This is a genomic window from Paracidovorax valerianellae, assembly GCF_900102625.1.
GTDB lineage: Bacteria > Pseudomonadota > Gammaproteobacteria > Burkholderiales > Burkholderiaceae_C > Paracidovorax > Paracidovorax valerianellae.
In genome coordinates this window covers 230,687-272,124 of the sequence record NZ_FMZC01000002.1, presented here as the reverse complement: position 1 = coordinate 272,124, position 41,438 = coordinate 230,687, and the positions used below count along the sequence as shown (strand labels likewise).

The window sequence follows — 41,438 nt, the reverse complement described above, 5'->3', positions numbered from 1 at the left end:
GTATTTCAACCCACGCGCCCGCATGGGGCGCGACTCCACCCGCTCTTTTCCAGATCGGCCAGCGGCCAGATTTCAACCCACGCGCCCGCATGGGGCGCGACATCTCCGAGCGCGGGACGGTCGGGACCATCCGAGCGATTTCAACCCACGCGCCCGCATGGGGCGCGACGGGCAATCGCGCACTGGATGGCATCGCCCTCGCAAGCAATTTCAACCCACGCGCCCGCATGGGGCGCGACAGATTCTTGCCAACGACGATTTGCGCGACCTGATATTTCAACCCACGCGCCCGCATGGGGCGCGACTGTGGAAGCCAAGAAAGCCGACTGGAAAGAGGGTATTTCAACCCACGCGCCCGCATGGGGCGCGACCGGGTCCTTATAACTCTGGACCCTGCTTCAAAAAATCCTTTCGTCTTAGCGAACCTCATCCCTACCAAGGGTCTGTGGCAGTTCAATTTGAACTCTCAGGAATAAATCCTTGATTGATCAATCACTTAAAGCGCCGCGAAGCTCACTGGTTAACCCCAGTCGCTTGTGGTTCGCAAATAGCCACCACCGCTGCAAAAAATCCACCGCATTTTTTGGCAGTGCTGACCAAAAGCCGATCCGGTTCGAGCTCCGATGCTGATCTGCCTTGAACCATCTGCATTTCCGCCATCCCAAAGCCAATCGAAAAGCCGTCTCTTAATCTTTTGCTATTGTGGTGAGTGAACCGATATGTAATATTCGCAAACAATTTTTGCACGTCAGCGTCGCGATACGGGCAAGTGGATCGATCGTAAGGAAAGCAATTCCATGGGTTTTACTGATGTGTGGGCCAATTGGCGTGCCCGGAGGCGCATGCGTTTCGAGAACACCGACGCGTTTCCCATGAGCGAGGAATTGAACGAACTCGACGTTTCGACGTTTTCGCACCACTCGGAACTGGGTGTTGCGTTGGTACTGAAGCAACGCTTGAATCGGCCCCGCACGCGGGTGGTTCCCGTTCTTCTGTGTTTGCTGTATTTAGCATGTGCCCTGGCTTTTTATGCCTTGGGCGTTGTGGATTTTTCGACGGTGGTGGTGGTGGCGGGGCTGATCGCGGTGCTCGTCGTGTCGTTCATGGGGCTTTTCTACGCGGGCCTGCATGAGCGATTTGCCGACCGGCAGATGCGCCTGCCGATCGTGGTCGGGGCATCGAGCGCGCTGTTGCTCGTCTTTTATCTGGAGCCCGTCACCCAGATCGCCCTGACGCCCTTTCTCTTCGTGGTGATGGCCTATGGCCTGTTCACGCTGTCGCGCGACATGGCGCTGGCGGTGTGCGTGGGCATTCTGGTCGGTTATGGAGCGATCGCTGGGCTGCACTATGGCCGCGATGAAAACGCCGCGCTGCTGCGGCTGGAAGTGCTGCACATGGTGGCGCTGGCGCTGGCGCTGCCGGCTTATGTGCTGTTGATGGGCCGGGTGCGCACGCTGCACCGGCTGCTGCAGAAAAAGAGCAGCGAGATGAAATCCATCACCGAAAGCTCGCGCCAGGATGCCTTGGCGGGGTGCCTTAATCGCCGCGCCATCCTGGCCGCGCTGGAGGAGCAAAAGCAACTGGCCGACGAGAGCGGGATTCCGCTGTGCATGGCCGTTGTGGACCTGGACCATTTCAAACGCATCAACGACGAAATGGGCCACCTCGAAGGCGACGAAGTGCTGCGCACTTTCTCCAAGCTGGGCCAGAACGCCGTGCGGACGGACGATTTCTTCGGGCGCTATGGCGGGGAAGAGTTTCTGGTGATCTTTCCCGCAACGCCTTTGCTACCCGCGCTCAATACCTGCGAGCGCATCCGTGTGCAAATCGAATCGCACGACTGGGACAACCCCTGGCTCAAGGGCAAGGTGACGGTGTCGGTCGGCGTCACCCAATACGTGTTGGGGGAGACGGCTCTCGAGTTCTTCGCGCGCGCCGATGCCGCGATGTACCTGGCCAAGCAGGGTGGCAGGAACCAGGTGGTGGTTCAAGAGCCCGTGGGGGCGGGGGCCGCGGCCAACGATGAAGAAGCGCAAGGACCGGCGCACGGTTACTTCTAGCGAGCCCGCGCATAGGCCTGGCGAGCGCGGCCCGGCCGCCTGCAGTTGAGCCAGCCGCGCCGCTGGGTTACTGCTTCTTTCTTGCGGCCAACTGCTGCGCCAACGCCTCACGGACGCGCCGGCCGCTTGGGGCGCCGACGCACTCCTGCAGGACTTGCGCCAGTTGCGCCGAGGCAAACGGCCGGGCGCCGATAATCCGGCCTGTCATTTCAAGGAGCGCCAGTGGACGTCGTATTGTTGGTCAAGGCCGCCATCATGGGGGTGGTCGAGGGCCTGACCGAGTTTCTTCCCATTTCTTCCACCGGGCACCTGATCCTGGCGGGTTCATTGCTCGGTTTCGACGACGACAAGGCCAAGGTCTTCGACATCGCGATCCAGACGGGCGCGATCTTCGCGGTCATCCTGGTGTACTGGCAGAAGATCCGCGACACCGTGGTGGCGCTGCCCACGCAGCGGCAGGCGCGCCGTTTCGCGCTCAACGTGATCATCGGTTTTCTGCCGGCCGTGGTGCTGGCGCTGATCTTCGGCAAGCTCATCAAGGAGCATCTTTTCACGCCCGTGGTGGTGGCCAGCACGTTCATCGTGGGCGGCTTCGTGATCCTGTGGGCCGAGCGCCGTTCGCCGCGCGCGGTGCGCGTGCAAACGGTGGACGAGATGACGCCGCTCGATGCGCTCAAGGTGGGGCTGGCGCAATGCCTGGCCATGGTGCCGGGCACCAGCCGCAGCGGGGCCACCATCATCGGCGGCATGTTGCTGGGACTCTCCCGCAAGGCCGCGACCGATTTCTCGTTCTTTCTGGCCATTCCCACGCTGATCGGGGCGGGCGTCTACAGCCTGTACAAGGAGCGGCATCTGCTGTCGGTGGCGGATGTGCCGCTGTTCGCGGTGGGGCTGGTGTTTTCGTTCATCAGCGCATGGCTTTGCGTGCGCTGGCTGCTGCGCTACATCAGCACGCACAGCTTCGTGCCGTTCGCGTATTACCGCATCGGCTTCGGCATCGTGGTGCTGATCACGGCCTGGACCGGATGGGTCACCTGGGCGGATTGAGGCGCCGTTGAGGCCGAAAGCCTGCGGCCGAGCGGTCTCCCAGGCGTGAAAGCCCTGGCGGTCTGGTAACAGAAAATGATAAGCTGCCCCGCGCAACCCGGAGGCGGGGTGCACGGTGGCGGGAGGCTGCCGCTGCGCCCGCCTATCTCCCCTGGTTGCCCACGCTGCCAACGACAACAGTCAAGGGTTCCCGCCGTATGACGCCAAACGAGCTGCAGGGATTTCGCGCGCTGCCCGCATCGGGGTCGGCGCCGGAATTTTCAGCCGAAGAGATGCTGGGCCTGCTCACACGCAGCGTGGGGGCCACCGTGGCCGTGGTGAACCGGCAGCAGCGCGTGGTGTATGTGAACGACGAATATGCCCGCTGGTTCGGCGCCCCGGCGGTCGAGCTGGTCGGCAAGACGCTGCTGGAGCTGTACGGCGACTACAACCATTCGCGTTTCATGCCGTTCGTGGAGCGCGTGCTGCGCGGCGAGCGCCTGAACTACCAGCGCCTGGTGCACAACCCCGAGGGCTTCGAGGAATGGCGCACCATCTGCCTGGCCCCCTGGCGCAACCCCCAGGGCGAGATCGACGGCTTCGTGACCACCGCTCTCGACGTGCATGAGCTGCAGGTCACCATGAACGCCCTGCGCGCCGCCAACCAGCGGCTGTCTTCGCACATGGACAACAGCCCGCTGGCGGTGCTGGAGATGGACCACGAACTGCGGCTGCTGCACTGCTCGCGCCGCGCCGTCCAATTGATGGGTTGGGAAGACGTGGTGCAGATCGAGGCGCGCTCGCTGCTGGCGCTGCCGGGCACCGCCGCCATGGACGAGAACCTGACCCAGGCCCTGGCCAACCTGCAGTCCGGCCGCGAATCGCAGAACCGGGTGGAAACCTGCTTCTTGCGTGGCGACGGCAAGGAGATGCATTGCGAGTGGTTCAACTCGGCGCTCACCGATGCGGAGAGCCGGGTGACCTCGATCATGTCGCTGGTGCAGGACGTGTCCGCCAAGATCGAAATCTCGCGCCAGCAGCAGTACCTGGCCAACCACGACTCGCTCACAGGGCTGTACAACCGCTCGGCGTTCCACCGCCGCTGCGAGCGGTCGCTGGAGGCCGCGCGGCACCATGCCGGGACCGTGGCGCTGCTCTTCATCGACCTGGATGGCTTCAAGAAGATCAACGACGAACAGGGCCACAAAGTGGGCGACGAGGTGCTTCGGCTCGTCGCGAAGCGGCTGGGCAACGTGGTGCGCGCGCAGGACACGGTGGCCCGCTTGGGCGGCGACGAGTTTTTGGTGATGCTGGATACCGACGTGACCCACAGCGCCCCGAGCAGCATGGGCCACCGCATCATCGATGCGCTCGCCCAGCCGATGCGGGTGGAGGGCTGCGATGTTCGGGTGGGCGCGAGCATCGGCGTGGCGACCTACCCGCCGATCGAGGGCGACATCGAGGTGCTCATGGGCCACGCCGACCAGGCGATGTACGCGGCCAAGCGGGCAGGGTCGGGCTGCGTGCGCCACGCGGAACTGCCGCCGCCCCCTTGATCGAGAAGCGGGGCGGTGCCGCCGGGCGGGTACGGTGACCGGCGCCTGCTTCGCTCCTCCCCGACGCTTCGCCAAGCCCCCTGGAGGCGCTCTGGAAGCGCCCTAAAGCAAACGAGGGCGCTTCAGAGTCCTGCCCATCATTCGCCGAGGATCTTCGGCAGCGCGATGCTTTGCGCGTAGTGGAAGAAGTTCGTCGGGTCGTACCGGAGCTTGACCTGCTGGAGCTTGGCGTAGGTGGCCGCATCCCAGTAGGCATCGGCGAAGTTTTCCAGCGTCGAATCCGGGTAGTTCTGGTACACGGCGCCGCTCAGCCAGGGCTTCACCAGCTCCATGAAGCCGGCCAGCCACATTTCCATGTGGCCCCGCTCTTCCTCGTTTTGCCAGAACACGTCCACCACCAGGTCGCAGGCCACGTCGCGGTGGATGAAGGCGCTGTCGGAGACGGGGTAGCGGTTGATGGCGCCGCCGTAGGGTTCGAGGTAGGCCAGGGACCATTTGTTGGGCGACGTGTTGAAGTAATCCACCACCTGCTGCCACTGGGCTTGCGTCATCGGCTGCGGGATGTACGCGCTGGCCTTGGATTCGCACACCTTCTCTGGCAGGTTCTGCGGCAGCGTGTAGGGCTGGTCTTCCAGGTACACGTTCATGTCGGGATAGGTGCCCACCTTGTCCACGAGCAACTGGGCGCTCGGCACGGCCAGCAGCGAGGCGATGGCCTTCATGCCGTCGTCGCGCGTGCCGCAGAACATGCCCTGCACCATGTACACGGCCACCTCGTTGTAGTAGCCCAGATTCATCATGTAGCCGAGCGCATCGGGCGCGCCGGTCTTCATGTAGCTGGTCTGCATGAGTGCCAGCACTTCGGCGGCATGCGCGGCGTCCCAACTGATGGACCACGCCCAGACCTGGGCCAGCGGCACCATGCGGTAGGTCACCTGCAGCACGACGCCGAAGTTGCCGCCGGTGCCGCCGCGCAGCGCCCAGTACAACATTTCGTTCTCGGTCTCGCTGGCGATGACGGTGCTGCCGTCGGCCAGCATCACGCGCATCGATTGCACCAGATCGCTCTGGATGCCGAAGGCGCGCGAGGTATAGCCATAGCCTCCGCCCTGCACGAAGCCGCCCACGCACACGCTGCCGCAGGCGCCGGTCGGCACGTGCCAGCCCGTGTTGTTCATCGACGCATTGAAGGCGTCGAAATTGGTGCCAGGCAGCACGCTCACCGTTTGCTGGCCGGGGTTCAGCACCACGCCGCTCATCAGGCTCAGGTCAACGACCATGCCGCTGTTGACCGAATAGCCGGCCGTGCTGTGGCCGCCGCAGCGCACGGCGACCCAGGCATTGAAAGTGCGGGCGTAGGCCAGGCACAGGGCCACGTCGTTCTCGCATTTGCAGTAGACGATTACCCAGGGGTAGGACTGGAAGGCCGGGTTGGACTCCTGGCGGTCTTCTTCGTAGTGCGTGTTGCCAGGCAGCACGATGTAGCCGAGCAGGCCGTATTCCAGCGCGGCCAGCGCCTGCCAGGGTGTCGGGTCGTCCGCCGGCTGGCTGGCGGCCAGCGCGCTCAGGTGGGCGACGCGGGCGTCCTTGGCAATGCGGTCGGGACTCTTGCGATGGGCCATGGGGGAAAGCTCCTTGGGGTTGGTTTGAAAGTCAGGGGAAAGGGTGGAATGGGAGAGGAAAGCTGGCGGTCAACCGTGCGGGGCCTCATGCCGAGGACAGCGCCAGATCGCCCGTGTTGCGCCGCACGCAGAACTTGCCGCTCTGCTTGCCGCTGTACATGGCGGCATCGGCCAGCTTGATGAGCAGGGTGGGCTCGGTGGAATCCAGCGGGGCTAGCGCATAGCCGATGGTCAGGCCCACCTGCAGTTCGAGCGCACCGATCACGATGGGCCGGCGGAACGCGTCCAGCAGCTGGGTGCCCAGTTCGTGCGCTTCTTCCGGGCTCGTCAGGTCGTTGGCCATCACCACGAACTCGTCGCCGCCGATGCGGGCGACGGTGTCGGTATGGCGCAGGTGTTCGTGCAGGCGTGCCGTCACGGCGACCAGCAGCTGGTCGCCCACGGCATGCCCGTGGCAGTCGTTGACGGGCTTGAAGCCGTCCAGGTCGAGCATGTAGACGGCCGCCAGATGGTCGGGCGTGCAGCGGGCCATCGCGGCGGCGAGGGCCAGGTCGAGCCCGCGGCGGTTCGCCAGCCCCGTGAGCGGGTCCGTGTGGGCCAGCGAACGCATCGCGTCGCGCTCGCGCCGGGCCACTTGCGCGGCCGTGCGCAGCGCCAACGTGCGCAGCCCGAGCACGCGCATGAACAGCAGCATGTTCACCACCGCGCCGATCTGAAAGGCGTGCAGCGTCCAGAAGTTCGCCGGCAGCAAACCTTGCGCCAGGCAGACCATGCCGGCGGCCGCGACGAGGTAGGCCGCGCCAGCCGCCAACAGGGTCGTGCCCAGCGGATCACGGCGGCGCGCGCGGCTCCAGGCCACCGGCACGCTCATGAGCAACGGCAGGGCACTCAGCACGCTCAGCAGAACCATGGCGGTGCGCGTGCCGATCACGTCCACCAGAAAGGCGGCGCCCAGCGCGGTGCTTATGGCCGCACCTGCCTGCATCGCGCGCAGGAACCCGCCGCGCGGCGCACCCTCCACCAGCGCATGTCCCATGAACAGAAACAGCGCCGACAGGGCCGTGAAGCCGCACAGGCTGGCGATGTGCAGTTCGATCCAGAGCTGGTCACGCCACAGGTACTGTGCCCCGATCCCGAAGAGCTGCAGGCAAAAGCCCGCGCTGGATGCAACCAGCAACGCGTAATACAGAAAGAGCCGCTCGCTGCCCCCCACCCATTGCCCCAGGCTGTAGATCAGCAGGCAGGTGGCCAAGCCCGCGAACAGGCCCTGCAGCATCTGCTCGGCCAGCGCGGCCTCGACGAAAGCCGGAGCCTGCGCCACCGTGGCCGGCACGATCATCGCGCCGCCCGTGCGCACGCGCACCAGCAGTTCATACGACGCGCCCGCAACCATGTGCAAGCCCATGGCGGGCGTGCGCGACTGCCACGGCCGCTGGCTGAAGCTGCGCAGGTTGCCCAGCGCGGCGTGCTGCGCGATGCGGCCATCGCGCGCCAGGTAAATGTCCACCTGGTGCAGCGCCGGGTAGTCGATGTTGACGATCCAGTCGGTGCTGGCGCTCGCCCCGTTGACCAGCGATGCGCGCAGCCATACAGCGCCCTTGCGAAGCCCGAGCGATCCGCTGGCATGCGCCGGCACCGCGAAGGCGGTGGGGCGTGCCAAGGCTTCTTCGGCCGTCAGCGCCGCGGTGCGGTCGGCCATGACGGTGAAGGCCGGCCACAGGTCCGTCGGCGGCATCCCGTCGCGCAGCACCAGGGGCTGCGCAGCGTGGACGCTGGCACCGATGAGCCAGGCCAGCAGCACAAACCAGCCACGTAGCCCGCCCAGGCAGCGCGCCATGGCGCTCACGAGACGTTGGCGCGGGCAGAGGACAAAGTAGCGCATGGCGGCGGGTGGCTCAACAGCAACGACCATGCATGCCCGGCTCAGGCCAGGCGGCGCGGAAGGGACGAGAGCGGGCCCAGGGGCTCTAAGCGATGGCTATCACGGCAGGATGTTTCGGGATCAATCACGATGTATCACCTTGTAACGCTGCCGCAGTGTAGGTGAACTTTTAGGAAGATTCCATTTTTTTACACGCCCTCGTGCGTAACGCTGGCGAAGGCCGCTGAACCGAGGGTTTTTGCGGTGGCGGGAACGAAGAAACTACGGAGCGAATCGCTGCTTTGCGCGAGCGTTCTGGACCTGCTCAAGGTGCCCGCCGTGCGCGCAGCCGGCAGTGCGTCGGGCGGTTGCCCGGTCAGGCTTTTTCTTTTTGAATGCCTGAGAGGTTCAGCAGAGAAGCTTCGATGGCGGCGGCCGTGGTCCGGGGCTGCTCCATGGGGAACAGGTGGCTGCCGTCCAGCACCATCACCCGGCCCTGGGTGATGTTGAGCGTCATCGCCATGCCCACTTGCCGCACTTCGGCGGAGGCGCGCCCGCCGATGAAGGCCGCGGGGCAGCGCAGCGGGTGCGCGCGCAGTAGTTGCGACAGGTTGTGGGGCAGGGTGTTGTAGATGGCAGTTTCGACCGCGCGGTCGAAGTGCAGCACGTGCTTGCCGTCCTGCTCGGTCAGCCCGTGGCGGATGTAGTCGCGCAGCACCTCGTCATCCCACTGCGCAAAGGCTTTCTTCTTGCGGAAATGCTCCAGCGCCTCATCGGGGCTGGCCCAGGCGTTGCGCCGTGCCCGGCTCACCTTGCCGGGCGAGACCGATCCCACCAGCTGTGTCTGCTTGGCCATGCCCAGCGCGCTGGCGCGCCAGCCACTGATGAGGGGCGAATCGATCATGAGCACGCCGCGCGCCAGATCAGGGTGCCGCGCCGCCGCCATCACGCTCAAAAAGCCGCCCAGCGAATGCCCGACCATAAAAACCGGCCCGCCCACGCGCTGCACTTGCTGCTGCGCGAAGTCGGCGAGCTGCTGCACCAGGTGCGGCCAGTTGTTGGTGACCGGGTACTCGGGCGCGTGCCCGTAGCGGTCGGGGGCGGTCACGTCGAAGCCGCGGTCCTTCAGGTGGCGAAAAAGCACCGAATAGGTGCCTGCAGGAAAGCTGTTCGCGTGCGAGAAGACGATGGGGAGCATGCTGCTGCAGGGCGCGGCCGAAAAGGCGTCAGACGAGCTTGTCGCGCGGATTGGTGATCTTCTTGATCGGGCGGCTGCGCGAAGGCTCCACCTTCAGCGGCACTTCGGTCAAGCCGCCATGCCAGGCCGGGTCTTCGATGCTGTCGAACACCTCGCGCAGTTTCTCGCCCCAACTGTTGTGCAGCATGCGGAAATAGGGGTTGTGTTCGTCGATGCACACGATCTTGTCGGTGGCGAACTGGTTGACCTCGTATACCACCAGGTCCAGCGGCAGGCCCACCGAGAGGTTCGATTTGAGCGTGCTGTCCATCGACACCAGGGCGCACTTGGCGGCTTCGTCCAGCGGGGTGTCGGGGGTCAGCACCCGGTCGAGCACCGGCTTGCCGTATTTGGATTCGCCGACCTGGAAGTAAGGCGTTTCCGAGGTCGCCTCGATGAAGTTGCCGGCCGAATACACCTGGAACAAGCGCATGCCCTCGCCCTGGATCTGCCCGCCGAACACCAGCGACACGTTGAAATCCACACCGGACCGCTTGAGCGCCGCGCCATCGCGCTCGTACACATGGCGCACCGCCGCGCCCAGCACGCGCGCGGCGTCGAACATGCTCTTGGCGTTCCAGATGGTCATGGGCTCGCCGCCGTCGCGGTCGGTGAGCTGCTCGGACTGCAGGAGCTCCCGCACCGATTGCGAGATGCTCAGGTTGCCGGCGGACAGCAGCACCATGAAACGGTCGCCAGCCTTCTCGTAGATCATCATCTTGCGAAAGGAGCTGATCTGGTCCAGGCCCGCGTTGGTGCGGGAATCGGACAGGAAAACCAGTCCGGCATTGAGCTTGATGGCGACGCAATACGTCATGGGGGGCAACTTGGGAACAAAGGGTCGAGTGTAGAGGGTTGTCGCCATTCTGGTGCATGGCCCCGCTGGCAGGGCGCAGGCCGGCACGCCGTGAAAAGCGTTTAAGGCAGCGCGCAGATGGGTTGAGATCTTTCCGCTATATGGAAAGACATTCGCACCTGCCACTACGCGCTTCGCATGGCGCTCTTTGTTTTCGGCCACGGTTTGAAAAATGGAGGTGGGTGGTGAGCGGCATTTACTTCGCCGTTCCCGCCATTCCGGCTTGTCTCGCCTTATCCCTTCATTCATTGATTCACCACGTTTCAAACCCATGACCACCAGTTCCATTGCTTCGCCCTCCCGCTCATCTTCCCCGCGGACGGACCGCACCGACATCGCCGATACGGCATCGTCGGCAAAGCGGCCTGCCCCGGCCAACAGTCAATCCGCCAACGACGCGCGCCTGGATGGCTTGCCGGCGCGCTCTTCGGACGCGTCTCAGGCTTCGGCGGCTGCAAAGCGTCCACGCATCGCTTTGCCCGGCGCCGACGCCAAAGACATCGCCACCCGCGAAGCTGCGCTCGACAAGGTCTACACCGCTGTTTCCGCGCAGAACCAGCAAAAGCACATCGGCAACCAGAAACGCCTGGAGGCAGGCATTCGATCGTTCCTGGGCCAGGCCTCGGTGAAGGCCGATATCGCGGCGGGCAAGGATGTGCGCGACTGCGTGGCAGGCGCCCTGGATGGCCTGCTGAAAGAGGCCCAGCTATCGACCGACGTCTACCAACCCAAGAGCGGTGAATTGGCGGGCTATGGCCGCTACCTGCTTCACAGCCATGCAGAGGCCGGCGAATCGTTCTGCCTGCAATTGTTCGCATTCGCCGATGGCCAGAAAACCCCGATCCACGACCATCCCAACGAATGCGCGTCGTTCGTGCTGAAGGGCAACCTGTGGGAGCGGCTCTATTCCCCCACTGAAACGCCCGAGGGCGCGCCTGTGCCTCTGGCCGTCAAGGACAAGAAGAACGAGCGACTTCAAGGGTCGATGGACGGCTTCGGCCCGACGGAGTTGGGCATTCCACACAGCCTCAAAAACACCTCTGGCGACATCGCGCTTTCGGTGCACCTGTACCGCGACATGGATGGCCTGTCCGACCGGCAGCAGATCGCCGCCAAGACGAAGTTCGAACGCGCGCCGAAGGCTCCGCAGCCCGACGCTGCAGCGGCCGAATAAGCTGGCAGAACGCAGGCGGCCTGCGCCGCTTAAGCCCGGGCCAGCCGTTTGAGCTGGTACAGCGCGTCCAGCGCCTCGCGCGGGCTCAGGGTGTCGGGCTGCAGGTCGGCCAGGGCCGCCTCCACCGGGCTCACCAGCGGGCCGTCGGCATCGGGCGGTTCGGCGAACAGATCGACCTGCGTCTCGCCCTCGTTCGCGCGCTGCTCCAGCGCGGCGAGCGTGTGGCGGGCGTGGTTCAGCACCGGGCCGGGCACCCCCGCCAGGCGGGCGACGTGGATGCCGTAGCTACGGCTGGCCGGGCCGGGCTGGATCTCGTGCAGGAAGACGATGTTCGAGCCCGACTCGGTCGCGCCCACGTGCACATTCACCGCGTGCTGGTGTCGGGCCGACAGCTCGGTCAGCTCGAAGTAGTGCGTGGCGAACAGCGTGAAGGCCTTGGTGCGGTCGTGCAGGTGCGTGGCGATGCCACTGGCCAGCGCCAGGCCGTCGAAGGTGCTCGTGCCGCGCCCGATCTCGTCCATCAGCACGAGGCTGTGCGGCGTGGCCGAATGCAGGATCTGCGCGGCCTCGGTCATCTCCAGCATGAAGGTCGATTGCGCATTGGCCAGGTCGTCGGCCGCGCCGATGCGCGTGTGGATCGCATCGATCGGGCCCAGCCGGCACGAAGTGGCCGGCACGTGGCTGCCCATGCTGGCCAGCAGCACGATCAGCGCCACCTGCCGCATGTAGGTCGATTTCCCGCCCATGTTCGGGCCGGTGATGACCTGCATGCGGGTGTTGGCGTTCAGCCGCGTGTGGTTGGCGATGAAGCTGCCGGACGAGGTCTCGGCCAGCCGCGCCTCCACCACCGGGTGGCGTCCGCCTTCGATCTCGATGCAGGGCTCGGGCGCGAACTGCGGCGCGCACCAGTTCAGCGTGAGCGAGCGTTCTGCCAGCGCGCACAGCACGTCCAGCGTGGCCAGCGCATGCGCCAGCCGGGTGAGCGCGGGCACGTGCGGCTGCAACTGGTCCAGCACCTGTTCGTAGAGCCATTTCTCGCGCGCCAGGCCGCGTTCCTGTGCCGACAGGGCCTTGTCCTCGAAGGTTTTCAGCTCGGGCGTGATGAAGCGCTCGGCGTTCTTGAGCGTCTGGCGGCGGCGGTAGTCGTTGGGCACGCGGTCCAGGTGGCTGCTCGTCACCTCGATGTAAAAGCCATGCACCTTGTTGAACTGAACGCGCAGGTTGGCGATGCCGGTGCGCGCTTTCTCGCGCGTTTCCAGGTCGAGCAAAAACGTGTCGCAATGGGTCTGGATGCCGCGCAGTTCGTCCAGCTCGGCATCGAAGCCCGCCGCGATCACGCCGCCGTCGCGCACCAGCGCCGCGGGCTCTTCATGGATGGCCGCGCGCAGCAGTTCGCCGCAATCGACCGGCGGCCGCAGGTGTTCGAAGATCTGAGCCAAAAACGGCTCTGGCGCAATGAATGCACCGGCAAGCTGCTCTGCTTTTTGTAGCGTCTTGCACAGGCCCAGCAGTTCGCGGGGACGCACCTGGCGCAGCGCGATGCGCGCGGTGATGCGCTCCACGTCGCTCACACCGCGCAGTTCGCCCCGCAGGATTTGCCACGGGCCCGCGCCCGCTCCGGTGCCGCGCAGCGCGGCCGTGGCCGACAGGCGCTGGCGCGCTTCGGTGCGATCGCGCCGCGGCTCCAGCAGCCAGGTCTTGAGCAGGCGGCTGCCCATGCCGGTCATGCAGGTGTCCAGCAGCGAAAAAAGCGTGGGCGAGTCTTCGCCGCGCAGCGTGCGCGTCAGTTCCAGATTGCGGCGCGTCGCCAGGGGCAGGGCGATCAGTTCGTCGCTCTGCTGCACGCGCACACCATGCACGTGGGTGAGCGAGCGGCCCTGCGTGTGCTCGGCATAGGCCAGCAGTGCCGAGGCGGCGGCGTGCGAGTGGGCCAGGTCCTGCGCGCTCCAGGCGTTCAGGCTCGCGGCGCCCAGGTGCTCCAGCAGCTTGCGCTCGCCCAGGGCGGCGTCGAACTGCCAGTCGGGCCGCAGGCTCAACGGGCAGGCGAACGTGCCGTTATGGCGCAGCGCCTTGAGCTGCTCTTCGAAGCGCTCGGTCACGCCGGCGCTGTAGATCACTTCGCTGGGGCCGATGCGCGCGATCCACGCGCCGACCTCGTCATGCATGCATTCGGCCAGGTGGACCAGACCCTGCGTCACGCTCAGCCATGCCAGGCCGCAGCGCGCCCGCGGGCCCTGGTGGATCGACAGCAGCAGCGATTCGGCCTTGTCGGACAGCAGTTCGCTATCGGTCAGCGTGCCCGGCGTGACCACGCGCACCACCTTGCGCTCCACCGGCCCCTTGGAGGCGCCCACTTCGCCCACCTGCTCGCAGATCGCGACCGATTCGCCCATCTTGATGAGCCGGGCCAGGTAGTTCTCCAGCGCATGGAACGGCACCCCGGCCATCACCACCGGCTGCCCGCCGGACTGCCCGCGCTGCGTGAGCGTGATGTCGAGCAGCCGTGCGGCCTTCTCGGCATCGGCGAAGAACACCTCGTAGAAGTCGCCCATGCGGTAGAAAACCAGCGTGTCGGGGTATGCCGCCTTCAAGGCCAGGTACTGCTGCATCATCGGCGTGTGGTGCGACAGGTCGGCCCCCACCGGGGGCGTGACGGGCCCGCCGACGGGAGCAGGGATGCCAGCGGTGGCGGTGGACGGGGCGGTGGATGGGGCGTTTTCTACCTGCTGCATGGATGCTTTCTCTCGACGTCACCGGGGTGGGCTCAGCGGCGAAAAACCGCTCGCTGCAAAAATCCCGCACGGGGTGGCATCGCGGCGCCGAGTGGGGCCGCGGCGAACCCTCTATTGTGGACGAGGCCCTTGGCCTGCCCGCTTGCGCAGGGCCGAACAGGGGCTGCAACGGCTGCAGGCAAAACGTTATCTCCAGTGCCGGTCTCACCGATGCGAGAGATTGCTGCATTTCTAATTTCGACGATAAATGAGAAAAATATTCTCATAGTGGCTGCTTACCATGGACGCAGTTACCAAGATTCATCGAAATCGAGAAAACGCCATGGAAATCTACCTCGACGCCAACGCCACCACGCCCGTCCTTCCCGCTTCCCGCGCCGCCGCCCTGGCCGCGATGGCGGACGACTACGGCAACCCCAGCAGCACGCACAGCACCGGCCTCAAGGCCCGTGCGCTGATGGACGCGGTTCGCGCCCGGGCGCGCCGGGTGGTGGGCGCGCCGTCGGGGCAACTGATGTTCGTGAGCGGCGCGACCGAGGGCATTCAGACGGCGGTGCTGTCTGCGCTGGACCGCCTGCGCGTGCAGCGCGCCGCGGGCGAGGCCGTGCCGGACCTGCTGCTCTACGGCGCCACCGAGCACAAGGCGGTTCCCGAAGCGCTCAAGCACTGGAATGCGCTGCTGCAGCTGAACCTGCAGGTGCTGCCGATTCCCGTGGGGCCCGATGGCCGCCACGACCTTGGCTGGCTGCGCGCCCATGCGCCGCGTGCCGGGCTGGTGTGCACCATGGCGGCCAACAACGAAACCGGCGTGGTCAGCGATCTGGCGGGCATCGCCCTCGCGCTGGCCGGCAGCCGCGCCCTGTGGATGGTGGACAGCGTGCAGGCCCTGGGCAAGATGCCGCTGCAACTGGTGGACCACCCCATCGACTACGCCACGTTCTCGGGCCACAAGCTCTACGCGCCCAAGGGCATCGGCCTGCTGTACGTGCGCGAAGGCGCCCCCTTCACGCCCATGATGGCCGGCGGCGGCCAGGAGGGCGCGCTGCGCTCCGGCACCGAGAACATGGCGGGCATCGCCGCGCTGGGCGCGGTGCTGGCGGCGCTGGAGGACGGCACCACCTTCCAGCCCCCGGCGGTATTGGCCGACTACCGCGCGCGCCTGGGCGATGCGTTGCGGGATGCCTTTCCAGGCCTGGTGTTCAACGCGCCGCCCGAGCACTGCCTGCCCACCACGCTCAACTTTTCTGTGCCGGGCGTGGGCTCCAAACTGCTGCTGGACCTGTTCGATGCGGCCGGCGTGCGCGTCAGCGGCGGCTCGGCCTGCAGCGCGGCCAAGGCCCAGCCCAGCCACGTGCTGGAGGCCATGCAACTGCCGGCGTGGCAGTCGGCCTCGGCCGTGCGGCTGTCGTTCGGCCCGGCGGCCGACAGCGCTTTCATCCACGAGGCCTGCGCTCGCATCCGGGCCTGCGGCGACTCGCTGCGCGACAGTTGCCTGGCTCCGTCGCAGCACGCCGCGCCGCCGGTCGAGGGCGTGACGCGCTTCGTCGTGGACGGCGCTTGCTGCTACCTCGTGGCCGATGCCGCCAGCCGCCGCTGCGCCGTGATCGACCCGCTGCCCGAACTGACAGAGCGGCTCGCGCAACTGGTGCGCTGCCAGGGCTACACGCTGATGGCGGTGCTCGACACGCACAGCCACGGCGACCATGCGTCATCCGCACCGCAGTTGCGTGCTGCGCTGGGCGGCCATACTTTTGAAGCCGGCGCGGTAGACGCCCTGGGCTGGCCCCAAGGCGCCGACCGGATCGACCTAGGCGCGATGCACCTCACGCGCCTGGCCTCGCCCGGCCACACCGAAGACTCCACCACGTACCTGCTGCACGGCGCGCAGGGGCTGCGCCTGGCCTTCGTGGGCGACACCGTGATGCCCGGCGCCCTGGGCCGCAGCGATTTCGCCCAGAGCGCGCCGCTCGCCTTCGGGCCGTCGCTGCACCGGCTGGCGCAGGTGCTCGGCCCGCAAACCCTGCTGCTGCCGGGTCACGATTACGACGATCGCTTCGCCAGCACCCTGGGCACCGAGTTCACCGCCCAGCCGCTGCTGGCCCAGGTGCTGGACGGCCGGTTGGATGCGCAGGCGTTTGCCGAAGCCAAGGCGCAGCTGGAACACAGCCTGGCGCCCCAGGCGACGGGCGGCCAGCCGATGGTGTGCGGCGCCCGTGTGGATGCCTCCCCATGCGCGGCTGCGGCCTCCAGCGACCTCAACGCCGCGGCCCTGCAGGCTTTGTTGAAAGGCGAGCCTTCGCTGTTGCTGGTGGATGTGCGCGAGCCCTACGAGCAGCGCCTGGGCCGTGCGCCCGAGTTGGGCGGCACCGTGCAGCGCCAGGCGGTGCCGCTGTCGGCGCTGGTGAATGCCCTGCCGGACTGGCTCACCCTGCCGCCCGACACGCCCGTGCTGTTCTTTTGCCGCAGCGGCAACCGCAGCGCGCAGGCCGCCAAGGCGCTGCGCCGCCTGGGCCACGCGCGCGCCTTCAGTCTGGCGGGCGGCATGGCGCTGTGGCGCAACTGAACGGGCGCATCAGAAAGCCGCTGCAGACCTTTAAGTCAAAAAGGCCTCCAGCGCAATAACCACTAGGGAGATGTGCTATGAAAAATATAGCAATCGCTGGTTTTACCGTGCGTAGGTCAGCGGCAGGGCGGTGGTGAACTTGATCTCTTCCATCGCGAAGCTGGAGCTGATGTCGCACAGGTGGTTGCTGGCGATCAGCTTCTTGTAAACCCGGTCGTACGCCGCGATGTCTGGCACCACCACGCGCAGCAGGTAATCGATTTCACCGCTCATGCGGTAGAACTCGACGACCTCCGGCATGACCTGGATGGTGGCCTTGAAGTTCTCGAACCATTCCTGCGTGTGGGTGCTGGTGCGCACCGAGACGAACACCGTCACCCCGACATTGATCATTTGCGCATCGACCAGCGCCACGCTTTTCTTGATGACACCGCTTTCCTTGAGCCGCTGCACCCGGCGCCAGCAGGGCGTGGTGGAGAGGCCGACTTTGGCGGCGATTTCCGCCCCTTGCTGGTCCGCGTCTTCCTGCAACAGATCCAGGATCTTTTGGTCAATGGCGTCTAGTTTCACAGTGGGCTCGGCTGGGAGGGGGAGGCTGATTATGAAGAGGAGGGCGGCTTGCACGGGCGGGCGCGAAGGTCCCGAGTCCGGCAGCGGATTGGATTATTCCGCCACGCGGATTCTGCACTGACCGCGCGGTCAGAGTGCGGCCAGGGGGCTTTGGCTGCTGCCACGGCAAAGAACATCAGTGGCACGCGAGTTCCAACCGACCGCGCGTGCCCGGAACGGCCGGAGCCGATGCTGCAGCGTCTTCCGCCTTCCGCCTTCCGCCTTCCGCCGTCAGCCCGTCATCGCTTCGCGAGAGTCACGAAGCTGTACGGCAGGCCCGCCGCGCTCACATGGTGCTCGCGCGCCGTTTCCACCCACTCCGGCCCCAGCTCGGGGGCGTGGGCATCGCCCTCGAAATCCCGCCCGATCTCCGTCGCTTCGATGCGCGTGGCCAGCGGTAGCGCCTGGGCGTAGATCTGCGCGCCGCCGATTACCCAGGTGGGTGCGCCGTTGCCTTCTGCCGCCGCCATCTGCAGCGCTTCGGGCAGGCTGGCCGCGCGCCGGGCGCCCTCGGCCTGCCAGTCCGCCTGGCGCGTCACCACGATATTGGCGCGCCCGGGCAGCGGCCGAAAGCGCGGGGGCAGCGAATCCCAGGTCTTGCGGCCCATGACCACGGGGCAGCCGTGCGTGAGCTGGCGGAAATGCGCCAGGTCTTCCGGCAGATGCCAGGGCATCGTGCCGTCCTTGCCGATCACGCCGTTGGCGGCGCGTGCATAAATCAGGTGCAGTGCCATGAAGGGCATCCTCGCAACGGCATTGAAGAAAAAAAGGAAGAGAGAAACGAAGAAAGCAGGCAAAAGGACCGAATAAAGGCTCAAAGGTGCAGGAATGCCATGGTGCCCACGCCCAGCCCGATGGCCGCCACGCCGTACATGCCGTATTCCAGCCATTTCTTGCGCGTGAGCAGCGCGATGGCCGCCAGGGCGATGGCGACTTGCAGCGCGGTGGTGGCCTGCGCCCAGCGGTGGTGCTGGTGCATCTGGGCTTCGCTCTGGTGGTCGAAGTCGAGCGATTCGCGCTCCAGCTTTTCCGCCTGGCCCTTGATCTCGTTCTTCTCGGTTTCGTAGCGGTCCAGCTTGGTCTGGTAGCCGGCCTTGCGGTCATCGGGCGCCAGGTCGCGCGCCATTTCGGTCAGCGACTGCTTGGTGCTCTTGGACTGAAAGTAATTCCACTGGTTGGACGCCTCCGTCTTGCGGATGGCGGCGTCGTTCTTCAGCAGCCCCGCATTGGCCTGCGTGGCCCCGCCCATGTAGGAAAAGATGGCACCCACCGTGGCCACGATCGCAGTGAACATCGCGATCTTGCTGGTAGTGGAAAAGCCGCCTTCGTGCCCGGCGCCGCCGTGGCTGCCTTGGTGGCCGCCGTGAGCGTCGTGGCCCTGGCTGGCATGCTCGACCGCGTGGTCGTGCGGGCCGTGTACGTGAAATCCGCCGGAAGACATAGTGAGTGCGTGGGTAGTGGAAAGGTCGAAAGAACGATGAAACGGGGCGGCGCTGACAACACCGGCCCGTCGAGCGATTCACGCTGTGGGGGCCGATCTTACGTTTGCGGCCGCGCGGCCGATGCCGTCCGCGTTGCATTTTTTTCGGCCCGCCACCTCGGATCGCAGAAGAAAAGGAGAGCAGCGACTGCAGCCCGCCCATGGCTACTGCCGAAGACGGCACCGCGCGGCAATGCCGAGGTAATGGCCCAGGTCCGGCGTGGCTAGGCCTTCGACCTTGGCCTGGTCGTCCCACAGCCGCAGCCGCACCGCTTCTTCCGCGTGCGGCCTGCCGATGAACGCCTGCGCCTCGTGCGCGTCGAACACGCCGCCCTGCAGCGCCAGGCTGCGCTGCGAGTCGGCCGACAGCGCCGATCGGTAGTGCGGACGGGTGGCGCACAGGTAGCGCTTTGCATCTACATGCCAGCGGATGGCGTCGAGCACGCGCTCGCCGAACAGTCCGCGCAGGAAGGGCAGGGCGCTGAACTGGTGCAGATCGTCGATGCCGCGCGCGGTGGGGGTTTCGCCGTGGTCCTGCAGCAGATGGCCCAGGTCGTGCAGCAGCGCGGCGGTGATCAATTCGGCGTCCGCACCGGCCTGTTCCGCCAGCCAGGCGGTCTGCAGCGCGTGGGCGGTCTGCGTGACCGGCTCCCCGCTGTACTGCGTGCCGCCATGGCGCTCGAACAGCAGGGCGATGTCGTCGAAAGCCAGCGGCATCGTCAGGCCCCCACAGTGGCTCGCAACGTCCGCTTGCGCGCCGGTGCCCCGCCCTTGGCTGGTGCGGCGGGCGATGCGGAAGGCGCTGGCGGTTCTGGGCTGTAGTTCTGCAGCGTGCGTTCGCGGCTGTTCATCACATGGTCGAACATCGCCTGGCCTGCGGCTTCGGCGTTGCGCGCCGCGATCGCCTTCACGATCTGCCGGTGCTCGCGGGTGTACACCGCCATCGACTCGACGGTGAGGTTGCGGCGCCGTATCAGTGACAGCTCCTTGATGAGGCGCCGGTAGTTGGCGGTGAACTTGGCGTTGCCGGCCAACTGCAGCAGGGTGTCGTGAAATTCGAGGTTGAACCGGTGAAAGTCCTGCGCGTTGCCGGCCTTGGTGGCCGCGTCCATGGCTTCGACCAACTGGCGCAGCGCCTTCGTCTGGGCGGCGGTGCAGGTTTCTGCCAGCTTGCGGCCGATGTACATCTCCATCACCGCGCGCAGCTCGAAGATCTCCAGCGCTTCGTCCAGCGCGATGTCGCGCACGAAGACGCCGCGGTTTTTCTCCGTGCGCACCAGGCCGGCCTCGTCGAGCATGCGAAAGGCTTCGCGCACCGGGCCGCGCGAAACACCGAGCTGGCTGGCGATGGTGGCCTCGGTCAGCTTGTCCCCGGGCTTCAGTTCGGAGGCGAGGATCATGCGTTCGACCTCGTTTTGCACCAGTCCGGCGAGCGAGTTGCCCTGTAGTTGTGCAATGGCGGCGTTCGCGGGGCTCTGGACGGGCATGCGTGAATGTCTCCCAAACGATTGATTTTGTAGATTGTCTACGATCTACAAAAAACATTGAACCAAACATGGCCCTCATTTTGCTTGGCATGCATGTCATCAGGATGACACGCGCAGCGGCCAAAGTTCGACCCGTTCAACCCCTGGAGTAGTTCAATGCAACGCACCCAACGGCCGCTGCTCGCGGCCTTTTTCGGACTGGTTCTTGCCGCCGCTGCGGGCTCTGCCTTCGCGCAAAAGCAGCAACTGATCGTGTACACCGCACTGGAGACGGACCAGCTCAAGGCCTACCAGGAAGCCTTCAACGCGGTGAACCCCGACATCGAGATCAAGTGGGTGCGCGACTCCACGGGCGTCATCACCGCCAAGCTGCTGGCTGAAAAAGCGAACCCGCAGGCGGACGTGATCATGGGCGTGGCCGCCACCAGCCTGGCGCTTTTCGACCGCAGCGGCATGCTGGAGCCCTACGCGCCGCTGAACATCGACGCCATCATGCCGGCCTACCGCGACAAGAAGAACCCGCCCGCTTGGTTCGGCATGGACGTGTTCGGCGCCACGGTGTGCTTCAACACCGTGGAGGCCAAGAAACGCAACATTCCCCTGCCCACGACCTGGAAGGACCTGACCCGGCCCGAGTTCAAGGGCCAGGTGGTGATGCCCAACCCCGCGTCGTCCGGCACGGGCTATCTCGACGTGGTGTCGTGGCTGCAGATGTGGGGCGACGACGGCGGCAAGGGCGGCGGCTGGAAGTACATGGACGCGCTGCACGAGAACATCGGCCAGTACACCCATTCCGGCTCCAAGCCCTGCAACATGGCTGCATCGGGCGAGTACGTCGCGGGCATTTCCTTCGAGTACCGCGGCCACACCAACAAGGCCAAGGGCGCGCCGATCGAACTGGTCTTCCCCAAGGAAGGCCTGGGCTGGGACCTGGAAGGCTTCGCCATCTACAAGGGCACCAAGAAGCTGGACGCCGCGAAGAAGCTGGCCAACTGGGCATCGTCGAAAGATGCGATGAAGCTCTACGGCAAGAACTTCGCTATCACGGCCCAGCCGGGCATCGCGCCCAAGCTCGCCGGCATTCCGGACGACTACGAGGCACGCCTGATCAAGCTGGACTTCGACAAGGCCGCCGCCAGCCGCGAGGCCACGCTGGCGGAATGGTCCAGGCGCTACGACAGCAAGAGCGAAGCGAAGAAGTAAACGACATGGACGGCGACGACACCTTCCTCGCGCTTCGCGGCATCCACAAGCGATTCGGCGGTTTCACCGCGCTCGGCAGCATCGACCTGTCGATCCGCCAGGGGGAGTTCGTCTGCTTTCTCGGGCCGTCGGGCTGCGGCAAGACCACGTTGCTGCGCATCGTGGCGGGGCTGGAGACGCAGACCGCCGGCCGCATCGTGCAGGCGGGCCGCGACATCTCGCTGGCGCCGCCGGCCGAGCGCGACTACGGAATCATGTTCCAGTCGTATGCGCTGTTTCCCAACCTGACGGTGGCGCAGAACGTGGCCTACGGCCTGGTCAACCGCCGCGAGGGGCGGGCGCAGATCGCGGCGCGCGTGGATGAGTTGCTGCGCCTCGTCGGGCTGCCGGGCAGCGGGCCGAAATTTCCGGCGCAGATGTCGGGCGGCCAGCAGCAGCGCATCGCGCTGGCGCGCGCCCTGGCCACGTCGCCGGGCCTGCTGCTGCTGGACGAGCCGCTGTCGGCGCTGGACGCCACGGTGCGCGTGCACCTGCGCAACGAGATCCGTTCGCTGCAGCGCAGCCTGGGCGTGACCACCATCATGGTCACGCACGACCAGGAAGAGGCCCTGTCGGTGGCCGACCGCATCGTGGTCATGAACCATGGCGTGATCGAGCAGGTCGGCACACCCATGCAGGTCTATCGCGAGCCGGCATCGCCCTTCGTGGCGGACTTCGTCGGCAAGGTCAACCGGCTGAATGCGGTGGCCGAGGGCGGCCACTGGTTCCGCTGCGGCGACAAGCGCCTGCAGTGCGTGCCCGGCGCGGGTAACGAGTTTCGCCCCGGCAGCGCGGTGTCGCTGTACCTGCGGCCTGAGGACCGCGTGGTGGGCGCCGCCGTGCAGGACGACCCGCTGCATTGCGCCGGCACCGTGCGCCACATCGAGTTCCTGGGCGGCAACTGCCTGGCCGAGATCGATGTGGATGGCCTCGGCGGCCAGCCGCTGCAGCTGCAGTATTCGCTCAACCAGATGGACGAGTTCGGCGTGCGCGAAGGCACCCGCGTGAGCTTCGCCCTCCGCGCCGACCGGCTGCGCGTGTTTCCCGCCGGCGCGGCCGCATGAGTGCGGTGGCGGCGGCCCTTCGCGTGGCGCCCCTGCAGCAGCGCGTGCACTGGAGCGACCGCGTGGCCCACCTCGGCCTGCTGGGCGTGGTGGCCCTGCTGTGCATCGGGCTGGTGGCGCCGCTGCTGCTGATCCTGTCGAAGGCGCTGGATGCGCCTGAGGGCTCGGCGATGTCGGGCCTCGGGGCTTTTACGGCCTACCTGGCTTCGCCCGCCTTGCTCACCAGCCTGTGGAACAGCGTCTGGGTATCGCTGCTGGTCACCGCCATCGTGCTGCCGCTGGCCTTCGCGTTCGCCTACGCACTGACCCGCAGCTGCATGCCGGCCAAGCCGCTGCTGCGCACGGTGATGCTGCTGCCGCTGCTGGCGCCTTCGCTGCTGTCCGCCATCTCGTTGATCTACTGGTTCGGCAACCAGGGCGTGGCCAAGGGCTTCTGGGCTGCGCTGGGCTTCGACGGCATCTACGGCGCATCGGGCATCGTGCTGGCCGAATGCTTTGCGGTGTTTCCGCATGTGCTGATGATTCTGGTCACGGCGCTCTCGCTGGCCGATGCGCGGCTGTACGAAGCGGCCGATGCGCTCGGCACCGGCACGCTGCGCAAGTTCTTCACCATCACGTTGCCGGGCGCCAAATACGGGCTGATCTCGGCCGGGCTGGTGTGCTTCACCCTGGTCATCACCGACTTCGGCATCCCGAAGGTGGTGGGCGGCAACTTCAACGTGCTGGCCACCGACGTCTTCAAGCTGGTCATCGGCCAGCACGACTTTCAGCGCGGCGCGGTGGTGGCGCTGCTGCTGTTGTTGCCGGCGGTGCTCACCTTCGCCATCGACGGGCTGGTGCAGCGGCGCCAGACCGCCACCCTGACGGCGCGCGCCGTGGCGCTGGTGCCGCAGCGCTCGCGCGGATTCGATGCCGCCATGACGCTGTATTGCCTGTGCGTCGCCGGCCTGGTGCTGGCCGTGTTCGGCATGGCGGTGTTCGCCTCTTTCGCCAAGCTGTGGCCCTACAACCTCACGCCCAGCCTGGACCATTACGTGTCGGGGTTGATCGACGCCGACCTGGCCGACGCGCTGGTCAACAGCCTCAAGCTCGCGTCCAGCACGGCGGTGGTGGGGACGGCGGTGGTGTTCGTCGGCGCGTACCTGCTGGAGAAGACCCGGGGCCTCGACGCGCTGCGGCCCATCGTGCGGCTGGCGGCCATGCTGCCCATGGCGGTGCCCGGGCTGGTGCTGGGCCTGGGCTACATCTTCTTTTTCAACGCACCGGCCAACCCGCTGAAGGGGCTCTACCAAACGCTGCCGCTGATGGTCCTTTGCACGGTGGTGCACTTCTACACGACCGGCCACCTCACCGTGGTGACCGCGCTCAAGGCGTTGGATACCGAATTCGAAGCGGTGTCCGCCTCGCTCAAGGTTCCGCTCTACAAGACGTTCTGGCGCGTGACGCTGCCGATCTGCCTGCCGGTGCTGCTGGATGTGTCGCGCTATTTCTTCATCAACGCCATGACGACGATCTCGGCCGTGGTCTTCCTCTACTCGCCCGACACCAAGCTGGCGTCGGTCGCCATCCTGAACCTGGACGAGGCGGGCGATACCGGCCCGGCGGCGGCGATGGCGGTGCTGATCGCCGCGACCTCCGCGGTGGTCACGTTGCTGTATCTCGCCGCTGGCTGGTGGATCGACCGGCGGACCCAGGCGTGGCGGGCGCCGGGCCGATGACAACCTGAACGCCGCACAGGCGAAGAACCTTTGAGACAAGAAGCACGCAGCGCCGGAGGCGGCCCTGCGGCGCGGAGAGCACCATGCAAACCAGCAACACTTTCGACGTGATCGTGGTCGGGGCCGGCATCGTCGGCCTGGCCCATGCCTATACCGCCGCCCTGCGCGGGCTGAAGGTCTGCGTGGTGGAGCGCGACGCGGCCTGCGTGGGCGCGTCCATCCGCAATTTCGGCTTCATCACCGTCACGGGCCAAGGGGCCGGCGACACCTGGCGCCGTGCCCGCCGGGCCCGCGAGGTGTGGGGCGACATCGCCCCGCAGGCGGGCATCGAGGCCGTGCACCACGGGCTGTACCTCACGGCATTCCGGCCCCAGGCGCTGAAGGTGCTCGAAGAGTTCATGCGCACTGAAATGGGCGAGGCCTGCGAGCTGCTCGACGTGCCCGAGGCCGCTCGCCGCGCCCCGGCGCTGCAACTGGACGGTGCCCAGGGCGTGCTCTACAGCCCGCATGAGATGCGGGTCGAGTCGCGCACGGCCATCGGCCTGTTGACGCAATGGCTGGCCGAGGCGCATGGCGTGGTGTTCCGCTTCGGCGAGGCCGTGCTGGAGGTCGCCACGCCCCGGGTGCGCACTGCACGCGGCGTGCTGCATGCCGAGCGGGTGGTGGTGTGCACCCATTCGGACATCAACGGCCTGTTCGCCGAGCGGCTGGCGCCCCACCAGCTTCGGCTGTGCCTGCTGCACATGCTGCGGGTCATGCCCGAGCCGGGCCTGCGCCTGCCCGGGTCGGTCATGGCCGACCTGAGCCTGGTGCGGTATCTGGGCTACAGCCAGTTGCCGGCCGCCGCTGCGCTGCGCGAGCAGCTTCAGCGGGAAGAGGGCGAATCGCTGGCCAACGGCATTCACCTGATCGTGGTGCAAAGCGCCGATGGGTCCCTGGTGGTGGGCGATTCGCACCACTACAGCGCCGCGCCGATGCCCTTCGCCGACGAGCGGGTGGACGACCTCATCCTGCGGCACCTGCACGACACCGTGAAGCTGAAAGCCTGCCGGGTGACCGAGCGCTGGGTGGGCGTCTACCCGTCGTCGGCCACGACCGACTGCCTCATCGACCGGCCCGACGATGCCACCCGGCTGGTCATCGTCACCAGTGGCACCGGCGCCAGCACGGCGTTCGGCATTGCCGAGGACACCTTCGGCGATTGGTGAACCCGTCGCCTTTCTCTTTCTATCCATCAGCGCGCCGGCTTCCCGGCGCCGACCTATCAAACACCCGGGCATGCAACCTTCCACTACAGCACTCAGCGCCGTCGTCTTCGACTGGGCGGGCACCATTCTCGATTTCGGCTCGTGCGCGCCCATGGGCGCCTTCGTGCGGCTGTTCGATCAATTCGGCATCCGCATCGGCATCGATCAGGCCCGCGGCCCGATGGGCGTCGCCAAGTGGGACCACATCAAGGCCCTGAGCCTGCTGCCCGAGGTCGCGCAGCAGTGGGAGCGCCAGCACGGCCGGCCTTTCACCGATGCCGACATCGACCACCTCTACGAAGTCTTCACCCCGATGAATACCGCCGTGGTGGCCGATTTCGCCGGCTTTATCCCCGGGGCGCTGGACACCGTGGCCGCACTGCGCGCGCGCGGGCTGAAGATCGGCTCCACCACCGGTTACAACCGGCCGATCATGGACATCCTGTCGCCCATCGCGGCGGCCGGGGGCTACCGGCCGGACAACCTCGTCTGTGCGGGCGACCTGGCGGCGGGCCGCCCGTCTCCACTGATGATGTTTCGCTGCTTCGCGGACCTCGCGGTGTGGTGGCCGGCAACGGTGGTCAAGGTGGACGACACCGATGTCGGCATCCTGGAGGGCCTCCATGCCGGCACCTGGACGGTGGGCGTCGCGGTCAGCGGCAATGCGATGGGGCTGACGCTCGGCGAATGGAATGCGCTGCCCCCCGCCGCCCAGCAGGCCCGCCGCGAAGACGCCGGTGCCAAGCTGCGGGCCGCCGGTGCGCATTACGTGATCGATTCGGTGGCCGATCTTTTGCCCGTGATCGACGATATCGCCGGCCTGCTGGCAAAGGGCATACGGCCCTGAGGCACGCCGCCCGACCCCTTGCGCTACGATTCCGCCCTTGGCCCGCCCCCCTCGGCCGTCCCCTTGGCTCGTCACTTCGGCAATGAAACAGTATCTCGACCTCGTTCAGAACATCTTCGACAACGGCAGTTGGCAAGACAACCGCACGGGGGTCCGCACCCTGAGCCTGCCCGGCGCGATGTTGCGGTTCGACCTGCAGGAGGGCTTTCCTGCCGTCACGACGAAAAAGCTCGCCTTCAAATCGGTGGTGGGCGAATTGGTGGGTTTTCTGCGCGCGTACCGGAGCGCGGCCGACTTCCGCGCCCTGGGGTGCAAGGTGTGGGACCAGAACGCGAACGAGAACGCCCAGTGGCTGGCCAACCCCTATCGCCTCGCGGAGGATGACCTGGGCTCGGTGTACGGCGTCCAGTGGCGCCAATGGCCCGCCTACAAGCTCATCCACCCGGCTGAACCGCAGGGCAAGGCCCAACTCGACGACGCACTGGGCCGGGGCTACCAGCAGATCGGCACGCTCGACGGCCACGATGGCAAACCGTCCGGCGTGTTGCTGTACAAGGCCATCGACCAGCTTCGGCAGTGCCTGGACACGCTCATCAAGGACCCCGGCAGCCGCCGCATCCTGTTCCATGGATGGAACTGGGCCCAGCTCGATGAAATGGCCCTGCCGCCGTGCCATCTGCTGTACCAGTTCCTCGCCAATCCGGGCAAGCAGGAAATCTCGCTGTGCCTCTATATCCGCAGCAACGATGTGGGGCTCGGCACACCGTTCAACCTTGCCGAAGGCGCGGCGCTGCTGCACCTGGTGGGGCGGCTCACGGGTTACACACCGCGCTGGTTCACCTACTTCATCGGTGATGCGCACATTTACGAGAACCACGTGGACATGCTCCGCGAGCAGCTCACGCGCGCGCCGTACCCGGCCCCGAAGCTCATCCTGTCGGACCGCATTCCAGATTACGCCTCCACCGGCAAGTACGAGCCGGAGTGGCTGGAGAAGGTCGAGCCATCGGATTTTTCGCTCGAAGGCTACGAGCACCACGCCCACATCACGGCGCCCATGGCCGTCTGATAGTCCGGGCGACTCCTGGCCGTCCGGTCGGGACGAGGCGGGATGCTCGCCCGACAGCGGCTAAGCTCGCCGGTTGCTTCCCCGATTCAAGGAAATCCGCCCCATGCGCCTTTCGCCCTCTTTGCCGTTCCTCGCCGCGTTGATGCTCGCCAGCGGCTGTGCCAGCAACGTGCCGCTCACGCCTGCCGCCTCCACTGCCACCACGACATCCTCTTCTGCCAAGCCGGCGGCCCCTGGCGCGGCAACGGCGCCCGCGGCCTCCGACCGCTGGGCCGGCGTGCAGGCACAGGTGGGCCGCAAGCCCTCGGAAGGCACGGATTTTCTGCGCACGGGCCCGATGGGCGTGCGGGTGAAGGAGTTGCTCGGCCCCGTCAACCATCCGGAGTTTCTGCAGAACATGGCGATCACCACGCCGCTGCGCCAGGAAGGCGGCTTGCTCTACATCACCGGCCGCAGCTCGCAGCAGCCCGATGCCCAGGCCGCCGCCGTGGTGGTGGACCCTTCGCGCGATGCGATGCGGGTGTGGCTGCAGACGGGCGACGCCGAATGGGACGTGCAGGACGCCGGCGCGCCGGTGCCGTTGCCGGCCGACGTGCGCAAGGTGCTGGAAGACGCGCGGCGCTGAGCCGCACGGTCGGGGCCGGTCGCCGGCCCAGGCTTAAAACCCGCGGGAACCAGCCCGTGGTCAGGCGCTGTGCACCGGCAGCATGCAGTGCGGGTTCATCAGGCCCTGCGGGTCCAGCGCGCCCTTGATGGCGCGCATCATGGAGAGCGCCACGGGCGACTGGTACTTCTCCAGCTTGTCCACCTTCAGCGCGCCCACGCCGTGCTCGGCCGAGAACGAGCCGCCGAACTGGGCCACCGCTTCGTACACCAGGTGGTTCACCCGGGCTTCCTCGTCACGCAGGAAGGCCTTGGCATCGCCCTCTGCCGGGGCCTGCACGTTGTAGTGCAGATTGCCGTCGCCCAGGTGGCCGAAATTGACCAGCCGCACGCCGGGAATCTCGCGCTGCAGCAGCGCATCGGCGTATTCGACGAACGCCGGAATGCGCGGGATCTGCACCGAAATGTCGTGCTTGATGTTGAGCCCTTCCTCGGCCTGCGCGAGCGGAATGTTCTCGCGGATGTGCCAGAGCTGGTGGGCCTGCGCCAGGTTCTCCGCCACCACCGCGTCGGTCACGCAGCCGGCCTCGAAGGCGGTTTCCAGCAGCGATTCGAAGCGGGTGCGGGCGTGGGCTTCCGATTCGCTGTCGCTGTTTTCCAGCAGCACGCCGTAGGGCACGTCGGCCTGATCGATGAAGGGCACGCGCAACTGCGGCATGTGCTTGGCCACCAGGCTGAGGGCGAAGCGGCCCATCACCTCGAAGCCGGTCAGCCCCGCGCCCAGGTGCTTGTGCGCCAGGGCGAGCAACTGCACGGCGTGCTCCATGGACGGCACGGCCGCCCATGCGGTGAGGCTGGCCGCGGGCTGCGGGTAGAGCTTCATCGTCGCGGCGGTGATGATGCCCAGCGTGCCTTCGCTGCCGATGAACAGGTCGCGCAGGTCGTAGCCGGTGTTGTCCTTGCGCAGGCCCTTGAGGCCGTCCCAGATCTCGCCCTGCGGCGTGACCACTTCCAGGCCCAGGCACAGGTCGCGCGTGTTGCCGTAGCGCACCACCTGCGTGCCGCCGGCGTTGGTGGCCAGATTGCCGCCGATGGTGCAGCTGCCCTCGGCCGCCAGGCTCAGGGGAAAGAGCAGGCCGGCCTTTTCGGCCGCGTCCTGCACGTTCTGCAGGATGGCGCCGGCCTCCACGGTGAGCGTGAGGTTGTCGGCATCGACCGCGCGGATGGCGTTCAGGCGTGTCAGGCTCAGCAGCACCTGCGTGCCGGTCTCGTCGGGGATGGAGCCCACGGCCAGGCCCGTGTTGCCGCCCTGGGGAACGATGGCCGTGCCGGCGGCCGCGCAGGCGCGCACCACGGCGGCCACTTCCTGCGTGCTGCCGGGGCGCACGACGGCCAGCGCCTTGCCGCGCGCGCGGCGGCGCCAGTCCTGTTCCCAGGCGGTGAGGTCGCCTTCGGTGAGCACATGGGCGGCGCCGACGGTCTGGCGCAGGGTGTCGATCAGTGTGGACATGGTGTTCTCGAACTCTCGCGGAAACGGATCATGGGACGAAGGCGGGCGGCAGGGCCGCCTTCAAGACGTCGATGCAGGCGTGGCGCCGGACGCAGCCAGCGCCGCCGCAGCGCGCGCATGGCGCTGGCGCAGCCGCACGTGCAGCGCGCAGGCTACGAACAGGCCCAGGCACAGCGCGATCTCCAGCATCGCCAGCCAGTTGCCCGGCGGCTTGTCGCTCCATGCGCGGACCACGCCTTCGGTGAAATAAAGCCACACCACCAGGCTCACCCAGCGGTAGGTGTACATGCGGTGCTTGAGCAGGCCGGCGAGCGGCACCGCCAGCGGCAGCGCCTTCAGCGCCAGCCAGGAGCCGCCGGGGCGCAGCGGCGCCAGCCACAGCTCCCAGGCCAGGCTGAGCACGATCAGGCCGAGCAGGCAGCCCACGGCCAGCCATCGGGTGGCAGCCACGTCGGGGGCTGCAGGGTGGCCGGGGCTGGTGGCCGCGCCAGGGGTGAGGGGGGAAGATGGCATCGGGGTGGCATCATATCGGCCATGTCCTTAGCCCCACTTGCGCAGCGCTTTGAAGCCGTGCTGGCCGATCTGTCGCATTTCCCCTGGCGCATCACGGCGCACACCCTGCGCGAGCGGTTCCGCGAGGACCGCCTGGGCCTCACGGCCAGCAGCCTGACCTTCACCACGCTGCTGGCGCTGGTGCCGTTTTTTACCGTGGCGCTGGCCGTATTCACCGCCTTTCCCATCTTCGGCACGCTGCAGACCGGCCTGCAGCGCTGGCTGGTGGACAGCCTGGTGCCGGACAGCATTTCGCGCCAGGTGCTGGGCTATCTCACGCAGTTCGCGGCCAAGGCCAGCGGGCTGGGCGTGGCGGGCTTTTCCATCCTGCTGGGCACCGCCCTGGCGCTGGTGCTCACCATCGACCGCACGCTCAACAACATCTGGCGCGTGCGCCGGCTGCGGCCGCTGGGCCAGCGCGTGCTGATCTACTGGGCCGTCATCACGCTCGGGCCGCTGGTGCTGGCGGCCAGCCTGGCGCTCACCACCTGGGTGGCGGCATCGGCCTCTCGCGGACTGCACGATGCGCTGCCCGACAGTGCGCGGCTGCTGTTCGATTCGATCGAATTCATGCTGCTGGCCGGCGGCACCGCCGCGCTGTACCGCTATGTGCCGAATACGCAGGTCAAGTGGCGCCATGCGTGGTCGGGCGGGGTGTTCGTCTCGGTCGGCATCGAGGTCGCCAAGAAGGTGCTGGGGCTGTACCTGGCGTCGGTGCCCACCTATTCGGTGCTCTATGGCGCGTTCGCCACGCTGCCGATCCTGCTGGTGTGGATCTACGTGGCCTGGGTGATCGTGCTGCTGGGCGCGGTGGTGGCGGCCTACCTGCCCAGCCTGCTCAACGGCGTGGCCCGCCGGGCCAGCGGCCAGGGCTGGACCTTCCAGCTGGCGGTGGAGGTGCTGCAGGCGCTGCACCAGGCCAGCGGCACGCCCGGCCGGGGAATGCGCATGAGCGGCCTGTGCCAGGCCCTGCGCGTGGATGCACTGCAACTGGAGCCCGTGATCGAGGCGCTCACCGCGCTGGACTGGGTGGTGCAGGTGAACGAGACCGCCGCCGGCCTGCCCGAAAGCGTGGAGCCGCGCTACCTGCTGGTGGCCGACCCGGCCGTCACGTCGCTGGAGCCGCTGGTGCAGCGCCTGCTGATCGAGCGGTCGCAGAGCCTGGAGCGCTTCTGGGGCAACACCGGCGTGGCGGTGCTCAAGATGGCGGACGTGCTGCCCCGCGTTGCCTGAGCGGCGGCGCTTCCGGCTGCCTTGCGCTGAAACCGGACTGGCTGCGGCCTGACTGCGGGGTGACTGTGGGGTGACAAGGGCCGGGGCTCGGCTCTGCAAGATTGGTGGTTTGCTATTGTTTTTGTAGCTATGTGCCCTAGTGGTATATGCGCTGGAGGCTATTTTTTGCCCAACTGCTGGCCCACTGCCGTCCCCGCCAGTACCGCGCCTTCGAGCGTGGCGGGGTAGGGCCCGCGCACATAGTCGCCACAGGCCCACAAGCCCGGCGCGATGGCGTTGGAGGGGCGCTGAAGCGCAGGCGTGCAGGCGAACGTGGCCCGCTTTTCCACCACCGTCTGCACCAGCTCCAGGGCTGGCAGGCCCAACTGGCGCATGGCCTGGCGCAGCACCTGCTGCTCGCGCTGGGCCCGGTCGCCCTCGAAGGCGCTCACCACCAGCGCCAGCAGGCCGGCGCGGCCGCCCAGCGCACCGCGGTCGAAGGCGAACTGCGCCGGCTCGCCCGGCGAGCTGCGCAGCGCCAGCATGGGGCTCTCCAGCACCGGCCCCTGGGCGCCGGGCACCTGGGCATAGACCGTGGCGATGGCCGTGAAGCGCATGGCGCCGGCAACGGCCGCCCAGTCGTACAGGGCCGAGCACAGTTCCTTGCGCGCGGCGGCCTGGGCCGAGCCCGCGCAGCCCGCCACCAGCTTGGCCGCATCGCTGCTGGGCAGGGCCAGCACGGCGGTGTCGTAGGCCTCGCCGTCCACCGTCCAGCCGCTGCCTTGCTGCGGGGCCACCGGCGCGACGGACTGCACCCGCCGCGCGCGGTGCACGGCATGGCCCTGGGCCTGCAGCCATTGCGCCGCGGGCTCGGGAAACAGCGCGCCCAGGTCGGTGCGCGGCAGCAGCAGGTTGGAGCCGCCGCGCCCGCTGAAGAGCGCATCGCGCAGCACGCGCAAAAACACGGTGGCGCTGGCGTCGCTGGCGGGCGTGTTCAGCGCCGAGACGCACAACGGCTCGACGAACTCCGCCATCAGTTGCGCCGGCAGGCCCTTGCTGATCTGCAGCACGGTGTCGCCCGGTTCGCAGCGGAAACCGCCCAGGCCCCACATCCAGCGCGCGGTGGTGATCAGCAGCGCCAGCCGTTGGGCGGGCCCCCAACCGCGCGCGGTGGCGATGCCCCACACGGCGTCCCACGGCGGGGCGATGTCGGGCAGGCGGATGCCCTTGCCATCGGCAAAGCGCAGCGACAGCGGCATGCGCAGCAGGGCCGCGTCGGGGTCCACGCCCACCACCTGCATGAGGCGCAGGCATTCGGCATACGCGCCGATCAGGATGTGCTGGCCGTTGTCCAGCGTGACCGAGTCGCCTTGCCCGTCGGACACCGACAGGGCGCGTGCCCGGCCGCCCAGAACGCGCGTGGCCTCGAAGACCGTCACGCTGTGCCCGGCCTGCGCGGCGGCCACGGCGGCCGCCATGCCCGCCCAGCCTCCGCCGATGATGGCAACCCGTTGCATGGGGGAACGCGCGCCGCTCAAAACCGGCCGAGCGCCTGGACTTTCCAGGCCAGCCAGAACTTGCGCAGCGGGGTCAGGCTCACCCGCTGGTGCAGCACCTGGAAGTTGTCGCGCTCGATCTCGCGCAGCAGCGTGCGGTAGATGCTGGCCATCATCAGCCCGGGTTTCTGCGCGCGCCGGTCGGCCGGGGGCAGCAGGGCCAGCGCCTCGTCGTACAGCCCATGCGCGCGCTCGGCCTGAAAGCGCATCAGCGCGGTGAACCGGTCGGAATACTGGCGCTTGAGCACCTCGTGCGCCTTCACGTCGAACTGCTGCAGCTCGGCCACGGGCAGGTAGATGCGGCCCATCATGGCGTCCTCGCCCACGTCGCGGATGATGTTGGTGAGCTGGAACGCCAGGCCCAGCGTGTGGGCGTATTGCGTGGTGCGCTCGTCGGTCTGCCCGAATATGCGCGCCGCCACTTCGCCCACCACGCCCGCCACCAGCTGGCAGTAGCGCGACAGGCCCGCGAAGTCGAGATAGCGCGTCTGCTCCAGGTCCATCTGGCAGCCGTCGATCACGGCCTGCAGGTGGCGCTCTTCGATGCCGTAGGCGGCCGTGTGGGGCATCAGCGCCTGCATCACGGGGTGCGTGGCGCGGCCCGCGAACGATTGCGCCACCTCGGCCTGCCACCAGGCCAGCTTGGTGCGGGCCACGCCGGCATCCGAGACTTCGTCCACCACATCGTCGACCTCGCGGCAGAACCCGTAGAAGGCCGTGATCGCAGCGCGGCGCGGCGCGGGCAGGAACAGGAAGGCGTAATAGAAGCTGCTGCCCGAGGCGGCGGCTTTTTGCTGGACGTACTGTTCCGGTGTCATGGGGCGGGATTCTCCCATGGGCGCCACGGCCGGGCGGCGAGCGATGGCGCGCGAAGGGCGGGCAGCCGGACCGACGACGGGTGCCTTCGCATTCCAGCCAGCGCTTTCGGGTGACAAGGCCATGCGCGTGCCGAGCCTGCCTACAGTGCATTTCAAGCGGCGATTTCCCGATGCAAGGCACGGCGAGCGACCGCGTCGAAAGGTTTTCATGTCACTCACTTCCAAGCTGGCTTCCAAGGTCTTGTCTGCGGGCAACCGCTTCGTCAAGGAGGTGGCGTCGAAAACCACGGGCCAGCCAAAGAAGACCCCATCGGGGACTTCGCAGGCCCGGCCGCAGCAGGATGCCGTGTTCTCCAAGCTGAATGCGCGACCCAATGGAGCGGCAGCCCGTCCGCAGGGCTCGCAGTCGCAGCCGCCCCGGGCCAACCTGCAGTCGTTCCGCCCGGGCAGCCAGCAGACCGGTCTCGGCGGTCAATCGCAGCAGCGCATGCAAACCTCGGGCTATCAGCAGGCCACGACTGCCGCGCCATCTCAGCGCAAGCAGCAGCCCGAGCCCGCGGGCCTGAAGATGTTCGGCGGCGGGCGCGGCGATGCGCCGGTGTCCCAGCCGGGAGTGCATCGCACTTCGATGCGCCCCACCAATTCATCGAGTTCCCTCAGTTCCATGAGCTCCTGGGGTTCCTCGAATTCGTCGAGTTCCCTCAGCTCTTGGAACTCCACCAGTTCCTCGGGCTCTTCTAGCCCGACCAGCCCCTCGCGTCCCTCTAGCCCCTCTCGTCCGACAAGCCCTTCGCGGCCCACGGGCCCGGCAAGTCCCTCGCGTCCGGCAAACACTGCCCAGGCTGCAAAGCCTCAGCAGGCACCCTCGGCAACAAGTTTCGGGCGGACCCAGCCCCAGTCCGCAGCGACCGGTACCGACCAGCCAAAAATGCAATTCATCCGGGGAACGCGGCAGGTCAAGGCGCAATACCTGGAGGCCAAGGCCCGCATGGAAGCCCTGACCAGGGAGCATCACCAGGTGGACACGCAACTGGACAACGCGACCGATGCCATGTCCGACAAGGATTACGACGCGCTGAACGCGCGGTTTGAAACCCTCACCGCTCAGAAAAAAACAGCGGTCCGTGAGCACAATGCCCTGCGCAACGAAATGGCGAGGATGAACATTCCCGTGGCGCACCATTTGAGCCAGGCACTGGCGGCCAACCTGCCGATGCTGGAGAAACTGGCGGACCTTTCCGGCAAGTTCACCAAGGTCGATCAAACGGGCATGGCTTTCGACCTGGAGCGCACGATGCGCCGCAGCGGTGCCAAGATGGTGAGCACCTTCAAGACGGCCCAGGAGTTCAATGAACTGTCGGGCCAGCGCGAGGCCATCCTCCAAAGCCACAAGCAGCTCAAGCAATTCCTCGCCAGCGACGAGATGAAAGGCCTGCGCTATGCCGATCCTCAGCTGCATGCCTCACTGAGCCAGATGGCGAACATGGATATCGGCCAGTCTTTCAACAAGCTGGATGCCTTGCAAAGCGTGGCCAAGGACATCGAAGAAGCGTTCGACAGCCAGGGGATTTCGTCGATGCTGTATTCGACTCCCAGCACGCCAGAGGAAATCCAGGCGCGCAAGGAACAGGAATTGCGGGAGCACCAGGAGGCGATCGACCAGGGCTACATGTAGGCCAGTGGCCGGGGAGGGCGCGCGCTGGTCCAGGACGGCCGCCCCTGCCGCCAACGCGGCGGGCCGGCCTCAGAAAGCGATCTGTTCCACGCCCATGTCGCTCGGGCGGCGCAGGGCTTCCTTCATGAACAGGCTCATCGGCAGCATGCCCTGCTGGTCCACGCTGAACCACTTCTTGTACAGCGCGGCCATTTCGCCGCCCTGGATCATGCGGCGGGTGACGCGGTCCACCACTTCCTTGAACTTGGGATCGTCCTTGCGCAGACCGATGCTGTAGGGCTCCAGCGACAGGCGCTTTTCCAGAAAGTGGTAGTCGTCCACGTTCTTGCCCAGGCGGGTGAGCGGAATCCAGATGCCCGCGTCGTCGGCGAAGGCGGCGTCGGCCTCGCCCTTGACCAGGGCGCTCACCACGTCGATGGTGCTGTCGGCCAGCACGTAGTTGAAGCGGCGGTTGTAGGTGCGTTCGTTGGCGCGCAGCAGCCCCTCGTTGGTGGTCTTGCCCTGCACGGCAATCTTCTTGCCCTGCAGGTCGTCGAGCGTCTTGATGCCCGAATCCTTGCGCACCAGGAACGAAGACGTCGCCACGAAGATGTGGTGGCTGAACGCGATTTCCTTCTGGCGCGCGGCGGTGTTGGCCGTGCCGCCGCATTCCAGGTCCACCACGCCGTCCTTCACGTCGGTGATGCGGTTCTTGCCGTCCACCAGCAGGTAGTGCACGCGCAGGTCGGGCCGCTTCAATTCCTTCTTGATCTCTTCGAAGATCTGCAGGCACACATCGACCGTGTAGCCCTTCACCGCGCCGTTGCTGTCCTTGAACGAAAAAGGCAGGGACTTTTCGCGGTGGCCCAGCTTCAGTTCCCCGGAGCTTGCGATGCGCGCCAGCGTGTCTTCCGCCCAGGCCGGTGTGGCGCTGCCGAACGCGGCCACCGCCGCCATGAACGCCCACGGGCGCAGTCGTGAAAGGAAATGCATCTTGGAAAGGCGGTTAGGAAGAACGAACGGGCACCGCGCCGGGCGGCGGGCGAAAACCGCAAAGTGTATGCGCGTGTAACGAAAAATGGCAGGGTTTGCCCGCGAGCCGACGTGCCGGTGCGTCCTATTCACCACACTCCCTGGACAAGCGCCAGAGCGATCAGCACTCCACGACGTTCACCGCCAGCCCTCCGCGCGATGTTTCCTTGTATTTGCTCTTCATGTCGGCGCCGGTCTGCATCATGGTCTTGATGACCTGGTCGAGCGAGACCATGTGGGTGCCGTTGCCGCGCAAGGCCATGCGCGCGGCGTTGATGGCCTTGATGGCGCCCATGGCGTTGCGTTCGATGCACGGAATCTGCACCAGCCCGCCCACCGGGTCGCAGGTCATGCCCAGGTTGTGCTCCATGCCGATCTCGGCCGCGTTCTCGACTTGGCCTGGCGTGCCTCCCATGACCGCGGCCAGTGCGCCGGCCGCCATCGAGCAGGCCACGCCCACCTCGCCCTGGCAGCCCACCTCGGCACCCGAGAGCGAGGCGTTTTCCTTGTAGATGATGCCGATGGCGCCCGCCGTGAGCAGAAAGTCGGCAATGCCGTCCTCGTCGGCGCCGGGCACGAACTTCACGTAGTAGTGCAGCACGGCCGGGATCACGCCGGCAGCGCCGTTCGTGGGCGCCGTGACGACGCGCCCGCCCGCGGCGTTCTCCTCGTTGACGGCCATGGCGTAGAGGTTGATCCAGTCCAGCATCGACAGCGGGTCGCGCAGCGCCTCTTCGGCCCGGCTCGACAGGGTCTGGTGCAGCAGCCCGGCGCGCCGCTGCAGCCGCATCGGGCCGGGCAGGCTGCCCTGGCTGGCGCAGCCGCGCTGCACGGCGCCGGCCATGGTCTGCCAGATCCGCAGCAGGCGCTGGCGCACTTCGGTGCCGCTGTGCCAGTGCCCTTCGTTGGCCAGCGTGATCGCCGCGATGCTCTGGCCCGTGGCCGCGCACTGGGCCAGCAGCTCGGCCCCGGTGCGGTAGGGGTAGGGCAGGCCTGCGCCGGTGCCTGCGGCATCGGGCTCCATGGCGGCGACGCTGTTGAGCACGCGCTGGCCCGACTCGTCCACCACGAAGCCGCCACCCACCGAATAGTAGGTGCGCGAGAGCAGCACTTCGCCCTGCTCGTTCAGTGCGTGAAAGCTCAGGCCGTTGGGATGGAACGGCAGGCTCTTGCGCCGAAACAGCAGGTGTTCCTTTTCGTTGAACGCGATCCGGTGCGTGCCCAGCAGGTCGAGTTGGCGGCTTGTGCGGATCGCCTCCACCGTGGGGCCGATCTGGTCCGGGTCGATCCGGTCCGGCTCGTGCCCGGCCAGGCCCAGCAGCACGGCGCGGTCGGTGCCGTGCCCCACACCGGTGGCCGCCAGCGAGCCGAACAATTCGACCCCCACCCGCTGCACTGGCCCGAAGCCCACCTGCTGCTGCACCGCGACGGCGAACTGCCGCGCCGCGATCATGGGCCCGACGGTGTGGGAGCTGGACGGGCCGATACCGATCTTGAACAGATCGAAGACGCTGATGGACATGGCGGGCAATGCAAGGGCTGTGGGGCGCGCAGGCTAACCCGGCAGCGGGGGGCGGGCATGCTCGGTATCCCTGAGCGAGGGTTGCGGCCGCTGTTTCGGGCAGCGCACATCGACAAGAGATTTGCTATTAAAAATATAGCACAACACCGCCGTATTCATTGCGCTGGATGCCGATTTGGCTCTCAGTGCTCCGTGCGAGAGCGAAGGGCCCTGCAGCCGCGCTTGCCGGCCATGAATTCGGCTTACATCGCCACGGCCCGGCCCAGCATGCGCGCCCAGTCGAGCGGGCGCAGGCGCGGCCGGGTGTGCAGGCTGGCGCCGTCCAGGGCTTCGACCTTGTCCAGGATGCGCAGCCCGCCCTGCACGACCAGGCGCAGTTCCCACCCTGCGCGCCCGGGCAGGCTGTGCACCAGGGGCGCGCCTTGCTCCATCAGCCGGCGGGCCCAGGCCGCGCAGTCGTTGACAAGCGCCCGGGTGGCAGGCGTGGTGCGCAGGGTGGACAGCTCGGCGCGATCCACGCCGTGCGCTGCGCAGTCCGCATCGGTCAGGTAATGCCTTCCGCGCGGAATGTCCACGCTCAGGTCCTGCCAGAAGTTGATCAACTGCAGCGCGGAGCAGATCGCATCGCTGCGGGTGAGCGACGTCGCATCGCTCACGCCGTACAGGTGCAGCAGCAGCCGGCCGACGGGGTTGGCGGAGCGCCGGCAATAGTCCAGCAACTCGGCCCGGTCGGCGTACACCGCGCCGTCGCGGGTGCGTGCCACGTCCTGCGTGAAGGCGCTCAGCAGGTCGGCCAGCAGCGGCACCAGCAGGGCATGGCTGTGCAAAACGGCTTGCAGCGGCCCGAAGATGGCCGCCCACCGCGGCGCCGGTGCGTGGCCAGCGGCGATGGATTGCAGCTCCGCGCCGTACTCGGCCAACATGGCCAGCCGTTCGTCCGGAGTGGCATCGCCTTCGTCGGCCAGGTCATCCGCCGCGCGCGCGAAAGCGTATATGGCTGCGATGGGCTGGCGGAGGTGCGGCGGGCACAGCAGCGAGGCCACCGGAAAATTTTCATAGTGCGTCACGGCCGGCGCCAAAGGGGCGCCCGGCGTGGCGGAGCGGGGGTCGGATGGGGGTGCGGGCGGGGTCACCGCGCGATTGTCGCTTGACAAGTTGATGAGGCTTCTCATAGATTACTAACCAGTCAGTCAGTAAAACAAACCGCTTTCCCGGAATCAGCATGAACACCTCTGTCGCGCCGCGGCTTTCCCGGCCGTTCCCCTCGCAGCCCCGTCACGGGGCATTTTCTTGGGTACAGCGCGCAATGGGGGGGCTGGCCCTCGGCGCGGCGGTGCTCGCCGGGGTGGGCTGCTCCAAGCCCGAGCCGGCGCCCGAGCCGGTGCGCTCCGTCAAGCTGCTCACCGTGGGCGCGGGCCCGCTGAACACGCAACTCGAATATGCCGGCGAGGTGCGTGCTCGCATCGAATCGCGCCTGGGCTTTCGCGTCGCCGGCAAGATCGTGCAGCGCCAGGCCGAACTCGGCCAGCGCGTTCAGGCTGGGCAAGTGCTGGCCCAGCTCGATCCGCGCGACTACCAATTGGCCGCTGACGCATCGCGCGCCCAGGTCGCCTCCGCCCTCACGCAGCGGGAACTCGCCGCCGCCGACTACCAGCGCTACTCGGCGCTGAAGGCGCAGAACTTCATCAGCGGCGCGGAATTGGAACGCCGTGCCTCCACCCTGAAAGCCGCCGATGCGGCGCTCGACCAAGCCCGCGCTCAGTTGGCCTCGCAAGGCAACCAGACCGGCTACACGCGGCTGGTGGCCGATGTTTCCGGCGTGATCACGGGCATCGATGCCGAGCCCGGCCAAGTGGTTTCGGCCGGCACCCCGGTGGTGCGCATCGCCCAGGACGGCCCACGCGACGTGGTCTTCGCTGTACCGGAAGACAAGGTTGCCCGCATGAAGACCGGCCAGCCGGTGGCTGTGCGCTCCTGGTCAGGCGGTCAGCCCTTGACCGGCCGGGTGCGAGAGGTGGCCGCCAGCGCCGACGCCGTCACCCGCACGTTCCAGATCAAGGTCGCCATCGAAGGCGCCGAATCGCCGCCCCTGGGCGCGACCGTGTATGTGCTGCCCGAGGCGCTGGGCCAGGCCGGCCAGCAGGCCATCAAGCTGCCCACGAGCGCGCTGCGCCAGGATGGCCAGCAGACGGCGGTGTGGGTGTTCGACGCCGCCAGCGGCACCGTGCGCTCGCAGGCTGTGCAGATCGCCACGGCGGACGGCAACGAGGCCGTGGTGGCCTCGGGCCTGGCCCCCGGCATGCAGGTGGTGGCCACGGGCGTGCACGTGCTGTCGCCTGGCCAGAAAGTAGTGCCTTATCAGCAAAAAATGCCTCCAGCGCAGGCGAATACTGCGCAAGCTGCTACCAATAACGTAGCAAGCGCACCGGCCGCCGCAGCGTCCGTCCCGGTGGCCACCGTGCCCGCATCCACTGCCCGCTGAAGGCTCTTCCATGACGCAGATCCAGCCGAAAGAGGGCTTCAACCTCTCCAAATGGGCGCTCGACCATCCGGCGCTCACGCGCTACTTGATGATCGTGCTGATGCTGATGGGCTTCGGGGCCTATTTCCAGCTTGGGCAGGACGAAGATCCGCCCTTCACCTTCCGTGCAATGGTGGTGCGCACCTTCTGGCCCGGCGCCACGGCGCAGCAGGTCGCCGAGCAGGTGACCGACAAGCTCGAACGCACCCTGCAGGAGGTGCCGTACGCCGACAAGATCCGCAGCTACTCCAAGCCCGGCGAGTCGCAGATCATCTTCAACATCAAGGATTCGTCCAAGGCGGGCGATGTGCCCAACGTCTGGTACACGGTCCGCAAGAGGATCAACGACATGCGAGGCACCCTGCCGCAGGGTGTGCAGGGTCCGTTCTTCAACGATGACTTCGGCGATGTGTACGGCGTGATCTACGCGCTCGAATCCGAGGGGTTCAGCTACGCCGAAGTGAAGACCTTTGCCGACGACGTGCGCCAGCAGTTGCTGCGCGTGCCCGACGTGGCCAAGGTCGAGCAGTTCGGCGTGCAGGACGAAAAGCTCTACATCGAAATTTCTCAGAAGCGGTTTGCGCAGCTGGGCCTGGACATGAACCAAGTGCTGTCGCAGTTGGGCCAGCAGAACGCGGTGGAAAGCGCCGGCACCATCCAGACGCCACAGGACCAGGTTCAGGTGCGCGTGGCCGGCCAGTTCGGCGCGGTGGAAGAACTGCGCGCCATGCCGATCCGCGGCGCCTCGGGCGCGCAGCTGCGCCTGGGCGACATCGCCGAAGTGCACCGCGGATACGTTGAACCGGTAGCCGTGAAGGTGCGCCACCAGGGCAAGGAAGTGATCGCGCTCGGCGTGTCGATGGCCAAGGGCGGCGACATCATCCGGCTGGGCGAAGCGCTGCACGCCGTCACCCAGCAGATCGAAAAGACCCTGCCGGCCGGCGTCAAGCTGGTGAACGTGCAGGACCAGCCCAAGTCGGTGTCGTCCTCGGTCAACGAGTTCGTGAA

Annotated in this window: 34 protein-coding genes and 1 CRISPR repeat array (1 of these 35 cut by a window edge); of the genes, 16 read left to right on the top strand and 18 right to left on the bottom strand. The window is 67.0% G+C overall.

Annotated features, from left to right (window positions below; translation table 11 throughout):
- Window positions 1-2 precede the first annotated feature (2 nt).
- Window positions 3-371: a CRISPR direct-repeat array (repeat unit 32 nt; unit sequence ATTTCAACCCACGCGCCCGCATGGGGCGCGAC).
- A 142-nt stretch (window positions 372-513) separates the two neighbouring features.
- A complete protein-coding gene (locus tag BLT03_RS23755) occupies window positions 514-747 on the bottom strand; it encodes a hypothetical protein (RefSeq protein WP_139160314.1) in 234 nt (77 codons plus the stop codon).
- Window positions 748-842: 95 nt separating this feature from the next.
- Here BLT03_RS23755 and BLT03_RS03935 point away from each other — a divergent pair, with 95 nt between their 5' ends.
- The 3 genes from BLT03_RS03935 (at window position 843) to BLT03_RS03925 (ending at window position 4,642) form a co-directional block, all read left to right on the top strand.
- On the top strand, window positions 843-2,060 hold the full coding sequence (locus BLT03_RS03935; protein WP_245711232.1) for a GGDEF domain-containing protein: 1,218 nt from the start codon (window positions 843-845) through the stop codon (window positions 2,058-2,060).
- Between the two features lie 222 nt (window positions 2,061-2,282).
- Window positions 2,283-3,107: an undecaprenyl-diphosphate phosphatase gene (locus BLT03_RS03930; RefSeq protein ID WP_092740520.1), complete on the top strand. Its 825-nt coding sequence runs from the start codon at window positions 2,283-2,285 to the stop codon at window positions 3,105-3,107.
- Between the two features lie 197 nt (window positions 3,108-3,304).
- Complete coding sequence (locus tag BLT03_RS03925) at window positions 3,305-4,642, top strand: diguanylate cyclase domain-containing protein (protein ID WP_092740518.1); 1,338 nt, start codon at window positions 3,305-3,307, stop codon at window positions 4,640-4,642.
- 137 nt (window positions 4,643-4,779) lie between these two features.
- Here BLT03_RS03925 and BLT03_RS03920 read toward each other — a convergent pair whose 3' ends face one another.
- The 4 genes from BLT03_RS03920 to BLT03_RS03905 form a co-directional block, all read right to left on the bottom strand.
- Window positions 4,780-6,264 carry an FAD-binding oxidoreductase gene (locus BLT03_RS03920; protein WP_092740516.1) on the bottom strand — a complete coding sequence of 495 codons (1,485 nt, stop codon included), beginning with the start codon at window positions 6,262-6,264 and terminating at the stop codon, window positions 4,780-4,782.
- A gap of 85 nt (window positions 6,265-6,349) precedes the next feature.
- A complete protein-coding gene (locus BLT03_RS03915; protein WP_245711231.1) occupies window positions 6,350-8,146 on the bottom strand; it encodes a diguanylate cyclase in 1,797 nt (598 codons plus the stop codon).
- A gap of 355 nt (window positions 8,147-8,501) precedes the next feature.
- Window positions 8,502-9,323: an alpha/beta fold hydrolase gene (locus BLT03_RS03910; protein WP_092740512.1), complete on the bottom strand. Its 822-nt coding sequence runs from the start codon at window positions 9,321-9,323 to the stop codon at window positions 8,502-8,504.
- 28 nt (window positions 9,324-9,351) lie between these two features.
- The gene (locus BLT03_RS03905; protein ID WP_092740510.1) at window positions 9,352-10,179 is read right to left on the bottom strand and encodes a proteasome-type protease; all 828 of its coding nucleotides are present in this window, start codon (window positions 10,177-10,179) and stop codon (window positions 9,352-9,354) included.
- Window positions 10,180-10,489: 310 nt separating this feature from the next.
- Between BLT03_RS03905 and BLT03_RS03900 the strand changes: the two genes are divergently transcribed.
- Window positions 10,490-11,392: a cysteine dioxygenase gene (locus tag BLT03_RS03900; RefSeq protein ID WP_175537656.1), complete on the top strand. Its 903-nt coding sequence runs from the start codon at window positions 10,490-10,492 to the stop codon at window positions 11,390-11,392.
- A 29-nt stretch (window positions 11,393-11,421) separates the two neighbouring features.
- Here BLT03_RS03900 and mutS read toward each other — a convergent pair whose 3' ends face one another.
- Window positions 11,422-14,004, bottom strand: a complete 2,583-nt coding sequence (mutS, locus tag BLT03_RS03895; protein ID WP_092741053.1) for a DNA mismatch repair protein MutS — start codon at window positions 14,002-14,004, stop codon at window positions 11,422-11,424.
- 442 nt (window positions 14,005-14,446) lie between these two features.
- Between mutS and BLT03_RS03890 the strand changes: the two genes are divergently transcribed.
- Window positions 14,447-16,687 carry an aminotransferase class V-fold PLP-dependent enzyme gene (locus tag BLT03_RS03890; protein WP_092740506.1) on the top strand — a complete coding sequence of 747 codons (2,241 nt, stop codon included), beginning with the start codon at window positions 14,447-14,449 and terminating at the stop codon, window positions 16,685-16,687.
- 102 nt (window positions 16,688-16,789) lie between these two features.
- Here BLT03_RS03890 and BLT03_RS03885 read toward each other — a convergent pair whose 3' ends face one another.
- From BLT03_RS03885 to BLT03_RS03865, 5 genes are all read right to left on the bottom strand, one after another.
- Window positions 16,790-17,257, bottom strand: a complete 468-nt coding sequence (locus tag BLT03_RS03885; protein ID WP_245711230.1) for an Lrp/AsnC family transcriptional regulator — start codon at window positions 17,255-17,257, stop codon at window positions 16,790-16,792.
- Between the two features lie 278 nt (window positions 17,258-17,535).
- Window positions 17,536-18,030 (bottom strand): dihydrofolate reductase, encoded by a 495-nt coding sequence (locus BLT03_RS03880; RefSeq protein WP_092741049.1) that lies wholly within the window; start codon window positions 18,028-18,030, stop codon window positions 17,536-17,538.
- 80 nt (window positions 18,031-18,110) lie between these two features.
- Window positions 18,111-18,737 carry a DUF4337 domain-containing protein gene (locus tag BLT03_RS03875; protein ID WP_092740504.1) on the bottom strand — a complete coding sequence of 209 codons (627 nt, stop codon included), beginning with the start codon at window positions 18,735-18,737 and terminating at the stop codon, window positions 18,111-18,113.
- A 204-nt stretch (window positions 18,738-18,941) separates the two neighbouring features.
- Window positions 18,942-19,493 (bottom strand): phosphonate degradation HD-domain oxygenase, encoded by a 552-nt coding sequence (locus BLT03_RS03870; RefSeq protein ID WP_092740502.1) that lies wholly within the window; start codon window positions 19,491-19,493, stop codon window positions 18,942-18,944.
- A 2-nt stretch (window positions 19,494-19,495) separates the two neighbouring features.
- On the bottom strand, window positions 19,496-20,263 hold the full coding sequence (locus BLT03_RS03865) for a phosphonate utilization associated transcriptional regulator (RefSeq protein ID WP_092740500.1): 768 nt from the start codon (window positions 20,261-20,263) through the stop codon (window positions 19,496-19,498).
- Window positions 20,264-20,419: 156 nt separating this feature from the next.
- Between BLT03_RS03865 and BLT03_RS03860 the strand changes: the two genes are divergently transcribed.
- The 7 genes from BLT03_RS03860 to BLT03_RS03830 all read left to right on the top strand — a co-directional run bounded on the left by BLT03_RS03860 (window position 20,420) and on the right by BLT03_RS03830 (window position 28,075).
- The gene (locus tag BLT03_RS03860) at window positions 20,420-21,466 is read left to right on the top strand and encodes a putative 2-aminoethylphosphonate ABC transporter substrate-binding protein (RefSeq protein WP_092740498.1); all 1,047 of its coding nucleotides are present in this window, start codon (window positions 20,420-20,422) and stop codon (window positions 21,464-21,466) included.
- A gap of 5 nt (window positions 21,467-21,471) precedes the next feature.
- Entirely contained in the window at window positions 21,472-22,569 is a 1,098-nt protein-coding gene (locus BLT03_RS03855) for a putative 2-aminoethylphosphonate ABC transporter ATP-binding protein (RefSeq protein WP_092740496.1), read from the top strand.
- On the top strand, window positions 22,566-24,287 hold the full coding sequence (locus tag BLT03_RS03850) for a putative 2-aminoethylphosphonate ABC transporter permease subunit (RefSeq protein WP_092740494.1): 1,722 nt from the start codon (window positions 22,566-22,568) through the stop codon (window positions 24,285-24,287). Before BLT03_RS03855 ends, BLT03_RS03850 begins: the two co-directional genes overlap by 4 nt.
- An 83-nt stretch (window positions 24,288-24,370) precedes the next feature.
- The gene (locus tag BLT03_RS03845; RefSeq protein WP_092740492.1) at window positions 24,371-25,495 is read left to right on the top strand and encodes a TIGR03364 family FAD-dependent oxidoreductase; all 1,125 of its coding nucleotides are present in this window, start codon (window positions 24,371-24,373) and stop codon (window positions 25,493-25,495) included.
- Between the two features lie 70 nt (window positions 25,496-25,565).
- Window positions 25,566-26,381, top strand: a complete 816-nt coding sequence (gene phnX / locus BLT03_RS03840) for a phosphonoacetaldehyde hydrolase (protein WP_092740490.1) — start codon at window positions 25,566-25,568, stop codon at window positions 26,379-26,381.
- A gap of 82 nt (window positions 26,382-26,463) precedes the next feature.
- Window positions 26,464-27,450: a thymidylate synthase gene (locus BLT03_RS03835; RefSeq protein ID WP_092740488.1), complete on the top strand. Its 987-nt coding sequence runs from the start codon at window positions 26,464-26,466 to the stop codon at window positions 27,448-27,450.
- Between the two features lie 103 nt (window positions 27,451-27,553).
- Window positions 27,554-28,075 carry an Ivy family c-type lysozyme inhibitor gene (locus tag BLT03_RS03830; protein ID WP_092740486.1) on the top strand — a complete coding sequence of 174 codons (522 nt, stop codon included), beginning with the start codon at window positions 27,554-27,556 and terminating at the stop codon, window positions 28,073-28,075.
- Window positions 28,076-28,135: 60 nt separating this feature from the next.
- Here the strand turns inward: BLT03_RS03830 and BLT03_RS03825 are convergent, their stop codons facing one another.
- On the bottom strand, window positions 28,136-29,563 hold the full coding sequence (locus BLT03_RS03825) for an FAD-binding oxidoreductase (RefSeq protein WP_092740484.1): 1,428 nt from the start codon (window positions 29,561-29,563) through the stop codon (window positions 28,136-28,138).
- Between the two features lie 60 nt (window positions 29,564-29,623).
- Window positions 29,624-30,076: a DUF2069 domain-containing protein gene (locus BLT03_RS03820; protein ID WP_092740482.1), complete on the bottom strand. Its 453-nt coding sequence runs from the start codon at window positions 30,074-30,076 to the stop codon at window positions 29,624-29,626.
- A gap of 21 nt (window positions 30,077-30,097) precedes the next feature.
- Here BLT03_RS03820 and BLT03_RS03815 point away from each other — a divergent pair, with 21 nt between their 5' ends.
- Window positions 30,098-31,348 carry a YihY family inner membrane protein gene (locus BLT03_RS03815; protein WP_092740480.1) on the top strand — a complete coding sequence of 417 codons (1,251 nt, stop codon included), beginning with the start codon at window positions 30,098-30,100 and terminating at the stop codon, window positions 31,346-31,348.
- Window positions 31,349-31,506: 158 nt separating this feature from the next.
- On the opposite strand, the gene hpnE is transcribed toward BLT03_RS03815, so the two are convergent.
- Entirely contained in the window at window positions 31,507-32,844 is a 1,338-nt protein-coding gene (gene hpnE, locus BLT03_RS03810) for a hydroxysqualene dehydroxylase HpnE (RefSeq protein WP_092740478.1), read from the bottom strand.
- Between the two features lie 17 nt (window positions 32,845-32,861).
- Window positions 32,862-33,701, bottom strand: a complete 840-nt coding sequence (gene hpnD, locus BLT03_RS03805) for a presqualene diphosphate synthase HpnD (protein ID WP_092741047.1) — start codon at window positions 33,699-33,701, stop codon at window positions 32,862-32,864.
- Between the two features lie 208 nt (window positions 33,702-33,909).
- Between hpnD and BLT03_RS23750 the strand changes: the two genes are divergently transcribed.
- Complete coding sequence (locus tag BLT03_RS23750) at window positions 33,910-35,376, top strand: hypothetical protein (protein ID WP_139160313.1); 1,467 nt, start codon at window positions 33,910-33,912, stop codon at window positions 35,374-35,376.
- Window positions 35,377-35,445: 69 nt separating this feature from the next.
- Here the strand turns inward: BLT03_RS23750 and BLT03_RS03790 are convergent, their stop codons facing one another.
- The 3 genes from BLT03_RS03790 to hpnC all read right to left on the bottom strand — a co-directional run bounded on the left by BLT03_RS03790 (window position 35,446) and on the right by hpnC (window position 39,081).
- Window positions 35,446-36,348: an amino acid ABC transporter substrate-binding protein gene (locus BLT03_RS03790; RefSeq protein ID WP_245711229.1), complete on the bottom strand. Its 903-nt coding sequence runs from the start codon at window positions 36,346-36,348 to the stop codon at window positions 35,446-35,448.
- Window positions 36,349-36,508: 160 nt separating this feature from the next.
- Complete coding sequence (locus BLT03_RS03785) at window positions 36,509-37,909, bottom strand: L-serine ammonia-lyase (RefSeq protein ID WP_092740470.1); 1,401 nt, start codon at window positions 37,907-37,909, stop codon at window positions 36,509-36,511.
- 242 nt (window positions 37,910-38,151) lie between these two features.
- Complete coding sequence (gene hpnC, locus BLT03_RS03780; RefSeq protein WP_092740468.1) at window positions 38,152-39,081, bottom strand: squalene synthase HpnC; 930 nt, start codon at window positions 39,079-39,081, stop codon at window positions 38,152-38,154.
- 50 nt (window positions 39,082-39,131) lie between these two features.
- Between hpnC and BLT03_RS03775 the strand changes: the two genes are divergently transcribed.
- A complete protein-coding gene (locus tag BLT03_RS03775) occupies window positions 39,132-40,391 on the top strand; it encodes an efflux RND transporter periplasmic adaptor subunit (protein ID WP_092740466.1) in 1,260 nt (419 codons plus the stop codon).
- Window positions 40,392-40,401: 10 nt separating this feature from the next.
- On the top strand, window positions 40,402-41,438 hold the beginning of the coding sequence (locus tag BLT03_RS03770; RefSeq protein ID WP_092740464.1) for an efflux RND transporter permease subunit. 2,131 nt of this gene lie beyond the right edge of the window; the window shows 1,037 of its 3,168 coding nt (coding positions 1-1,037); its start codon is at window positions 40,402-40,404; the stop codon falls past the right edge of the window.

Coding starts and splice junctions, on each gene's coding strand:
- BLT03_RS03935 (WP_245711232.1), top strand. CDS start 843: ATGCGTTTCGAGAACACCGACGCGTTTCCCATGAGCGAGGAATTGAAC.
- BLT03_RS03925 (WP_092740518.1), top strand. CDS start 3,305: ATGACGCCAAACGAGCTGCAGGGATTTCGCGCGCTGCCCGCATCGGGG.
- BLT03_RS03920 (WP_092740516.1), bottom strand. CDS start 6,264: ATGGCCCATCGCAAGAGTCCCGACCGCATTGCCAAGGACGCCCGCGTC.
- BLT03_RS03915 (WP_245711231.1), bottom strand. CDS start 8,146: ATGCGCTACTTTGTCCTCTGCCCGCGCCAACGTCTCGTGAGCGCCATG.
- BLT03_RS03910 (WP_092740512.1), bottom strand. CDS start 9,323: ATGCTCCCCATCGTCTTCTCGCACGCGAACAGCTTTCCTGCAGGCACC.
- BLT03_RS03905 (WP_092740510.1), bottom strand. CDS start 10,179: ATGACGTATTGCGTCGCCATCAAGCTCAATGCCGGACTGGTTTTCCTG.
- BLT03_RS03900 (WP_175537656.1), top strand. CDS start 10,490: ATGACCACCAGTTCCATTGCTTCGCCCTCCCGCTCATCTTCCCCGCGG.
- mutS (WP_092741053.1), bottom strand. CDS start 14,004: ATGATGCAGCAGTACCTGGCCTTGAAGGCGGCATACCCCGACACGCTG.
- BLT03_RS03890 (WP_092740506.1), top strand. CDS start 14,447: ATGGAAATCTACCTCGACGCCAACGCCACCACGCCCGTCCTTCCCGCT.
- BLT03_RS03880 (WP_092741049.1), bottom strand. CDS start 18,030: ATGGCACTGCACCTGATTTATGCACGCGCCGCCAACGGCGTGATCGGC.
- BLT03_RS03875 (WP_092740504.1), bottom strand. CDS start 18,737: ATGTCTTCCGGCGGATTTCACGTACACGGCCCGCACGACCACGCGGTC.
- BLT03_RS03870 (WP_092740502.1), bottom strand. CDS start 19,493: ATGCCGCTGGCTTTCGACGACATCGCCCTGCTGTTCGAGCGCCATGGC.
- BLT03_RS03865 (WP_092740500.1), bottom strand. CDS start 20,263: ATGCCCGTCCAGAGCCCCGCGAACGCCGCCATTGCACAACTACAGGGC.
- BLT03_RS03860 (WP_092740498.1), top strand. CDS start 20,420: ATGCAACGCACCCAACGGCCGCTGCTCGCGGCCTTTTTCGGACTGGTT.
- BLT03_RS03855 (WP_092740496.1), top strand. CDS start 21,472: ATGGACGGCGACGACACCTTCCTCGCGCTTCGCGGCATCCACAAGCGA.
- BLT03_RS03850 (WP_092740494.1), top strand. CDS start 22,566: ATGAGTGCGGTGGCGGCGGCCCTTCGCGTGGCGCCCCTGCAGCAGCGC.
- BLT03_RS03845 (WP_092740492.1), top strand. CDS start 24,371: ATGCAAACCAGCAACACTTTCGACGTGATCGTGGTCGGGGCCGGCATC.
- phnX (WP_092740490.1), top strand. CDS start 25,566: ATGCAACCTTCCACTACAGCACTCAGCGCCGTCGTCTTCGACTGGGCG.
- BLT03_RS03835 (WP_092740488.1), top strand. CDS start 26,464: ATGAAACAGTATCTCGACCTCGTTCAGAACATCTTCGACAACGGCAGT.
- BLT03_RS03830 (WP_092740486.1), top strand. CDS start 27,554: ATGCGCCTTTCGCCCTCTTTGCCGTTCCTCGCCGCGTTGATGCTCGCC.
- BLT03_RS03825 (WP_092740484.1), bottom strand. CDS start 29,563: ATGTCCACACTGATCGACACCCTGCGCCAGACCGTCGGCGCCGCCCAT.
- BLT03_RS03820 (WP_092740482.1), bottom strand. CDS start 30,076: ATGCCATCTTCCCCCCTCACCCCTGGCGCGGCCACCAGCCCCGGCCAC.
- BLT03_RS03815 (WP_092740480.1), top strand. CDS start 30,098: ATGTCCTTAGCCCCACTTGCGCAGCGCTTTGAAGCCGTGCTGGCCGAT.
- hpnE (WP_092740478.1), bottom strand. CDS start 32,844: ATGCAACGGGTTGCCATCATCGGCGGAGGCTGGGCGGGCATGGCGGCC.
- hpnD (WP_092741047.1), bottom strand. CDS start 33,701: ATGACACCGGAACAGTACGTCCAGCAAAAAGCCGCCGCCTCGGGCAGC.
- BLT03_RS23750 (WP_139160313.1), top strand. CDS start 33,910: ATGTCACTCACTTCCAAGCTGGCTTCCAAGGTCTTGTCTGCGGGCAAC.
- BLT03_RS03790 (WP_245711229.1), bottom strand. CDS start 36,348: ATGCATTTCCTTTCACGACTGCGCCCGTGGGCGTTCATGGCGGCGGTG.
- BLT03_RS03785 (WP_092740470.1), bottom strand. CDS start 37,909: ATGTCCATCAGCGTCTTCGATCTGTTCAAGATCGGTATCGGCCCGTCC.
- hpnC (WP_092740468.1), bottom strand. CDS start 39,081: ATGAGAAGCCTCATCAACTTGTCAAGCGACAATCGCGCGGTGACCCCG.
- BLT03_RS03775 (WP_092740466.1), top strand. CDS start 39,132: ATGAACACCTCTGTCGCGCCGCGGCTTTCCCGGCCGTTCCCCTCGCAG.